Origin of the sequence: Actinoplanes sp. NPDC049598 (assembly GCF_040675435.1) — a bacterium.
Taxonomy (GTDB): Bacteria; Actinomycetota; Actinomycetes; order Mycobacteriales; family Micromonosporaceae; genus Actinoplanes.
Map to the genome: position 1 here is coordinate 56,769 of NZ_JBFAOX010000032.1, position 48,671 is coordinate 105,439.

The window sequence follows — 48,671 nt, forward strand, 5'->3', positions numbered from 1 at the left end:
GGCCAGCGGCAGCGCCACCGCGACCCAGCCCACCTTGCGGTAGAGCAGCCACAGCACCGGCGAGAGCAGCACGAACCACAGGTAGGCCCGGATGTACCAGAGCGGCTCCCAGGCGTCGAGGGCCTGGTCGCTGCCGGGCGGGTCGCCGATCGGGAACAGCCAGAAGAGCAGGCCCGGGATGCTGAACGGGTGCTCGCCGTCGCTCTCCGAGGCCCACCCGGTCACCAGCATGACCGGCACGGCCAGCAGGCCCAGCAGCCACAGCGGGGGAAGCAGGCGCCGCAGCCGTGAGCTGACCACCTTGGCCGCCGCGCGCTTCTCCAGGGAGGCGGCGGTCAGCGAGCCGGCCAGCGCGAACATGACGCCCATGGCGGGGAGCAGGATGGACAGCCACGGCCAGCCGTACAGGTGGTACACGATCACCCGGACGATTGCGGCGGCGCGGAGAAGATCCAGGTATCGGTTGCGCACCGCGACGACCTTGCCAGTTCGGCCACTGTGGCGGGACCGTCCGGCCGGTTGCCAAGACGACCCCGTGGGCTTACCCCGTACGAATGAACTGTCCGGTTTGTCTGTGCGGTTGTGCGACACCCGTGCTGCCCTCCAGCGAGGTATTTCTCCTGCTAGTGCTGCGGATCGGAGGCATCGCCGCCGATCCCGTGGCGTAACGGCCGGCTTGATCGATCAGTGACCGGGGCCGGGTCGTGCCGTTGATCCCCCGCGTACGGCGCACCGGAGAAGGCCGGGCGCCCGGAGATCGATGGAGATTACGGGGCATGCGGAAACCTGTAGTGGTCGTCTGCGCGGCGGCGTCGGCACTGTTGCTCGCGGGCGGTGTCGCGGCAACCTCCGCGGATGCCGACGAGAGGCCGGACACGCAGGGGTGGGGCGGTTTCGCCTTCGCCGACTGGCCGTTCTTCGGCGGCGGGGGATCGTCCTATTCAGATGGTGACGAGGAGCCGGACGACTCCGGCTACGACGACCGCTCGACCGTAGGCGACGACGACAACTCGATCGATGATTACGACAATCCGGACGACGAGGCGCCCGGCTTCGCCGCTCCCCAGGCCGATGAGGACCAGCCCGATGAGGACCAGGCGCGGCGGCAGGCTCAACGGCAGCAGATGCAGCAACAGATCCAACGGCAGCAGGCCCAGCAGCGGCAGCAGGACGAGCAGGAGGCGCGGGAGCGGCAGCAGCAGGCCCAGCGGCAGCAGGTCCAGCGGCAGCAGGCTCAGCGGCAACAGGTCCAGCGGCCGGCCGCGGCACCCCGCGCGGCGAGCGTGACCGACCTCGCGCGGCGGAGCGTCACCGCGGCCGACGTGTCGGCCAGCCCGTCGGCACCCGTACAGCAAAGGGTGTTGATCCTGGTCAACCAGAACCGGCGCAAGGGTGGCTGCGGGCCGCTGGGGCTGGACCGGCGCCTGATCGAGGCGGCCAACCGGCACGCGGCCGACATGGCCCGCCGGGACTACTTCGAGCACGACTCGCCCAACGGCGACAGCGCCGGCGACCGGGTGAGCCGCACCGGTTACGACTGGAAGCGGTACAGCGAGAACATCGCCCGCGGCGCCGACAGCCCGTGGGAGGTCGTCGACGGCTGGATGCACAGCCCGGTGCACCGCCGGAACATCCTCGACTGCCGGCTGCACGAGATGGGCCTCGGCCTCGCGCTGGACCGCGAGCACACCACGTACTGGGTCCAGGACTTCGCCACCCCCCGGGAATAGGGCGAATGTCCTTTTTGTAGGCCTAACTCAATACCGGTTTAGTGCCACGGTGCTTCCCCGGGATCTTTGTGTCGCACGTCTGTGCTTCGATATGCGAACACATTTCCTGGGGAGGAACCACATTGGGAGTGAGACGGGTGGCCGCCCGCCTCACCGGGACCGCGATCGCGGTCCTGGTCGGCGGGGGTCTCGGCGCCGTGGCGCTGACACCGGCCGGGGCCGGCGCCGCGGTCAGCAAGCCCGCGGCCGCGGTCGTCGTGACCAAGGCCGCAGCCGCTGGCTGCGCGACGGGTAAGTATCAGAAGCAGACCGAGATCCTGCTCAACAAGCTCGGTGGCTTCGGCAAGATGTCGGTCGACGGCAAGCAGTCGGCGACCGATTGCGCCAACATCAAGAAATTCCAGAAGCGGTACGGCATTCAGCCGGCCCAGGGTCTCGCCGGCCCGACCACGTACGACGTGGTCATGCGTCTGGCGGGCACCAAGGTCGCCGACTGCAAGGCCGCCAAGACCGGGGTCACGTTCTGCGTCAACCTGACCAGGCAGACCGCGTGGGTGATGAAGAACGGCAAGCGCGTCACGCCGTTCACCGTCGTCCGCTCCGGCATGAAGGGCTACCGCACGCCGGCCGGCACCTTCAAGATCAACAAGCGCACCGTCAAGGAGTGGTCGGACCCGTACGACGTCTGGCTCCCCTACTGGCAGCGCTTCAAGGGTGGGATGGGCTTCCACCAGACCACCACGTACATCCACGACAAGTGGCGTGGCTCGCACGGCTGCGTCAACCTGCTGCCGGTCGACGCCAAGGCGTACTACAGCATCGGCAAGATCGGTATGACCGTCAAGACGTTCGGCGGTCGCACCACCTGACCCACGTGCCCGGCGGGTCGCTCAGGCGGCCCGCCGGCGCACGTGCGTGGTCAGCACCTCGTTGCTGGCGAAATGCCGCTCGACGCCGCCCGCCGTGACCAGCCGCAGGCCGTCGCGGTTCAGCATGTACCGCACATCCGTGAACCGGCTGACCGTGTCATCGTGATGCACGACGGTCAGCTCGTCGGCGCTAATCATTCCCACTCCTGATTCGTCGGTCGATGCCGCCTCCTTCTTTACGGATCCGGCGGCCCGGACGGTTCATCTCACACTTCGGCATAGAGTGGCGTGCGTGTCCCGACCGCGCCCCCTGGTGATCGCCGCTGCGATGATCTTCCTGGTCAGTTCCACGGCCGCCTCCTGCGGCGACGACAAGAGCGGGGTCGGCCTCGGCCAGGCCACCCGCGGCACGGTGGCCGAGATCGTCGAGGCGCCGGGCTCGGTGACCGCCCGGGCCGCGGCCACGGTCAACGCGCCGGCCGCCGGCACCCTGGGCGAGCTCCGCGTCGAGGCGGGCCAGCGGGTCACCAAGGGCCAGGTGGTGGCGGTGATCGACTCGCCCGAGCTGGAAGCCCGGCGCCGCTCCGCGGAGCGAGCGCTCGAGCAGAGCTCCGGCGATTCGGTCACCGTGGGTGACACGTCGGCGTTCCTGGCCGTACGCCATCAGACGGACACGAACGCGGAGAAGGCGTACCAGGAAGCCCGGGCCGCGGCCACGCAGATCACGGATCCGGCCCTGCGCCAGACGCTGCTGCAGCAGGTCGACTCGGCCCGCCGGCAGTACAAGGTGGCCTCGGCGGCGGCTGACGCGGCCCTGCGCTCGGTGCAGGACGGCGTGGCGTCGCTGGGGGAGGCGGTCAACTCGCTGTCGTCGGCGCAGCGGCTGCAGGCGCGGCAGGCTTACGAACTGGCCGATGCCGCGGTGGAGGCGCTGACGTTGCGCGCTCCGGTGAGCGGCATCGTTCAACTCGGCGGAATGAGCGGCGGAGGAAGTTCGTCCCTCACCGACCTTTTGTCGGCGGGGGCCGGCGGTGCTGCGTCCTCCTCGGCCGGGGGCGCGCTGCCGGGCGTTGATGAGGCCGTGCCGCAAGGGGCTTTCGTGGCCGCCGGGACGCCTGTGCTGACGGTGGTCGACGTGAGCCGGCTCGGGCTGACCGCCGAGGTCGACGAAACGGACGTTCTGCTGGTCAAGGCGGGAACGGCGGCGACCGTGGAGCTGGATGCGGCTTCCGGCGCCTCGTATGCGGCCAAGGTGCGGTCGATCGATCTGCTGCCGACGGCCTCGGCCCGCGGCGGGGTCTCGTACAAGGTCAGGCTTGACCTCAGCGACGGCTCGAGTCCTGACGGCGGCAAGGCGCCGACGCCGCGGCCGGGGATGAGTGCGGTGGTCCGGCTGGAGGTGCGCGAGGCCGACGACGCGGTGACCGTGCCGGCCTCCGCGATCATCACCGTCGACGGCAAGGACACGGTGTGGGCGGTGCGCGGCGACCGCTACGAACGCGTGCCGGTCACCCTGGGCGTCCAGGGCGAGGACGTCGTCCAGATCACCGACGGCCTCGACGCCGGCCAGCGCATCGCCGTCTCCGGCGCCGACGAGATCCAGCCCGGCGACAAGGCCCCATGACCACGCCTCCCGGTGACGCCGCCATCGTGGCCGACAACGTGAGCCGGACCTATGAGCTGGACGGGGTGTCCGTGCCGGCGCTGCGTGGCGTGTCGCTGGTGGTGTCGGCGACCGACTACGTGGCGATCGTGGGGACATCGGGGTCGGGCAAGTCGACGCTGATGCACCTGCTCGGCGGGCTCGACCGGCCCAGCGGCGGCACGCTGCTGATCGGCGGGCGGGACGTGTCGACGCTCGGGCCGGCCGAGATGGCCCGGCTGCGGAACGAGACGATCGGCTTCGTCTTCCAGTCCTTCCACCTGCTCGCGCGGACCACGGCCCGCGACAACGTGGCGCTGCCGCTGGTCTACCGCGGTGTCGGCCGCCGCGAACGCCGGGCCCGGGCGGCCGAGATGCTCGAACGGGTCGGTCTCGGCCATCGGCTCGACCACCGTCCCAACCAGATGTCCGGCGGCGAACAGCAGCGCGTGGCGATCGCCCGCGCCCTGGTCACCGGCCCGTCGGTCCTGCTGGCCGACGAGCCCACCGGCAACCTCGACTCCACCACCGGCCAGTCCGTGCTGGCCCTGCTGGAGTCCCTCAACGCCGACGGCGTAGCCGTGGTCCTGGTCACCCACGACCGCGACGTCGCCGCCCGGGCCCACCGCCAGATCGTCATGCGCGACGGCCTGATCGTGTCGGAAGCGGCGACCGGATGAGGCTGGCGGAGGCGTGGCGGGTTGCCATCGATGCGCTGAGGGCCAATCGGCTGCGCAGCGTGCTGACCATGCTCGGGGTGGTCATCGGGGTGGCGGCGGTGGTGGCGCTGGTGGCCATCGGGACGGGGACCAAGCGGCAGATCGAGCAGCAAGTCGAAGGGCTCGGGTCGAATCTGCTCCTCGTCGTGCCGGGACGGCTCGAGGCGGGGGCGGCGCCGACCGCGTCGACGATGACCATGGATGACGTGGAGGCCGTCACGCGGGTGGTGGGGGACCGGGATCGGGTGGCGGTCACGATCAGCTCGGGAGAGACGGTCCGGGCCGGGTCCCAGTCGGCCTACGCCAGCATGCAGGGGGTGCTCGAGACCACGCCGAGCGTGTTCGTGCGCAAGCTGGACCGGGGGTCCTACCTGACGCGTACGGATGTGACGACCGGGCGGCGGGTGGCGGTGCTCGGGGCCGGAGTGGCGTCGGCCTTGTTCGGTGACCGGGATCCGATCGGGCGGCAGGTGACGATCGGCGGGGTGCGGTTCCGGGTGATCGGCACGTTCGAGCGGCTCGGGCAGAGCCTCGGGGTCGACCGGGACAGCGAGGTCCACGTGCCGGTGACCGCGGCGCAGCGGCTGCTCGGCACGGACCGGATCGACGGGCTGGCCATCCGGGCGCCGGACCGGGAGCGGATCAACGCGCTGGGGGCGGCGGTGGTCGCGGCGCTGACCGAACGGCACCCGGACACGGACTTCAGCGCGGTCACCCAGGAGCAGATCCTCGGGGTGCTCGGGGACATCCTGGGCGTGCTGACCGGCGTGCTCGCAGCCATCGCGGGGATCAGCCTGCTGGTGGGAGGCGTCGGCGTCTCCAACATCATGCTGGTCTCGGTGCGGGAGCGGACCAAGGAGATCGGCCTACGGAAAGCGGTCGGGGCCCGGCCACGCGACATCGGCGTGCAGTTCCTGCTCGAGGCCGTGCTTCTGACCACGCTCGGCGGCGTACTGGGCATGGCCCTGGGAATCTCCGCCGCCCTCATCGTGGATCGGCTGTCGCCGGTGCCGGCGGCGATCACCTGGTGGTCGCTGGCGCTGGCGTTCGGGGTGTCGGCGGCGGTGGGGATCATCTTCGGGGTGGTGCCGGCGCAGCGGGCCGGGCGGCTCGACCCGGTTGTTGCGTTGCGCACAGAATAGGCGGGCGCCCGCCCCGGTCGGCCAGGCTGGCCGTCATGAGACGTGAACCCCCGGCGCCCCTGCTCGTCGTCACGGCGATCGCCTCGGTGCAGGTGGGCAGCTCGATCGCGCACGGGCTGTTCGACGAGCTCGGTGCGAACGGGGTGACGTTCCTGCGCCTGGCCCTGGCCGCGGTGATGTTCGCGGCGATCACCCGGCCCCGGCTGCGGTCCTGGAACCGGTCGGCCTGGCTGGCCGCGGCCCTGCTCGGCGTGGTCATGGCCGGGATGAACCTGATCTTCTACCAGTCGATCCGTACGGTGCCGCTGGGCATCGCGGTGACCGTCGAGTTCCTGGGGCCGCTGCTGCTGGCGCTCGTGCAGACCCGGCGGCTGCTCGACCTGCTGTGGGCGCTGATGGCGGCTGGCGGCGTGCTCCTGCTCGGCTTCGACAGCGGGGGCAGCGCGCCCGTCACGGGATTGCTGCTCGCCTTCCTGGCCGGGCTGTTCTGGGCCGCGTACATCGTCGGAAGTGCCCGGCTCGGCGGCCTTGTCCCCGGTGCGGGCGGGCTGACCGTGTCGTTGTCGGTCGCGGCGCTGATCGCGCTGCCGTTCGGCGGTGGGGCGGTGGGGGAGGTCGCCGGTCACCCGTCGCTGCTGATCGCCGCGGCGGCCGTGGCGCTGCTCTCATCCGTACTGTCCTATGGCCTGGAGATCCACGCCCTCCGCCACATCCCCACCCGGGTCTTCGGGATCCTGATGAGCCTGGAGCCTGCCGCGGCGGCCGTGGCCGGGCTTATCATCCTCGGTCAACGGCTCGGTGGCGCCGAGATCGTAGCGTTGGTGCTGGTCACGCTGGCCAGCGCCGGAGTGACGCTGGCCCGCCGGGATAAGGCTCAGGATCAGGTGATCCTCGCCGAAGGGGCAGGGGAGACGAGGAGGACGTGAGTTGCCGTTCCAGATCCGCGACAAATCGGGTGCCGCCCGCAGTGTCGCGTATCTGAAACTCGCCGCGGCGCCCGCCCTGTTCGTCACCTGCATCGTCCTGCCCGACACCCACCCGATCGAGTGGGTCGTCGCGACCATCGTCATCTGCGCCTTCCTGATCACCGGCGGCGTGACCTGCCTGCGCCGGCCCGACAAGGTGCCGCACGCCTGGTGGCTGATCGCGCCGCTGTTCGCGACCGCGCTGATCACCACGCTCAACCAGCTCTCGGGCGACGCCAGCACCGGCGCCCAGCTGTTCTACCTGTGGCCGGTGCTCTACTCGGCCAACTTCCTCAGCCGCCGGCTCATGGGCGTCACCCTGGCCGCGATCTCGGCCGCGCACGCCTCGGTGGCCTTCCGCGTGCTCCCGACCGGGCACGCCATATCCGACTGGTTCTCCCTGACCGTGGCGTTCGCGCTGACCATGGTCGTCGTCTACAGCCTGCGCCGGCGCAACGACACCCTGCTCGAGGTGCTCGAGACGCAGGCCCTGGCCGACCCGCTGACCGAGGTCGCCAACCGCCGCAGCTTCGACGGGGAGCTCACCCGGGCCGTCGCCTGGTCACACCGTACGGACAGCCCGCTCGCCCTGCTCACGGTCGACATCGACTACTTCAAGAAGATCAACGACACGTGGGGGCACGCGGTCGGCGACCGCGCCCTGCAACAGGTGGCCGCGGCCCTGCGCGTGGTGGCCCGAGGCCCGGACGACGTCGTGGCCCGGCTCGGCGGCGACGAGTTCGTCGTGCTGCTGCGCACCGACCGCATGGAGGCCCGCCGCGCCGCCGACGACGTGCGGACGGCCCTCGACGAGATGGACGGCCTGCCCGGCGGGCCACCCGGCCTGAGCATCGGGATCGCGCTGCTGCCCGACCACGCCGAGACCGCCGACGAGCTGCTCGTGGCCTCCGACGCGGCCCTCTACGAGGCCAAGACGGGCGGGCGCGGGCGGACGGCGATGGCCCATCCCGCCCCGCCCCGCCAGAACGTCGACGTTCTTACTCAAGATCAAGATCGGGCGGCCGTACGGAATTAGCGCCGCTGGACGACCGGCTGCTCCGCCGTGGGCTCGTCGAGGGCAGTGGCGCCGGCCGGTGGCTCCGGCTGCCCCTGCTTGATGCCGAGAATGTCCTCGCGCTGCCGGGGATAGGGGCCCCAACCGTCGCGCAGGACGTGAATGTAGACGGCTTCCAGGCTTACGCCGACCCGGGCCGCCAGCTCACTGTCGTCCGGCCGGCCGAGGCGCACGGCCTTGGCGAAGTGGTCCAAGGCCTCCATGTGCCGACCTTGATCGAAACAGCTCCGGCCGGCGTTCTCGTGGACCACGCTGCGCAGCGTCTCGGGCACCTCGTCCCCCGTGGCCTTGGCGAACAGGCGGTCCGCCTCCTTGAAATCGCGGCGCAGACGCAGAATGTGGGCCAGCTCGGCCTGCGCAATCACCATCGACTGCAGATCATGCGCGGACTCGGCATGGGCCAGGGCCAGCCGGCTCGCCGCAGCGGCCATGCCCAGCTCACCGAGCAGGCGGTACACCTCGGCCCGGACACTGAGCAGGCCGGCCTTGGCGACGTTGTCGACCTCGTCGGCCAGCGGGCCGTCGAGCTTCTCGCCGAGCTCCCGAAGGGCCTCACGGTCCTCGACAACCTCACGCAGCGTGCCACCGTCCAGCCGCCAGCGGATCGCCTGCAGATCGGCCGCCGAGAGCGACGGGCGCTCCGGCTCCGGCTCCGGCTCGGGCTCCGGCTCGGCCAGGCGGGCCTCGGCCAGCATCCGCTCCTCGATCCGCCGGCGGACGGCCTCGGCGTCCATCGTGGGCGGGTCGTCGCTCGGGTTGTCCGGCTCGGGGTCGGCCGGCGTGCTGGGCTGCTTTTGATCGGGCTTTTGTTCGGCCGCGGCGGGCTGGGCGGTGGCGAGGGACATGGCCTTGAACAGGCCGGTCACGTCCAGGTCGATGACCACGCCGTCACCGGCTTGCGACGGGCGCAGGGTGTCGGCCTTCCGATCCTGATGATCGTCGGCCCGGACGGCGCGGATGGCCGCGGCCTTTCGGTCGCGGCGCGGCAGTTCCGCCTCGTAGGCCGGCTGGTTCTTGACCGGCGCCGTCTCCGCAGGCGCCGGGACCGTTGCCGTCTCCGCGAGCGCTGGGACCGTTGCCGTTTCGGCGGGTGCTGGGACCGTTGCCGTTTCGGCGGGTGCTGGGGCCGTCGCTGTTTCGGCGGGTGCTGGGGCCGTCGCTGTTTCGGCGGATGGCGCGGCCGTCGCCGCTTTGGCGGGCGTCGGGACCGTCGCCGGGCCCGGCTGGGTGGGGATCGTCGCGGGGGCTGAGTGTGTAGGAGCCGCGGCGGCGGAATGCTGAGCGGAGCTTGCGGCGGGGGCTTCGTCCTCGGTGTCCGGCTTCGGGGCGAACCATTTGCCGCCGAAGTCGGTGTCGGCCGGGCGCACCGGCTGGGTGTCAGGGCCGGAGACCTCGAGCTTGCCGATCGGGCGCAGGTTGTGCAGCGTCCCGTCCGGGTCCATGTACGGCGCGGCGTGCGCACCGAGCCGCTGCTCGCCCGGCGTCGCCGGGGCCTCCTCGTCGGCGCGGGCCGGACCGGCGTGCTGAGCGGTATGCGCCGCCCCCTCGCTGTCGGGCCGCTTGCCGGCGCTCGGCCAGGCGGGCGCCGGCGACTGCGGGGCCGGACTGTCGGCCGGCTGCCGCGGAGCCGGCACGCCAGCGGCCGGCGCGTCGCGCTCACCCCGACCGGCCACCCGGCCGGCGGCCGGCCCACTGACCGGAGCCGACGCCAGCGAGGTCGGCCGGGAATCCTGCGGCCGGCCATCGCCGGGCGAACCCGGCCGCGCGGCCGGCATCGTCGCTTGACCACCACCCGCGGCCGGCGTCGTTTGACCACCGGGCGTGGCCGGCATCGTCGCTTGACCATCCGCGGCGGCCGGGCCGGACGCCGTTGGGTTCGGTGCCCACTGGCCTGGCGAGGGTGCCTGAGCGGAACTCGGCCCGAAAGTGACCGGGGGCAGGGGCCACGCGGCCGGTGTCGCAGGTGAAGTCGGTGTCGGGCCAGTCTGAGCGGGGCCCGGCGACACGGGCCGGTGCGCCCCCGAAGGCGCCCAGTCCTGAGCGGCGCCGGTCGGCGCCGAGGTGGGCGCGATCGGCCCGCCGGGAACCGGCCGCTGCTCGGGCGCGGCGCCGTTTCGCTGGTCGGCTGCCGGTACCCCGGCGACGGGCGCGGCCGCCTGAGGCGCCTGGCCCGGTGCGGCCGCGAAACCCCGCGGTCCGGCCGGCTGCGGGGCGGACGGCTGAACGACACCGCCCTTGGTCGGGTAGGCCTGCTGCGGAACGCCGTGCCGAGGCGCCGCCTGCGGCACGCCCCCGTGCGCTGCCTGGGTGTGCTGCGGCGCGCCACTGTTCGGGCCGTGGGTGGGCTGCGGCGAGCTGGTGTGCGCTCCGTGGGCCTGCTGCGGCGTGCCCCCGTGCGCTGCCTGGGTGTGCTGCGGCGCGCCACTGTTCGGGCCGTGGGTGGGCTGCGGCGAGCTGGTGTGCGCTCCGTGGGCCTGTTGCGGCGCGGCGCTGTGTGTCTGGGCGTGCTGCGGCGCCGGTGCGGGCCGAGTCTGGGCGAGCGGCGCGGGGCTGTGGGGAGCTGGGGCCGCTGGTGACGTCGGGCTCTGCGGTGGCCGGGTCGGCTCCGGGACATGACCGTGCTGTGGGCGCGGCTGCGCCGGTGCCGGTGGCTGCGCGAAGCCCTGCGGCGCAGCGGTCGGCGCGGGGGAGGGCTGGGCGTAGGTCTGCGGCGGAGTGGCCGGGGCCTGCGTGTAGGCCGGTGGAGCGGCGGGTGGCTGGGTGTAGGCCTGCGGTACGGCGCCGGGTGCGGTGGGTGGCTGGGTGTAGGCCTGCGGTACGGCGCCGGGTGCGGTGGGTGGCTGGGTGTAGGCCTGCGGTACAGCGCCGGGTGCGGTGGGTGGCTGGGTGTAGGCCTGCGGTACGGCGCCGGGTGCGGTGGGCGGTGGGGCGTAGGACTGCGGCACGGCGCCGGGAGGGGCAGGCGGCTGGGCGTAGGGCGGGATCGGGGTGGCGGGGTGGGTCTCTGATGCGGTGCCCTGGGGCTGCTGCGGTGTGCCCGGGAAGGGGGCGGCCGGAGCCGAGGGCTGCGCGGTGGCCGAAATCGAGGGCTGTGCGGCGGTCGGGGCCGGGTGCGGCTGGGTGGCCGGGGGCCACGGGGCGGCGGGGGAGATCGGCGGGGTGAGGCCGGTGGTGGGCAGGGACGGCGGAGGGGCCTGGTCGGGGACCATCGACCACGGGCCGTCGGACTCGGAGAGCGTGACGTGGGCGGTACGCGGGCTCCGGCGCGGGCGGTGCTCGGCTGGGAGGCCGAGACGGGGGTCGGTCTCGGCGGGTGAGCGGCCTGGGGCCGGGCGGCCGGAAGCCGCCGGGCTCCGGCCGACTGGGTTCTGACCGACTGGGGCTGCGCCCCCGGGGATTTGGCCGGGGGCGGCCGCGGCTCGGGCGGTGGGTGGCTGGTTCGGAGCGGCGGGGGGCGCAGGAGCGTGGCCCGGTGCCGTCGTGGTGCGGTCCGTGGGCTGAGCCGGGACCTGCGGGTGCGCGAGCGGCTGCTGCGCTTGGGCATCCCCTGGCGTGCGCGGCGCGGTGAGCGGCTGCGTCGGCATGTGGGCCCGAACGCCGGAAGCGTCGGGTGTCTGAGCGTGCTGGGCGTGCGCCGCGGGAGTCTGAGGGTGCGGCGCGGGGGTCTGACCATGCGGTGCGGAAGCCTGGTGGTGTGGCGCGGGGGCCGGTGAAGGGGTTGCAGGTGCCTGGGCGTGCTGGGTGGGTGCCGGGGCGTGAGCTGTGGGTGCCTGGGAGCGGGGCTCGGCTGCCGTCGGCTCGCCCGGGACGGCGGGGCTGTCCTGTGCCGGCCGGCTGGACTGCTGCTCGGTAGCGGGTGCGGCGGGCTGGTTGTAGTGGGCCGCGGCAGGCTGGGCGGCCGGTGGCTGGGCGGGGGTGACGGGAGCGGCCGGGGCCGGGGGCGGGGGCACTACGCGGGCGGCGGGGGTCGGGGCGTGGGTGCCTACGACCCGGGGCGCGGGTGGGGGGTCCGCCTTGACCACACGAGGGACGGGTGGTGGGGCCTCCTTGCCGATGACCCGTGGTGCTGCCGGGGGCTCCGCCTTGCTGATGACCCGGGGGCCGTCGGCGGGGCCGGAGGCCGGGTCGCTGAGGTCGGCGGCGGGGGACTGGACGTCCTTCGCCGGCTGGTTCGGGGTGGGCTCCGGCGCGCGCGGACCGGAGATGTTGCGGTCGTCGGTCTCGGGGCGGCGCTGCTCGGTGTCCCTCGCCACTCGAGGCTCGGCAGCCACTCGAGGCTCGGCAGCCACTCGAGGCTCGGCGGCCACGCGGGGCTCGGCGGCGACGTACGGCTCGGCGGCCACGCGAGGCTCGGGGGCGACCTGGGGCTCGGCCGGCCGGGGCGCCGCGTCGGGGGCGCTCGGGCGCAGGTCGGCGGTGGCGGTGTCGGCCGGGTTGGACTGGGCGATGGCCGGCTGGGGGGACTCGACGATCTCCTCTTCGTCGTCGCGCCAGGAGCGGTGGGTGTAGGGGCGGTCGTCGACGAGTTCGCCCTCGATGGTGCGCGGGGGGCGTTCGTCGAGGATCTCGCCGTCGATGGTCAGCGGGTGGGCCGGTGCGGCGTCCTGGTCGGGCCAGGAGGCGTCGATCGGCCAGCGCTCGTCCAACGGGTCGCGGGCGGGCGGGCGCGGGCGGCGCTCGTCCGCGGCTTCGGCGGGCCAGGGGCGGCGGCTCTCGGCCCGGCGCGGATCGTCGTAGCCCTCGGCCCGGCGAGAGTCGCCGGCCCGGCGCGGGTCGTCGTAACTGTCCGAGCGGCGCGGGTCGTCGTAAGCGTCGGCGCGGCGCGGGTCGGCGTAGCTGTCGGGACGGCGGCGGGCGTCGCGGGGGTCGTCGATGCGGTAGCGGTCGTCCGGGTAGCGCTCATCCGGGTAGCGCTCGTCGTCGCGGTAGCGCTCGTCGATGTCGTAGCTGACGCGGTCGCCGGAGCGGCGCGGTCCGCCTCGGTAGTCGTCGGCCCGGCGGGCGTAGCGGTCGTCCTGGGCGGCCGGCTCGTCCCAGATCATGGCGGTGCGTTCGCCGGTGCGGCGGCCGCGCTCGTCGATGGGGAAGCCGGGGGCGTAGCGGTCGTCGGCCTCGGGACGCCGGCGCCGCTGCTCGTCCGGGGCGCGGCGCGGATCTTCGACGGTGTGCCGGGGGTCGGCCGGCGGGCGCCGCCGGTCGGTGCGGTCCCTGGCCGCGCGGTCCTCATAGGATTCCGCGGGCCGGCGCCGGTCGCCGCGGACGGCGTCGTCGCCCCGGCGGGACCGCTCCTGCTCGGGCCGCCGGTACAGGTCGTCCTGGGCCGGGGCCTCCGGCACCCGCGCGCGCCCGCTGGCGGCGGGCCGCATGTCGCCGCGGTTCGGCTGGGCCGGCCGGTCCGCCTCGGAGGACCGGCGATCGAACTCCGGACCACGGACGTCCGCCCCGGACGCACGCCGGCCCGGCGAGGCGATCGGCCCGCCACGCTGAGGCTCACGAGCGGCGTCGCGCTGGGTCTCGCGAGCCTGAGCATCGCGCTGGGTCTCGCGAGCCTGAGCATCGCGCTGGAGTCCGCGAGCTTGAGCGTCGCGCTGGAGTCCGCGAGCCTGAGCGTCGCGCTGTGGGTCGCGAGCCTGAGCGTCGCGCTGTGGGTCGCGAGCCTGAGCGTCGCGCTGGGGCTCCTCCGGCCGAGCCTGCTTCTTGCGCTTGCCGTTGCGGCCCTCGCCGGGGGCGCCCTTCCCGGCCAGCCGCCGCCAGCGGCTGCCGGCGGGGCGCTGCTCGGGCTCCTGGTAGTCCTCGTCCCAGCCGACCGTCTTCGCGCCCGGTTCCGGCCCGTGCCCGTACGCCACCAGGTCGCGGTGGTCGAACGGCTCGTCGATGTCGTCGTGGAACCCGTGGAAATCGCCCGAGCCCCCGCGGCCGCCGCCGCGGCGGGCCCCGCCGTCGGCGATCGGGAACTCCGGGTTCTCGAAGTCGGCGCCCAGCTCGGGCCGGTTGAAGTCGACGTCGTCGAAGTCGTCGCCGGCCAGGTTGGGCTGGGACGTGTCGACCGGGGAGAAGTCGGGGTCGTCGAGCCAGCTGGGCCGCTGCGTGTCGAAGGCGCTGCCGTTGGCGCGGCGCTGCCGGCGGGCCGCGAGCTCGTCGACGGGCGCGTCCGCGTCCTGGGGGGAGCGCTTGGTGGGGATCACCGGCTCGGGGCCCTCACGGCGGACGAAGGGGCGCTCCTGAACGACCGCGGCGTTCGGGACGAGGGAGTACTCGGAGTATTCCTCGTCCCAGTATTCGTCGTCCTCGAAGCTCATCCAGCGACCCCTACGACCCCAAGAAGGGCAGCATCGGTGGCTGAGGCACCCCTTCGGCGCATGCCGCCCCCCGTCTGTCACGCGTGCCCGGTTCGTCCCCTCCCACGCGGTGGATGGGGAAGGTTAACCACGGATTTGCGAACAGCGCTACCGCCCCCGGGAGCGCTCCCCGAGTCCTCGGGGCGTGGTTCGTCGAGTGAGAGTACGGAGTACGTGGGTAGGTGGTTCAAACACCGCCCCGCGGAGATCGCCCAACTTAAGTCATTCTTAAACACGTATTGAGGACCCCTTTAGAGGTACTCAGGGGTAACCGAGAGAGCTACCGCGAGGTAACAACGTGGCGAAGCCCACGCTGGCTTTCCACGGATCTTGGTGCTAGCGGATGTCACCGTGGAGGAGCACCGGGACAGAGACCCTCAACTCCCCGGCCGGCGGCCGACCCCCCCGTTCCAAGGCCGCCACCGCGCAAACCCTGTGCTCTCACACCGGAGTGCCCCCCATGACGGTGTGAGGGAGCTTCTGCGCGGCATGGCCGGGAGGAACGGCGGTGGGAGCGCGCCCCACCGCCGTTCCGCTTTAATGAACGGATGAGCGAGCTGATCGAAGGCGCCCCGGTCGCTCTCGGCGGCCCGCGCGGCTTCGCCGTCACCCGCCTGCTGCCGAGCAAGCAGCGGCGCATGGTCGGCGCGTGGTGCTTCCTCGACGCGTACGGCCCGGAAGATCTCCATGGCAGCGCCGGGATGCGCGTCGGCCCCCATCCGCACACGGGTCTGCAGACCGTGACCTGGCTGCTGGCCGGCGAGGTGCTGCACCGCGACACGCTCGGCAGCGTGCAGGAGATCCGCCCCGGCCAGCTCAATCTCATGACCGCCGGTCGCGGCATCGCCCACTCCGAGGAGACGCCGGCCGAGCACTCGCCGATCCTGCACGGCGTCCAGCTGTGGGTGGCGCTGCCCCACGCCGTACGGGACATGGCCCCGGCCTTCGCGCATCATGCCGACCTGCCCGTCGTCACCGTGGACGGTCTCACCGCGACCGTCCTCATGGGCACCCTGCTCGGCGCGACCTCGCCCGCGGCCTGCCACACCCCGCTGGTCGGCGCCGAGCTCGCCCTGGCCGCCGGGGCCGAGGTGGATCTCCCGGTGGAGGAGGGCTTCGAACACGCGCTCCTGACCCTCGACGGCGCGCCCACCGTCGACGGCACAACCCTCAAGCCAGGACCCTTGCTGTACGCGGGTGAGGGCCGCCGCCACCTGCGCCTGGCCACGGCCGAGCCGGCGCGCCTGCTCCTGCTCGGCGGCGAGCCCTTCGAGGAGCGCCTGGTCATGTGGTGGAACTTCGTGAAACACATCCCACAGACCTGGCCATGTGGCGGGACAGCAAGAAGCCCCCGCGTCGCCCAGGGGAGAACCAGGGTGGGTAGCGGGGGCTTCGGTCTTGCAGGCTAGCGACTAGCTGTCACTGCCGTTGGTAGGCGGCTTGGGGCGGGTGAAGATGTTCAGCGTCCCGATGACGCCGATGACACCGATGATGAGTGCGCTGCGGGTCTGGGTGTCCTCCTTGGGGATCAGGTAGAACACGCCGATGAAGGCGGCACCGATGACCGCAATCAGCGCCACCATCGACCATTCCACTTTCATAAACGCCTCCCTTACAGCGAATACGCCTGCACGTGTACTACTCCCAGAGCCACGGTCAGCAGAGTCGTATTCGTCACCAGCAGTGTGAACCCTGTAGTGGTCTTGCTGTTCGCCTTGACGGCGTAGGTGTACTTGCCGATGACCGTTGCATCTTCTGCAACGTCCACTCCGTAGTTGGTATTGGGAAGGGTGCGGGGCCAGGTGACCACCACTTCCCGCGTGCCACTGAACAACGCGATGGCGGGAACGGCAACCGACTTAATGCAGGGGAAGCCGACCACGGCATCTTTGCCATTGGTGCCCGCGACGCCCTGTAAGCCTCGCTCGCCCTGCAAACCCCGGTCACCCTTGTCGCCCTTAGGGCCAGGCACCTTTGTGGCGTCTACGTAAGCCTGAGTGGCCGCGATGATGGTTGCCTTGGTGTCGTCGATGGTGCCGTCCAGGTTGCCGTAGCGGGCTTGGAACATCGCATCGCTCAGGATGTCCTTCAAACCGAAGTCCGGTGCCATCACCACCCAACTGTTCAGCGGGACGGTCCAGTCCTTCTCCAACGTGCTGGCCTGGTTGCGTTCGTGCAGAACCAGACCGTTCGCTGATTCGCTCTTCACCGACCACATGGAACGAGTGATGCTCTGTTCCCGCACCACTCGAAGGACTTCAGCTTTGTTAGCGCCGTCGTACTGGACTGCGACCTGGCGGCGGAAAACGGTTTCCATGGCTAGGGCAGCGGCCGGATGTACTTGCAGAAGGCGGTGGAGGCGTAGTACCCCGCTTCTGTTCCCGCCACCGTGCGGGCGTTGGCGGTGTCAACGGCAACCTTGAACTCGAAGTAGTCCGACACACCATCAGCGCCCAGCTCGTTGAAGATGGTGAGTGAGGCGGAGTTGGTTTCACCGGTTGAAATGGCCATGTTCTGGATGGACGGCTGCTCCACACCGTTCTTCGTCACGACGCCCGTGTAGACACCGACTTCGGAGTTGCTGTCCGACTTGAAGACCACCACGGCTTTGAACTCGTAGATGCCGGGGACGGGCGGAATGATGCGGCCACTGAAGGATGCCGGGTTGTGAAAACTGGAATGCGTCTTGAAGCGCGTTGCATTCCAGCCGACCGCCCGGAAAGCGCCATCAGGGTTGAAGCCAACCTGCTCGCTGTTGCGGTAGACGGACAGGTACGGGATGGCAATGAACGGCTCGATGCTTTCGGCCAGGTCCCTGATGTGTTCGTGCGGGGTGACCGGATCGCTGCTGGCGGGGTAGTAGAGCCCGCTTGATGTGGTTGTCATTACGAACTCAACCTCTCCCATTCGACGATCAGTTGCATTGCTTCCGGGTAGCTTCCCATGCCCGCGTACCGGATATCGGGGCTGCCATCGGCGTCGTAGAACGCCAATCCGCCCGCGTCCCCATCCGCCATGTCGTCCACCCAGGAATTAGGAATGTCAAACGACGGCAGGATGGCCCCGACGGTCAAGGCCGGCCCAGCTATGGAACTGGTGCGGGTCGGTGCCCCGGAAGGCCGTTTGTTCTGTGTCACAAGCCAGATGGTGGATGCCGCTGATGTGTATGTCCCCGCGTAGGGGATGCGGGCGATACCCGTCAGGCGAGCGTTGGTGATGGTGGCGTCTTTCAACGACTTCAACTGGTCGCCGAAGAACACGACACCTGTGTGTGCCAGTCCTGTTTCAGTCCCTTGAAACAGGTCGCTGGTGTCCATGCGCCACTTGTTGGTGTTCCAGGTCCGTGTCTCAATCGGGCTGAAGGTGTCGGTGCCCGTGATCAGTTCCGGCTTGGGAGTCGGCTCACTCGGGCTTTCGGTAGGCGGAGGAAGAGCAGCGGCAGTCCGGACCCGGTAAGCCACGTAGTACTTGTTGCTCACCCGGTCCATGTTCACCAGGTCGTTGTTGGCCACTGTCAGGTCTCGTGCGACTTCAGCGGTTACAACGGTCTTCCCGCCACGGATTCGAACCTTCACGGTGGAACCGACTTTGGTCCCGACGATCTGGCCTTGAATCGTTGCCATCAGTCACCTCCTGAAGCAACCTTCAACAGCAGCCGCTGTCGGCCACCGTCGAACGTGTAGGGCAATGTCGATTGGACAATCTGAACTTTCTCGGTGGTGCCGTCCGCCAGCCGGATGGTGCCGACATCGCCGATCCACAGCAGCGGGTTGGGAATCATTTCAACTTCGTAAGCGTCGGCTGAGCGAGTCATGATGCGGTCCAGGATCGCTGCCGCAATGTGGTTGGCCGTACCGGAATCCATTGCCCAGTCGTAAGTCTCGAAGTACGGAACGGGCAGCTTGGAGTTGGGGCCACCGAATCGCTTGGGATGCCGGGAGTCGTTGTTGTAAGCGATGGCCTGTCCGGGATCGCCGTCTGCCGTCTCGTACCGCACCACGACGCAGTTGTAGTCGCTATCGGAGTCGGTGCTTCCCGTTGAACGGATGATGGTGTCCCCCTCTACGAGAGTGAAGACGGAAGGACGCCGCGTGATAGGCCCTTGCCACTCCCGTACGTACAACACCCCGCTTGGTGTCATCTCCCAATCACCAGGCCACGACGATTCAATGACTGAAATCAGGGACTTCAAGCGGTCGCTATCGAAGACGATGGTGGAAGACCACGGGCCGTTGCTGATATCCGGGTCGAAGTAGACGGGAATCTCGCCACCCAACAAGTCCCGGATCGTGGAGTAGATCGTTCCGGACGGCTGGAAGGGGCCGGTGAAGGTGGCCTTGCGGATCGTCTCCAACAGCCCCACCGCCTGGACCACAACCTCATCGTCCTCGGTGACCGTGTTGTCGATCCGAAGTGTGCAGCGACGGAACCAGTAGGGCTCGTTCTCGTCCATGCCGATACCCAGGCTCACACGCACCGTCTGGCCATTTGCCGCCAAAGGGTGGGTCGAGTATGTGGGAGACCAATCGAAGCCCTCAGCGTCGATCCTGGGGATGCGGAACTCGGCACGCTCGGGAACGTTGCGGAACAGGTCCACTTCCTCGAAGCCGGTACGGACGGGGATGTTCGACCGCAGCAGCCGGTTGTTGTAGTAGCTGTCCACGCGCAGCAGGTATTGGAACTGCCCACCCTCGATGACTTCCTGGACCTTCTCGTCTACTTCAATCATGAGAGGTCCGCCCTTGCCAGATCCAGGTACGTGGCGTAGTCGGCTTCCAGATCCACGTATGTCTGGCCCGCGTACTTGGCCGCCAGGTCCGCATAGGTGAATCCCTTAGCGGTGAACTTGAAGGGCCAGCCGTCTGTTTCAGCGATTGACATCACGAAGTCGCGGCGTCCGTCTGTCCTGTCCTGACTGCGCCGTTCGACATCGAAACTCAACACACTGAAGTAGCACTCGTCCAGCGTGCCGTCTGACACTGAACGGCGCATCTGAAGGATTCCCGATGTGCGGGTGTCGATCAGGTTCAGCAGGTTCATTTCCGAGGTGCGGGAGAAGGTACGGACACGGATATCCGCGGTGAACTGTCCGGTGAGGCTGGCGCCGGTGATGATGCGGTTCTTCCCGCCCACTCGATACACCGTCACGTCAGGCTCATACCTCTTGCTCTGCCATGCCGTGATGACAACCTCGGCAGCGTTGCCGGTAATGGCATCACTCAGAACCACTTCGCGCTGTCCCCGTGCCGTGTTGACGGGAAGAGTGATGGTGAGCGGGGAACTGTCCCTGTCGAAGTAGCTGGGGCTGTTCTTGTTGACCCGCGTACGCCAGAACACCGGCACACCGAATGGCGCTTCGCTATCGGTGATGACAAGGGTGTCCGTGTCGGTGGCGTCCAGGTGCCCGCCCCTGATCGGAATCATTGCACCGCCTACAACGCGGTACACATCAATCATCTGGCCGGCCGTCATTCCAGTGACTGAAACAAGAGCCCTTGGCGGGTACACGCCAGTCACTTCAGTGGCCGATGTGGCGACGACCATCAGAACCTCATTCCTACGCGTGCGTCGAACTCTGCCTTACGTTCACTGCGGGCCACATCGGCTTTCATCGCCACGCCGTTCACATACACGCTGAAGCTGGCGTTGTCGGTCAGCTCCACCTTTGCCACCGAAGCAGGTTGTGTGCGCCCACCGGCCGACTGGTAGGCCGCAAATCCTGCCGCACTGAATGCGCCACCACGCCCACCACCGGAACGTGCCAACTGTGCGTCCTGCTTGTTGCCACGGGACTGGAAGACGGTGGTGACGGTGACGGTCTTTCCCTTCAGGGAATTGATCTGATCCTGAAGGGCTTTGATCCGTCCTTCGGCGTCGTGGGTGTTGGCGTTGAAATCGGTGTCCTTCTTCGGCGGGATGAGACCCAGCTTTGTGGCGTAGTCCTGTGCCGCCTTCTTGCTGATGCCCAGTCCTGTCGCGGCCTTGATGAATGAGTTGTAGTTACTGGTAGCAATACCGTTGGCCTGCTTGCCTTCACCGTTCACCGCGACGTAGGCCGCATAGTTGGCGTTCAGTGCCCCGGCAAGCCCACTGAGCGCATCACGGTTGGCCCGGCCCTTCTCGGTGTTGGCGTCCAGGGTCTTGCCGTTGTCCTTGATGGACTCTTTCAACTTGTCAAAAGCAGCGGCGGAATCGGTCTGCGCGTCGAACAGGTTGCGGGAGGTGTCGTAGACCTGGCGCATACGTTCGTCGAATGAAAGCAGCGCTTCCCCGGCACTGGTGATTGCCAGCCCGTGTTCGTCGAATGCGTTACCGAGGTCTCGCGCTCCCGATGCTGCTTCAGCGGTGTGACGCTGAATGCTGCCGACCCTCTCGTCGTAGTAGCCGAGGGATTCCAGCAGACCGTAGATCTTGCCGGGTACGTATCCGGTGACCGCCGACAGTTCCGTAAGCCCGCGAACGAGGTAACCAGCCGTCTCGATGGCACCACCCGCGACAACCGCGAAACCCTCCAGGGCATCGGCCGCTTGTTCCGATCCACCGGCAATGGTCTCCAGGGCGCTGCCCGTTGATTCGCCGAGGATGCTGAAGGTGCTCGAAAGCGCCTCGATGACCGGGCCACCCTTGGCAATCAGCGTCTCCAGTCCATCGCCCACCTCCACGATGAAGTCCTGGACGCCCTTGGCCAAGGGTTCAACGAACTTGGCAGAGTCGGCGAAGATCTGCTCGAAGTCGATGGTGTCGAGAGCGCCTTCAATTTTGTCAATGCCAGCGATGGTGGTGTCCACGAACGGAAGGGCGGCCTTCTCCAGCCGCTTACTCAGACCGTCCGTAAACCCGCTGAAAGCCGCCTGGACGCGTTGGTCCTTGGCAGCCAGGGCGATGCCACCCGCAACGCCTCCTACGCCCGCTCCGCCGATTACAGCGGCCGAGACAAGCGCTCCTACGACAGGTGCCGCCGCACCCGCACCGATGACCAGTGCTTGCTTTAAAGAACCTGCAATGCCGGCCGATGGCACATCGGGGATCAGATCCTTCAACAGGTCGCGGTTCTTGGTGAGATTGCGGATCTCGGTCTGCTGCTTGCGGATGGCTTTGCTGATGTCGATCCGCTCAGAGGCAGTGCCCGCATCGGCAAAGGCACGAGCAAGGGAACCAAGTTCGTGCTTGGCAATCCCGATCTCACGAGTCAGCTTGGACACTGAACGCGCATTGCGGTCCGCCGCACTGCCGAACTTGCCGGTTGACTTAGCGGCCTTGTCTAACTCGTCCTGAAGCTTGTGTGCCTCGCGGTCGGCTTTGGTCATGTTGTCGTGGAAGGACTTCAGCCCGCGATCACTGTTGTCCTTGACATTGATTTCAGCTTCTACATCGCGTGCCATCAGCGAATCCTGTCCAGTGCCCTGTCCAATGCACGGTCAGCAGCCGCGCTCCACTCGTCTGTCTCGGTAACCGGTTTGGTGAAGAAGCCAGGCTCCACAACGATCAGCGACCACTGGCCTTTGCCGCGCCGTCCCCATGCGGGGTGGCGAACGTTGCCTTTGTCCATCCGCTTGATGTCGCTGCGGCCACCGTTGCTGTTCCTGCCACCGGTCAGCTTCACCCGCACCACTTTGCCGATGACTTCTTGCTTGGCCTTGATTTGGATGGCGGCGGCCCACTTGTTCAGACCGCCGCCCTTGGGAAGGGTGTCGAGAGCCCTGGACCTGATGGCCTTACGCACAACGGGAACTGGCTTGCGCAGCTCGGTACGCAACTCGTCCAGTACCCGCTGTTCGGCAATCAGTTGCCCGATGGAACGGGCGTAGGCGCCGATGCTCTCTGCCACCTATTCCACCTTCTCCCGCTCTGCTGCCGCCCACTGAAGGAAGGAAGCCTCTTGCTGTACGTCGATGATGGTTGCCAGTTCCCGCGCACTCATCCGCCTCAGTTCCGAGTAGGTGAATGGCGAGCCCTGGATAACCATCTGGATCAGTCCTCGGACGACTGACCCTTCTTCGTAGGGTCCGCTTCCTCATCCGCCTTGTGATCGACGTTGGCGCACTCGTCGTTCCACTTGTCGAACTGGGACTTGGTAAGCCCCTTGCGCCGCATGACGTTCCACGCCAGGAAGCGAGACTGAGTGCGAGGCCCGGCAGTGGGCTTGTCGAACTCAGACATCTCCCACTTGGCAACGTCCCGCTGGTCGGCAACCAGCTCGTGCACGTCGCCGTTATCCATCGTGACAACAAGTCGGTACTGCTCCATCGGTTCTCCCCTTTGTATTTCAGTTAGTTGAGTCGGCCGGCCTTAGACCGCGGTTCCCTTTACGGGCTGGCCGATGACCGGGAACGTGGCTTCAACCGTGGCGAAAGAACCACGCTCCCCACCGATCGGAACAGCGGTCACGACGATGGTGAACGTGTAGGTGTTGTTGCCCGCCCCGCGCTTGGGCGTGTAGACGATTTCGACTTCCTCACCCTGGTGCTCGAAGAGCCAATCCGTAAGGCCGTCCTGGGCCTGCACGGCACGAATCTGGAAGGTCCACGTCGGGTCGTCCACATCCGACAGGACATAGCCGGGGTCCAGAGTGCGTTCCTGAGTGATCGGGGTGTCCGGGGTCAGAAGCGCCATGGTGGTGTTGCCGAGGAATTCCTGGCCGTCCCACGAAATCGAAGCGTTCTTCGAGAAGATGGCACCAGCGACGTTAGGCATTACTCGCTCCTTGCTGTGATCTGCATGGTGAACTGTGTCTCGTTTTTGGTGCCGATATCCACCATGTCCACGCGGTCAACTACTGCGACGGTTTCCACCGCCGTGACGATCTGCTGCCAATGATCGCTCATCCATTGAGCGGCCCTCAGTTCGTCTTGTCCGAGGAACGAGACGACGAACCAGTTGTCTTCGAACAAGCCGCTTGGCGGGTCGATGACAACGCTGCCCTGCACTACCCAGGTATCACCGAACTGGAGAAGCTTCTGCCGTACAGGGAACGGTTTCACTTCCTCAATTCCTTCAAGGGCGGCAACGACTTCATCCCGCTTGTCCATGAGGCTCATGCGAGAAGCACCTTCCTGTATCCCGCTTCAAGCCGCCGAACCTCGGGATCGTTTGACGGAGTGAAAACCGCACCACTTTCGACTTCCGTGGCGTTGATGAGTCCACGCATGGACAGGTTCCTGTGGACCCGCCGAAGCAGCGCCTCGTGAAGGTCTGCGGGCAAGGGATCAGGGATGCGGCACTTACCCCGCTGAGAGGCCCGCTCAGCCTCCAACGCGCCGGACACCTGGTCCTGGTCCAGGTCTGGCCGATCCAGGTAAGCCAGGACCTTCTCGACGGTTACCGGGTCCATTAGACCGGCGCAATCGTGGTGATGTTGCCCGCCGAACTCTTGAACTTCAGATTGCCTGCGGTGTCCACGTAAAGGCACCCGCCGCCGGTCTGTGTGGCCGGTGCGGCAATGCCACCGAGGAATAGCACATCGTCAGTGGCGAGGATGTCGGCTGCCTTGCGGTACAGCGTCACGTCCTTGCTCGTTGCTCCGCTGCCCCAGTTCATTCCGCCATCGGTCGTCATGTAGAAGCGACGGCTGGCGTCACCGACCACCAGGGACTGAAGAGCACGGTCACTGGCCGCCTGCGCCTGGACCTCCACACCGCTGCCGGTAGCCGTGTTGATTTGCACCTGAAGAGCGGGAGACGAAGAGCTGGCCACGGAACGGCGGATGACCACACCGCTGGACGAGTTGGCACCCAACGTGATCTGACCGTTGGACCGGGTAATGGTGAACGGGGAATCGAGAGACGAACCGTCGTCCGCGAAACGCTGGATGCCGAAGTCGCTTCCCGCGTTGGAACCGGCTTCAGCAGTTGAAGTCTGCCGTAGGCGCCAGCGCTTCTTGCTGCCGTCATCGTCGTAGGTGTCGTTGGCGAACGTGATGCTCTTCTCGGCACCCGCCGCAGCAGCAAGACGAAGCGTTTCCCCACTGGCCTGGTTCACCACGAAGTCAGCCGACGTGGTGATGATGAACGTCTTGTCCATGCCGATCGTGCCGGTGTTGCGGTTGCCGAAAGCCACCTGAAGTCGAGTGGCCATTTCACCGTTTGCCATCGGTGTCTCGATGGAACCGTGAAGGTGTCGGCTGAGTCCGTCGTTGGAGTAGTCGTGAACCACCCAGCCCCAGAACCACGGATTCCACGTGACACCGGTTGTCTTGGCGTCACCGTTGACGTCCCATCCGGGAACCTGCGTGCCGGTGTTCTGTGGACCGAAGATGGCGTGGGAGTGCTTGGCGTTCTGCCGCATGAGGAACCCACGGAAGTTCTCGCCCAGGTGCTTCGAGTTGGCCCGCTGATACGCGTAGGTGTAGACGCGGCCGGTGGAGTCGTAATGGCCACCAGCGCCGTCGTCATCCCCGCCGCTGTAGTCCGAGGGAATGACGATGCCGTTGAAGATCTGGCCGGTGCCGTCGCCCTTGGGAAGCGCGTCCAGTTGCGACGTGCTGAAGTTGGCCGCCTGCTTGCCGACCACCAGGACGTCGGGAACCTTCATGCGGTCTGTGGTGTCCCGCTGGATCTCGACATCGCTCCACTTGAGCTTCACACCGGAAGCCAGGGTGATATCTCCGGTCATCGTCCCGCCCGCCTTGGACAGGTACTGGGACGGCGTACCGGGCAGGTCCACGACAACCGCGTCGGCCAGGTCCAGCGTTCCACCGGCTGAAGCAGCGGGAACCTCGATGTTGTACGTGGAATCGCTGACGGTGTAGAGCGAGCCGTTGTTGTCGTCCCGCTGCTTCTGCATGACCTCCCGAACCGAGTAGGTCCAGCCGGGGTCGTTCCACTGCGGGTCGTCGGTGGCCATGAGAGCCACGGAGAAGGCCCCAGAGCCGTCCAGGGTCACCTTGTACGGGGCGGGCGGAACAATCGCGTTGTCGGCCGAATCAGCGGCCTTGATGGATGGTGTGAAGACGAGGTAGCCCGACAGCGGCGTTCCGTCCGCTGCCAGGTACTTGCCCGTCACTGTGATGGGTGTGATGCCTGCGGGCATTGCCATGCGCGTTCCTATCTCTGAAACAGGTCCGCACCCGTTAGAAGTTGGATGCGGACCTGTGTGCGTTTCAGTGGTTGAAGTCGGCCGGCCTTAGGCGGGGTCGTAGATGAAGCGGCGGATTCCCTCGACGCGGCTGTTGGCGAAAGCCTTGTAGCCCCAGACACCGATGTAGATGGACTTCACCTGGATGTTGAACTCCAGGAACTGCGGCGTGGTGGCCCAGCCGTGCACGTCTTCACGAGCGAACAGGTAGCTGTTGTCCGCGTTGGTGGAAGCGGCACCCAGCGCCCATGCCGGACGGCCGATGAGACCGTTCAGGTTCAGGTTGGCGAAGAAGGACGCCAGCGTTCCGGCCGCGTTCTGCGGAGCGAGGGGCGGGAACAGAAGACGACCGTTGCCGTCCTTGGCGAGAGCCAGCTTCTTGTAGAGGTTGGCCTGAACCATGAAGTCCCGCAGCCGGTATCCGCCGCGCGTGAACAGCATGTCCACGAGAGCGCCGATCAGCTCACCCTGAAGCGCCGTATCCGCCGCCGCCGTGGTGATGGTGGTCTCCTGACCGGTCAGCGTCAGGCCGTCCAGGAATGCGGCGGTAGCCGTTTCCAGCCCCTCGTACCAGGAACGGCGCATCTCCGCGCGAACGAGGTTGTCCAGGTTGGGCGAACCCATCTGGTCCCATGCCTCGCGGTTGATCTCGATCTTCCCGGAAAGCGGGGTCGGAGTGACCGTCTGACTGGTGACCGCGAACGAACCCAGAGACGGTTCCGTGCCCTCGGTGTGGTCGGCGACGAGGGTCCCGCTGCTGCTCCATTTCGGGAACTGGAACGGGGTGACGCCGTTGGGCGGCGCACCCTTGTTGATGGTGTTCCAGATCGGGTACTCGTAGTCCAGGCGGTCCACGTACATGTCCGGCCGCTGAATGGTCGGGTTGAGCGTGGCGACGTTGGACGTGCTGACCGCGAACTCGGCTTCCATGAAGCCCTCGACACGCTTACGCGCCGCCTCGTCGTTGCCCTTCAGCATCGACTTGATGTCGTTGGCGAAACTGAACTCGCTGTTGGTGTCGAACGTGTAGACCGGCTTCTCGTTCACGACGGTCTGGGCGAACGTGGCGGCGTTGGGAACCTCACGCGGCGGAACGGTCGGGTCGTCCTGGACGGATGCGGGAGCGTTATTCTGAAGGGGCTTCTTGGCCTCGTCCACGGTCTGGTTGAACATGGCCTGGATGCGCTGGTACTTCTCGAAGTCCTTGATGCTGAACTGCTGCTCGGGATCGGGTGCGGTGCAGTTCTCGACAACGTGCGTGTCCTGCCCGCAACGGGTGCAAATCATGGTGTTCCCTTCTTTGGCCGCCGTCACGGACGTGAGTCGGCTGTCGTCGAATGCCGGTACCGCAGTCAGCGATACCTCGTTCAGATGTGCCTTACGGACGATGTTCACGCCCGGCTTTTGAGGGTCGTTGTAGAAATCCATGTCGGTGGTGCCGACGGAAAGACCGTCCAGGACACCGAATTCAGCGAGTGAAAGAGCTTCGTTGCCCTTCTCGCCAGGAGCGACCTTGAACGTGATCTCGACACCGCGCTCAGTCTCGACGAAGCCAGTGGCGATGCCGATGGCCGAACTGTTGTCGTGGTCCCGCAGAAGCTTGACCCGCGACAGGTCTGCGTACTCCAGGCTGCCCGGCAGGAATTCCCACTTCCGTCCACGGCTGACCGCAGTCTTGCCGTAGGGCAGTGCCAAACCGGTGATGGTGCGGGCTTCCTTGTTGACCGCGAATGCCGTGCGTTCCTCGTTGTCGAATGTGTAATCCGACGAGGTGGCGAACGAGTAATCCGCGGGTCGGCCGGCCTCCAGCTCACGAGGTGAATTGCCAAGCGTGGACTGCACCTTCACTGCCTCTCGTTGCGCCTGCTCCAATTCCGCTTTCTGTTCGGGCGTGAACGGTGCCCAGCCTTCCTTCGAGCGGACTTCCTCTTTGGTGATGACGCCGCTGTTCAGGTAGATCTGGTGAATCTCGGCCCGCGTCTTCGGGTCCGCCCGTAGGTAGTCGTCCTGGAGCAGCTTCACGAAGTAACCGCGAGGGGTCACGTCGGGCATCGTCAGCCGCTGTTCCACCGCGAGGATGTACGGGTTCAGCAGATCGTTGATGCGGTCTTTACGACGGTCCACCGCGTTCTGATAGGTGCGGGAAGTGGTGCTGATTCCCAAGTCCTCGGGGTCCAGGCCCAGGGCGTTGGCGATGCCCAGGTTGATGTTCCGTTCGACTTCAATCAGTTGAAGGTCGGCAGGGGACAGGTAGTCCAACGGCTTGGCGTCCAGGGCGGCACCGACGTAGTTGTACGGGTTGTTCTTCGCGCTGTCGGCAAACGCCTGGATTTCCTCCTGCATCGCCGCGCGGGCTTCCTCTGGCGATTCGTACCCGAACAGCGGGTCCACATCTGCCTTCGGTGTGAAGAGCAGCTTGGGCATCGGGTTCTCGGCGAACATCTCCGATGTCTTGGCGGTCTTCATGGCCCGCCGAATGACGCCGCCCACCGTCTTGCGCAACGGCGGATGCGGACTGTCGAACCTGATGATTTCAGTAGATGAAACCTTCACACCCTCGATGTAGATCTCACCATCGGGGTGATAGCTGTCCCCGCACGGCATCGTCGTAGGAAGCGCATTCGTAGGCGCCTGGACCGTCACCGAATCCAGGTTCACGTGATAGGCGCTGACCGGATAGTTCTTCCAGTCCCACTGCGTGATGCGCCAGAACGACACGCTGTCCATCACGAGGTCTTCCACCGTCTGCTGAAGCGTGACCACATTCGCAACGCGAGGGTCGATCTGCTCCAGGAACAGGTGACGCATCACCTCGTTGTTCCCTCGGTACGTGACGAGAGGAAGCGTGCCGATGTTGCAGATCAGGTTCCGTCCCCGCAGTACGGCGGGAATGGACATGGCAGAGCGACGACCCACGCTCGGTGAGACGCCTTCCAGTTCATTCAGCCGCCGGAAGTACTGGTCGATAGACACAGGGTCCGGACTGTCAGCGCTGAAAGTCGTTGCCGGGCGTGGGTCGTCAAACGTCAGTGCAAACTCAGCGCGTTTGCTGAGACTGAACAAGTTTGAAAGGCGACCCATGCCATTAGGGTAATGCCTTTCATTTTCCGCCCACGGATACCAGCATCGGCTTCACGGGAGCTGGGAGTGTCTTCACCAAATGGACAGCACCCGCCGCCGCATAAACCGCGTCGCACGGTTCCCCGTCCTTCCGGCTGAACTTCCACCGGTCTCCCGTTTCATACTTTGAAACGCTCAGGGCATGCAGGGTCAGCAGCGGATCACCGTTGTGCGCGATCAGTTCGCTGTCCACGTCGGCACTGAATCCCATGCACGCTTCAGGCACCTCTGTGATTTCAACAATTGGAATGCCGGCCAACCAAGGTCGTACGCCTTTCCGCTGCTTCATCTTCGCGCCCAATACCGCCATCGGACCCATGGGCATCCAACCCACCACGCGAGGCTTGACCTTTTGAGCCAGCCCAGGAAGCTCCTGCTCGATCAGAAGGGGCACGTTGACCCCTTCCCATGCCTTGACGACTTCAACGCGCCTACGGCCGTCTGAGAGGGTTTCGGCCGCCATCAGCGTTCCGTGCTTACCGTCCAGGCTGATGTCACACACCAACGCGATGCCGCTCGACTTGGGAAGCGGTGCGGAGTCTTCACACACGTTCCACATGATGGGGTCGATCGCACCGTTGAGGGATTTAACTTTCTGACACAGGTACTCGGTACGGAAACCGGCGACGGCGGTAGGACCGATCTTCATCGCCAGCTTGGCCTTGTTGTGCAGCCGCTTGAACATCTTCGTCACGTGGCCCAGGGAGGGGTTGGCCGCCTTCCATCCCTCCACGTCGAACAGATCGCAGTTGTCCTCGGCGCTGTATTCGAACAGACCCAGACTGTCGTCCAGGTCTTCGCGGTCTTCGTCCGTCTCCGCGTTGATGAATGCCAGTGCCGCCGTGTGTAGGTCGTTTAAGACGATGGAACGTTCGTCACCCTGGTTGGACAGGAACCAGCACTGCGCATAGTCGAGTGCTTGCATCGTCGGCACTACGGCGTCGTAGGTCTCGCGGTCTTTCTGTTCCCGCAACTCATCGACGACAAGACGGTCAACAGTGCGTCCACGGGCGGCACCACGTCCAGCGGGAACCAATGCGTAGGTGCACCTGTCCGCCGTCTCGATGTGCTTGTTGTTGTTGTCGTAGTAGATGCCGAGGTTCTTCTGTTTGGGCATCCACCGCCGCAACTCAGGCGTCGTTTCAATAAGTTCAACGACCTTGTTCCACGGGATGGAAGCGCCGGTGAGGTTGACGGAGACACCCAGGATCATCGCGTGTTGCTCGATGAACAACCAGAACGCAATCAAGATGTAGAGCAGGTGGGTCTTCCCGTTCTGCCGGGCCACCAGCAACAGGATCTGCTCGAAGCGGGGTGTGCCGTCGGGAAGCAGTTCCCCCGCGTGGATGGCTACCCACCGCTGCCAGGGACGCAAAGGGCGGCCCACCTGAATGGCGAACCGCTCCACTGCGAACCCGTAGCTGGTCGTCTCGTCCAGCGCACAGCCGCAACCACAGGGACCGGGAGGACCGGTGACCAATGGCGGGGTGAAGCGCCGTGCTTCTGTGTTGCCGAAGACCTTGCTGCTATCCAGCGCGTGTATGTTTCCCGCGCTCTGCCCTGAGCTTGGCGAGTTCGTCTTCAGGCTCTTCCGTGGCTTGGGTAGTACTTCCGCTGTCATCGCTCTTTCCTCCCTTCTGCGTTTCAGTTTGGGTAACGGCCGGCCTAGTGAGTGCGGGAGTCATTCCGAACTTGAGCATCTGTTCCAGCAGCCGTGGTCCTACCGTCGCAACCACACTGTCGGCGATGTAGTACTTCTCCAACCGCTCGATGCGCTGTGTCCACTTGACGTTGGCTGTGCCGCCCTCGTCCTCCAGTTGTTCGATGGCATCCAGCAGCTCTTGCTTCACCCGCTCGGCCCGGTCGATTGCCATCGCGTAGGACATGGCCAGCCGGTACCCCCACTGATGCTGTTCCTGAAATGCCACTGTTTGCCATGACTTGGAAAGACTGGCCGCCATTGGTCCTTTACGTACAGGCATTGGTTTAACTTTCTGCAACAGAGAGAGAGGACAGAAGGGCATGGGGGGTGTCCGGCCGACCTTGCTGGGAAAAAGCCACTCGTCTAATCATCTGTCTCACCCTCTGTTTCATCTCATGTAATGCATGTGTGTTGTTTAACTATGTGCAATGCATGTGGTGTGTGTATGTACTACCCACTACCCATCACCACTGTGTGAGTGTGCGGGGTGGTGGTTGCTTACCCGCGTTGGGATCACCTATCTCCTTGTTGCACTCCGCACACACAGCCTGTAGGTAGCGGGGGTCATCTCCCGCCTTCTTTCCCCGCAAGTGGTGTACCTGTGTTGCTGTTCCCGTGCATGTACCCGCGATTGCCGCCCTGCACCTGCCCCCGTTGTTCACAAGGTTGTGGGCCAGGATCTGTTCCCGCACTTTCCTCCACGCACGAGTACTTCCCCCGGCCCACGCCTTGCTCATTTCAGTTCCTTACTTCTGGTTCCGCCGCTGAAGCTTGCGACTCTCGTTCAGGGCAGTGGTGTCCTCTGTCGTGATGGGCGTTTCCCCGCCCTCAGATCCACGCTGAGCGCCGAACTTCTGCTCGTGGGCCTGTCGGCCGGCCTCGGTCTTGTCGAACGTGTTGGGAAGCAACTGGGCCCCCAGCTTCTCGTTCGCCGCGTTGCTCTCGTCGATGTTGATCTGAACACCGGACTTCTTCGGTTCCGCGAGGTTGCTCTGCTCCGCGATGTCCTGCCGGTACTCGCCGTTCTCCGGGTTGATGACGTCAGTCATTTGATTCCGCCTCTTCCAGTTTGGTGAGTTGCTCGTTCAGCGCACCATTCTCCTCCGTGAGCTGATCGACCGCGGATTCCAGTACTGCGTTCTTCATCGTCAGTTCGCTGTTCTGTGCCCGCAGCTTGTCGATGACGCGTTGTGGGTCGATGTTCATTCCTGGCCGCCGTTCTTGGTCATGAGGTCCAGAATGGCCAGGGCCTCGTCTCGCTTCACCCACTGGACACCGACGAAAGTGTCATCGGTGTTGTTGTTCGCGCGGTTGAACCTGGGCATCGGGATGTAGCCCAGCTCCCGCAGCTTCGTCTCCGCCGTACACATCAGTCGTTCGTCGTGTGCCATGTCTCTGCCTTTCAGTTTGTTAGTTCTGCTGTGCGTGCCATTGGATGATGAGTCGCTGTGCAGTCTCAACCCACTCTTCGTCTGTCAACTCGTTGCAGATGTGGTAGCCCTTGGTCTCGATGTTGTGGGCCACCTTCTCCGCCAGTTGTTCTTCGGTCAGCCAGGACTCCGGCACCTGAAGGTCTTGTGTGTCATCGGGTCCTTTGGCGTCCCGCCCATGTACGTCACACATCACCGCACTCCAATCCACCACACGACACCCAGTGCCGTTCCCAGCCATCCCGCCCCTAGGACTGTCCGTGTGAGGCGGAGCTTTCGGACCCGCGACCATCCCTTGCCGTACCGTGTCTCTTGCATCAGGACCCCCCTTGATGTGTGTTGGGTTGGTTGTTTCCAGATGTGGGGCCTACTTGATCGGTCAGGTAGGCCCCGTTTCATTTCGTGGACTTCCTTGCGTACTCCCACTCCTCGAAGTTGATGCACCCCGCGTCGAAGCACTCATCCAGTTGTTCCCGCGACATGTCTTCCGTGGTGTGGTGATCTTCGTAGCGGTCAAGGTGGTTCATCGCCTCTTGCTTGGCCTGTTCCAGTCGCTCTTTGTCTGCCTTCAGTTGGACGCCGACCTCTTGTGCCCGCTTCCTCAGGGCCGCGTTCCAATCACGGTTGATGACAGGCTCACCGGTTTGACGGCCCTCAGAGCCACGCTGAGCGACTTTCCCCGCCGTCCGCTTAGTCGCCCCGGGGTTCAGCGCTTTTTTCGGCTTAGAGGCTTCTAGGGCTGTTCGGGGATGTTCAGGCCCACTGAGAACTCCTCGATCCGCAGCAGGTCCAGTACCGCCGCCATCGCCTCGTCCTCGCTGTCGAACGGAATCCGAGGATCGCCGAAATGCTTTGCCAGTTGGTACTCCACCCCGCTCACGACGAGGTACACCTTCGCGTGCGTGTCCTGGTGCTGAATCCGGAACGCCTCCACTTTGTCCAGGTCGAGAACCACTTGGCCGGACCCGCTTGCGCGGTACATCAGGTGTGGTCGTTTCATCAGTTGAAATCTCCTTCTTGGTACGTGGTGCGCGCTTAGTTGCGTTGATAGGACCGTCTTGCCATGGCGGGAGGGGATTGCGCCACTCACTGACTGCGGTTGAGTGTGTGGACTGCTGATTGGGATGACGGGAGACGTTCCAACCAACCATCGACGCGAACTTGCGGATTTCCCCGTTTTCCTCGGCTTCGTAAGGCTTGATGTGCCCTGCTCGCGTCAGTTCGATGATTAGTTCGGGGATGTCGTTCCTCAACATGAAGCGGGGGAACAGGTCGTCTTCAACGATGTCAACGTTGCCGTCATCATCGGCGAGCGTGTTCAGCATCATCAGCAAGCGGAAACTGCCATCAGATAGCGACGTGTACTGAGTCAGGTTGTGGAACTCGCTGCGATTCAGCCGCTGCTTCCCGTACTTCGGAGGGAACATGTCACTTCCTCCGCAGCTTCTTCTTGGCGGGGGCAGAACCACGCAGGAACTGCACTACGACACCTTTGACGTGCTTCCGAGTGCGGACGGTGTAACCGTTCCGCCGCCCGTACTGCCGTGCCGCAACCTGGAACATGCGGTCCGAGGACTTGTAATCCACTCCCCGTTCTATGAGCCACTTGTCCCCGTCAGACCACTCATCCCATGGGTACCGGACAAGGGCTTCCATGCCTTCGTCTTCCGTCATCTTCGTCGCCATGCCGATAACCGTAATGCATGTCGACTTCGACGCTCTTTTTCTACAAACTGAAAGGCAGGCGCCTACTAGCTATCAGTGTTTCAGTTTCTTAATTGGTTTTGTATGTGTGTATGGCTTGTAAGGCTTGGACGTGGACACAACGTTGCACCCACGTGGTGTCAACGTGGACACAACGTGGACAGGATTGGGTCAGCACCCTGTCAACGTTGACACCCTGTTGACACCACGTGGACAAGGTGAAGGCCGGCCGACTTCACAAGATGAAATGCGGGAGGCTACTGAGTATGAAGAAACTCAGGCGCAAGAAGGTGGAACGAATGGTGGCGGTTCTTGTTGCCGCCGCTCCCGTACTGAATGAAAACCAGGCGGATGTGCTGGGGCGCCTACTGCCTCACCCCGCCAAAACAGCGGGTTCCTAGGGCTGGTCCCCGTCATCCAGATGCGGACGCTTCTCTTTGATCCAGGCTTCAACGTCATCCGCAAGCCAGACCTGACCCATGGCTAGCACCTGATAGGGCTCTGGGAAGTCTCTTCTGCCGACCAGTTGGTAAGTGCGGGCACGGCCGATTCGTAAGCGGGCAGCGATCTCTGCCGCACCCATCAGCTTGAACGTCGGTCGTGTTGCCACACCCAGAAGCTAGGCCCGTCGTGATCTCTACACATGGCATACGGCAATACCGACCACGTCTACCCCTAGACACGTGTGGGAGGGGGTGCCTAGCGTGGGTGGCTCGTGCAAGTTGCAGACCAGGGGAGAACCTGATGAGTGACCGTGACCGGAAGGCGTGGCGGTACACCGCCAACTGCATCCCGCCCGGTGTCGTGGAGGAAGACGACGAAGACCTGTCGCTGGGGTACTCGATACTCAGGGCGCTGGCCGAGGAGACTTCACTTCAGCAAATCGCCCCAGGGGTCTACTGGTACGGGAAGAACGAGAGGGCAGCCATGAGCAACCAGCCGTCTTACATCGAACTTCAGAAGATGGAACTGGAAGAGCTACGGGAACTTGCCCGCAGCATGGGTGTGGGTCTAGGTCCCAACGCTGACCGTGCAGCCCTGATCAGCACGATCATGCAGGAGCGCACCTTCCCGCAGAACAGGCACCCAGAGCCCGGCGAATGACTACACCCACACCTGACCCCACGTACGGCTGTCCCCGGCCCACCTAGACCCGCTGAGGCGCTTCAAAGCCACCGCCTGTTTGTCCGCGTACCTCGTCCCCGCTCCACCCTTGCCGACCCTGATCTCACACAGCGTCTGAACCACGGACCTGCGTGCGGTCAGGGTCGCTGCGTTCCAGCGCTCTTGTGCGTCCGGTCCCGCCATGTCCCGCAGTGCAGGGGGAACCGTTGCCGCCTTCAACTGCGTTTCAAGGTCTGAAATCTGTTGTGCCAGTTGGGTTTCAGCCATTGAAAGCGTCTCGATGGACACGGTGCCGTTGATGGCTCCCTGCCTGAACGACTGAAGGCGGGAACGTGCCTCTGCCAGATCACCTTTGATGGCGTCCATGTTCTGGACACCCTCTGGCTTCACTAGTGCTGCCAACGCATCCGGCTGTTGAAGACGGGTGACAACCAGCCGCTCGATGACCGCCTCCAACGGTGCCGCCTGGATCTGCACACAGTGCTTGCGGCGGTTGGAACACCGGTAGCTGTCCTTCACGTGGTCCAGGTGGTCCCCGCACACGTCACAGCGCCCCAGGTAGCTGAGTAGGTGCTTCTGCCGACCAGGGCGGGTGATTCTTCGGTCCGGACTGCTCAACACCTGCTGCACGTCGTAGAACAACTTCTTGTCCACGATCGGTTCCCACTGCCCCGCGTACTCCTGCCCGTTGTGCCGCCTGAGAGCCACGTAGACGGGATTTCGGGCTATCCCCCTCACACGGCTAGGGGTCCAGGGGTCCGACGGCTTAGAGAGGCTCTCGGCAATCTTCAGGATCGGCTCACCCTTGCTGATGTCTTTGAAGATGCGTTGCACCACAAGGCTTTCAGGGATTGAAACGACCTGTCCCAGACGCTTACCGGTGTTGGGGTCGAACGTGCGCTTGTAGCCGTACGGGGTGGGACCGCCAGGGGGTAGGCCGGCCTTTGCCGCACCTGCATGTCCGCGCCTGGTCCTGATGCTTAGAAGGTCCGTCTCGTAGTGGCTCGCCACACCGTCTTCCGCCAGCACTTTGTAGTGCCGTGCGTTGGACAGGTCGTAGGTCATGTCGTGGGTGATGACATGGATTGAAACGCCGTTGTCCCTACAGGAGTCCAGGAACGCGGCCCAGGTTGCCAAGGTGCGATCCCCACGGGACGACTCCCACAGGATCACCGCATCTATATCCCTCTGGGACACAGTTGCCAGCAGCTCTGCCCACCCACCCCGGCGCTTGGCCGGGTTGGCGTAGCGGCTTGCTGAGCGCCCGTCGGTGTAGTCCCCGGCGTCTTCCCAGCCGTTGTCTTCCTTGGCCGCTGTGCCCGCTTCCAGCTGCTCAGCGATGGACTTCGCCTTGTTGCTGCTCTGCCTGCCGTACGTCGATGCCCGCATCCCGTAAGACTAGGGCTAAGGATTTAACTTCGTCGCCCGCGACCACGACGAGATCGTCGCGATGCGGGCCGACTGGGCCGACCGGACGCCCCGCTTCGGCGAGGTCCACGGCTACGACGGCCCGGCCATCCCGGCCCCGCCGATGCCGATCAGCCGCCTGGTTCCGCGGGGCCGCGTTCGCTGACCAGGTGGGTCAGGCCCTTCATGTCCAGGATCACGATCCGGCGGTACGCGGTGGCGATGAGCCCGTCCCCGCGAAGCTCCTGCACGGCCTTCTGAACGGTGGCGCGCGACACCGCGATCATCGCGGCCAGCTCGGGGTGGCTCAGCGGCACCGCGATCTCGACGCTGCCGTCCGGCCGTTCGCGCCCGCAGGTCTCGGCGATCTCGGCCAGGAGCCGGGCCAGCCGGAGGTGGGCCGGGAACGCCGCGAAGTCGCTGCGCCGCCGGTTGGCCCAGCTCAGCTGGCGGGCGATCATCGCCATGACCAGGGTCGAGGCCGGTGGGTGGCGGCGCAGGAAGCCCTCGAAGGCGGCCTTGGTGATCACCCCCGCGTGCACGACGCCGCAGGCGGTCACCGTGGCGTTGCGCGGGCTGCCGGTCAGCGCCCCGATCTCGCCGACCAGCTCGCCCGGCAGGCGGATGCCGAGCAGGGTGGCGAAGCCCTCGACGGCCGTGGTCACCTTCACGAAGCCGCTCTCGAGCACGACCACGTGCGTGCCCAGCGCCCCTTCGCGCAGGATCGGGCGGCCGCTCTCGTACCGGTGCCGCGCGCTCATGCCGACCAGCTCGTCGGCCACGGCCGGCGTGAGGCCGCCCAGGAACGTGCCCGGCGGCCATGTGCCGGTGCGCCTCGGTGCCCTGTGCGCCATGCCGTCCATGATGGCCGCACGAGATCAATGGGGGTGGCGCAGCACCTCGGTGAGCCGGCTCTCGGCCCGGGTGGCGGCCAGCCGGCCCCGGTGCAGCACGGCCAGGTCCTCGACCGCGACGGCGGGCGGGCGGTGCGCGTTGGCGGCGGCCAGCGCCGGGTTGACCCCGGCCCAGGCCACCAGCGCCTCCCGCAGCTCGGCCGGCACCGGCTCGTCGGTGATCGACAGGTCGGCCGCCCGCTCGGCGAAGTGCTGCCGGTACGGCCAGAACGACCACACCTTGGTCTCGTCGATCAGCTGCTCGACCGGGTCGGGCCGCTGGTAGCGCAGGGCGATCTCGATCGAGCGCATGCTGCCCTCGGCGATCAGCTCGCCGACCATGGCGTGCCGGGCCCGCACGCCGGTCACCTCGTAGAAGGTGCTGCGGCAGCCCCGCGGCCGGGCCGCCCCGACGATCGTCTTCCAGGTCAGCGGCCGTTCCGGCCGGGCCGCGAGCAGCTCGGCGACCGCCTGGTAGTAGGTGACCTTGGTCTGCCAGTGGTTGCGCCGGGGGCAGGGGTTGTCGGCGAGCCGGAGATACCAGCCGGCGATCGTGGTCCGCCTCAGGTCGTCGGTGATCGTTGTTGACATCGTCCCTCTGTCCATTCCCGTTCGGCCCCGTTCCGGTGCGCTGGGAGATGACGAGCGTCGCTGGCGGGCTTTACCGCCCGCATCACGCGTTTTCGTATAACTCGTGTCGCACGCCGGTCACTTCGTCCAGCACGCCGTCGCAGTCGGGCGGCGGGCCGTCGGCGCGCCAGGCCACCTGCTGGTCGGGGCGGATCAGCACGAGCCGCCCGCACCAGCCGGCCGGGATCGGCGCCCCGGCCATCGGCAGGTGGCGCATCGGGACGCCCCGGGCCCGGGCCGCCGTGACCAGCGGCCAGCCGCCCTGGTCGTCGGTGAGGTCGACCAGGGTGAGCTGCGGGCCCAGCCGGTCGAAGAACTGCTCGCCGCCGGCCAGCCGGAACGCGGGCGGCCGGAAGCCGGGGGCGCCGCTCATCCCGGCCGGCCCGGTGCCGGCCGGGTCGAGTTGGGGCGCCTCCTGCCGCAGGATCTCGACCAGCACCTCGCGGTCGGCCCCGGCCGCCACCAGCCGCTGGAAGCGGCTGCGGGTCTGCCCGGCCCGGCGGCCCAGCTCGCGGTCGAGCAGGGCCTGCCGGCGGCGCTCGGCCTGATAGCCGGCCAGCAGGTGCTCGCCGGCCCAGCCGTGCACGGCGGCCGCGAGCCGCCAGCCCAGGTCGACCGCGTCGCCGATGCAGGTGTCGACGTCGTTGCCGGGCGGCTCGGCCTGGTGGGCGGCCTGCCCGGCCAGGTAGACCCGCCCGCGGCGGTAGGACCGGGCCACCGCCGGCCGGCCCGCCCGCTGGACGACCGCGCGGATCTCGGGCGGCTCGCCGGTCAGGCCCAGCCGCTGCGTGAGCAGGTCGGCCGGGTCGGCCACGGCGGCCTCGTCGTCCTCGGTCAGCGGTAGGTGGGCCACGCACAGGTCGCCGTCGTGCCCGGTCAGCACGGTGCTGCCCCCGGTGATCACGGCCGACGGGTGCGGCCAGCGGGCGGCCAGCTCGGGGCTGCGGAAGGCGACGGTCAGGTAGGCGGCGGCCGGGCCCAGCTCGGCCATCTCGAGGCCGGCGCAGCGGCGGACCGTGCTCTCGGCCCCGTCGCACCCGGCCAGGTAGGCCGCCTCGACCGTGTGCCGCTTGCCCGTCCCGGCGTCGATCACGGTGGCCACCACGCCGTCCGGCTCGGCCCGCAGCCCGGTCAGGGTCCAGCGCGAGCGCAGGTCGATCAGCGGGTGGCCGAGCGCCCGGTGCAGCCGCTCGGCCAGCCGGGACCCGGCGATGAGCAGGTACGGCTCGATCGGGGCGGTGCCGTCGGCGATCGCCGCGTACGCCCCGCGCAGCTCGGTGACCGACGGCAGCCGCCACACCAGCACCGGGGGCTGGTCGAGGCCGCGGGCCCACACGACGTCGACCGGGCCGTCCGGGTCGACGCCGGCCGGCCGCAGGTCGCCGGCCAGGCCGAGGCGGCGCAGCAGCTCCATGTTGCGGCCGTTGACCAGCAGCGGGTCGAGCAGCCGGGTTGGGCCCCCGGAGCGCTCCACGACCATGCTGGGCACCCCGTGATGGGCCAGTTCCAGTGCGGTGAGCGAGCCGGTGACCCCGGCCCCGGCCACGAGCACCGGCGTCCGGAAGGCGGTTGTCGGCATCGGCGTCCCCTTGGCGGTGGGGGGAGGTGGGCGGTTACCTCGCCATCCTCGGCCGTGCCGGTCGTCCGTACATCACGTGTTCACGTGGTTCGGCCCTCCTGGGCGACCAGAGTGGCCAGCTCGACCCGCCGCCGGATGCCGAGCTTGCCGAAGATGTTGCGCAGGTGGGCGTCCACGGTGTGCCGGGAGATGAACAGCGTCTCGGCGATCTGGATGTTGGTGCGGCCCCGGCCGACCTCGATGGCGACCTTGCGCTCGGCCGGGGTGAGCTGCGACAGGCACGTCTCGGCGGGGTCGGGTTCGGGCGGGGGCACGGCGGCCACGGTGCCGAGCTTCGGCTCGAGACGGGCCCGGGCCCGGTCGGCCCCGGCCGCGGTGACCAGGGCCAGCGACTCCTCGCACCACGCCCGTACGGCGGCGCCGTGGCCCAGCCCGGCCGCGTCCTCCAGGGCGGCGGCCAGGGCGAGCGGCCGGCCCACGGCCCGGTAGCGCTCGGCCGCCAGCAGCAGCTGTTTCTCGTCGCCGGCCAGGACTCCGGCCGCGTGGGCGGCCGCGCCCTCGGCGGCCCGCGCGCCGGGATTGCCCGCGGCCAGCCGCTGGGCCGCCCGCACGACGGTCGCCGCCTCCGGTTCGCGGCCCGCGCCGCGCGCGATGCGGACCAGCTCGGCGGCCGCCGCCGGGTCGGCCGCGAGCAGGGCCGGCCGCTCCGGCAGGGCCTGGTAGAAGTCGCCGAGCAGGTCGAACGCGGCCGCCGGGCCGCGCCGGGCGTCGACCAGCACGGCCTCGGCCCAGAGCACGTCCTCGGGGACGGCGGTCACCCCGCCCTCGGCCAGCCGGCGCACATGGCCGAGGTGCTTCTCGGCCGCCTGCAGGTCGCTCCGGAGCACGGCTATCCGCAGCAGCATGCCCAGCAGCGGCATGGCCAGCGCGTGGGCGTTGTGCCGTTCGGCCACGGCCAGACCGGACTCGGCCTCGACCGCCGCCTCCTCGAGCCGCCCCCGCGCGTACAGCAGGGAGGTCTGGAAGTAGTGCCAGAGCGGCTCGGCCCAGCTGGAGCCGGAGCGGTCGGCCTCGCGGCGCCCGGCCCGGATCACCTGCTCGGCCTCGTCGAACTCGTCCAGCACGATCAGGGCGGCGCCGAGCCAGATCCGCGGGTGACGCTGGGCCGCCTCGCCACCCTCGGAGTCGGCCAGGGCGGTCGCGGCGCGGGCGTGCGCGAGGGAGTCGTGCAGCCGGCCCTCGGCGAACGCGACCAGGCTGCGCCCGGCCAGCCCGAAGACGGCGGCCCCGTACTCGCCACCGCGCCGGCCGAGCACATCGGAGCGCGCCCCGGACTCGTCGGCCTCGGCCAGCGCCCCGAGGTAGCAGAGCGCATGGGCCCGTACGGCATAGAGCCGAGCCTGCACGGCGAGCGAGACCCCCGTGTGGCGAAGGGCCTGGTCCGCGTACTGCACGGTCATCTCGTTGAGGCCGCCGTGCTTGCACGCCTCGGCCAGGCCGAGCAGCAGCAGCGCCTCGGTCTCCGGGTCGAGGCCGGCCCCGAGGGCCTGCCCGCCCAGCTCCCGCGCCTCGGCCAGCCGGGCCGCGGCGGCCAGCAGATTGACCGTGTCGGCGACCAGAGCCGGCCGGCCCGGGTCGTCCGGATCGGCCGCGGCCAGCGCCCGCAGCATCACGTCGGCCGCGGCCCCAGGCGCGACCCGGGCGATCTCGCGGGCCATCGAGCGGACCAGCTGGACCGCGCCCGCCGCCCCGGACCGGCCACTGCGGAGCTGATGCTCGGCCACCTCCAGGGCGGGCCGGTCCAGGGTGGCCGCCTCCCGGTGCAGCTGCTCGCGCATCGGGCGCGGCAGGGTGTTGTAGACGGCCTGCCGGACCAGGTCGTGCGCGAAGGCCAGCCCGCCACCGGCGTCCTCGACCAGGAAGTCGCCCATCGCCTCGCGGACCAGCGGGTAGAGCCCGGCCGGCGGGCGGCCGGTGAGCCGGGCCGCCTCGTCCAGGGTGAACGGCCGGCCGAAGACCGAGGCCGAGCGCAGCAGCCACGCGGCCGGCTCGGAGAGCGTCTCCACGACCTCACGCACCGAGTCGACGAAGCTGGACGGCAGGTCGTCGCCGACCACCGAGCCCACCCCGTCCGCCACCACCAGCTGGCCGGTCGCGACCAGGGCCTTGAGCAGCTGCTCGGTCCGCAGCGGGTTGCCCAGACAGGAGGCGGCCAGCGCGACCACCGTGTTGTCCACGTCGGCCCCGACCACGTCCGCGCTGAGCTCGGCGATGGCCGGCTCGGCCAGCACACCGAGACGCACGGGCTGGACGCCGTCGCGCTGCAACCACCGCATGAGCTGATGGCCCGGGGACTCGCGATCCTCGGCGGTCGGCGGCCGGTGCCCGAACACCCAGCGCACCGGGGACGACGCGAGGGCCGGGATGAGCTCGCGCACGGCCAGGGCGCTCAGCTCGTCCATCCACTGCGCGTCGTCGATGACGATCAGTAGCGGCCGCTCGCCGGCCGCCTCCTCCAGCGACGCCCGCAGCCGCTGCAGCGCCCCGAACGGGTCGGCCCGCTCCGGCTCCTGCCGGGCCAGCCAGGCGAACGCCGGCGCCCCGGGCCGGCAGTCCCGCAGCGCGCCGGCCAGCGTGACCAGCGGTGCGGCCTGATCGAGACGGAAGGCCTCCCGGGCGGCGACCGCGATGCCCCGCTCGGCCGCGAGCCCGGCCGCGACGTGCAGCAGGGCCGATTTGCCGATGCCAGGGGCGCCGGTGACCACGTGGCAGCCGCCGGCGCCGGCGGCGGTGTCGTCCAGGACCCGGGTCAGCAGCTCGACCTCGGCATCCCGGCCGACCAGCCGCCGACTGACGTCGGGGAGCACGCCCGCCGCCACGGTCGAGCCTCGCCAGATCCTCATCGCGCCTCAATGCCTACCAGAAAGCCGTGCCCGGCGCATCGGGCGCGGGTGGCCGGGCCGGGTCAACTACCCATTCGGTGAGGTCAATGACCGCCGTGCGCGGCGAGCTGCGCTTTCCCTACCCCGGACGGGGTCGCCACTCGCACGAGCAGTGTCCGGCCGCGGCGGCCCGCCGATAGCTTTTCGCCGTCATGCAAGTCGGTGAACTGGGGGTTCCGCGATGTACGGAAACGAATCCTTCGGGCGGCGCCTGCGGCTGGACCACCTCGGCCGCCGGGGCGGCTCCGGTCTTCTCCTGGTGCCGCTCGACCACGCGGTGGGCGCGGGCCCGCTGCGCTCCGGCGGCGACCTCGACGCGCTGGTCGGCGAACTGGCCGAGCACGGCGCGGACGGCGTGGTCGTCCACAAGGGCGCGGCCCGCCGGATCCGCCCGGCCCGCTTCCACGACCTGTCCCTGATCGTGCAGCTGAACGCGAGCACGGCGATGGCGGTCGACCCGGACGCGAAATACCCGGTGGCCACGGTGGAGGAGGCGCTGCGGCTGGGCGCCGACGCGGTGAGCGTGCACGTCAACGCGGCCTCGCGCACGGAGGCGGCGCAGATCGCCCATCTGGCCGCGGTGGCCGAGCAGTGCGACCGGTGGTCGCTGCCGCTGCTGGCGATGATGTACGTCCGCGGGCCGGCCGTCCGTGACGGCCGCGCGCCCGATCTGGTGGCGCACGCGATCGCGGTCGCCGCCGAGATGGGGGCCGACCTGGTCAAGACGGCGCTGCCGGACGATCCGGCGGCGACCGCGCGGATCATCGCGGGGGCGTCGGTGCCGGTCCTGGCCGCCGGCGGCGCGCCGTCACCGGACGCGGACGCCGTGCTGGGCCGGATGGCGACCGCCATGCGGGCCGGCGCGGCCGGGGTCGCGGTCGGACGACTCGTCTTCACCGCGGCCGATCCGGGCGCGATGCTGCGCCGCCTGGCCGCCGTCGTGCACGACCGCACCCTGGCGGTGGCCCGATGACCGCCTCCGGACGTGAATGCTGGCTCGACCTGCGCGACGCCGCCCCCTGGCGCGCCGCGGCCTCGGAAGAAGCCGTTCACCTGCGCTTCGAGGCGATCGTGGCGGACGACCCGGCCGATCTGGCCGCGCTGCCACCGACCATCGCGCGGGTGCTGGCCCTCCCCGCCGGCCGTTCTGCGGCCGACCCCGACCCCGCTGCCGGCCCTGCCGACTTGGACGGCCTCGATCTGAGCAACGTCGACCTCGTGCTCGTGGACCCGGTCCGGCACGGCGACCCGGCTCGGCTCGCTGACCGGCACCCCGGGACCCGGTTCGGCAGCCGCGTCGACGTCACCGACGCCGCGAGTCTGGAGCTCGCCTGCGAGCGGGTGCGCCGCGACGAGATCACCGTGATCCGGTTCCACGACCCCACGCACATCCCCCTGGAGATCGTGCTGGCCGCGGCCGACGGCTCGCTCGGCCGCATCATCACCGAGGTCGGCAGCCTCGACGAGGCCTCCGTGCACCTGACAGTGCTCGAACGCGGCCCCGACGGCGTCCTGCTGCGCCCCGGCGGCCCCGGCGACGCCACCAAGCTGACCGAGATCGTCCGCCGCGACTCGCCGGAGATCGACCTGGTCACCCTGACCGTGACCGCCGTGCGGCACGTCGGCTCGGGCGAGCGCGCCTGCATCGACACGTGCTCCTATCTGGGCCAGGACGAGGGCATCCTGGTCGGCTCGCGCTCGCAGGGCCTGCTGCTCTGCGTCAGCGAGACCCACCCGCTGCCGTACATGCCGATGCGGCCGTTCCGGGTCAACGCCGGCGCGATCATGTCGTACACCCTGGCCGACCACGAGCGCACCCGCTACCTGTGCGAGCTGGAGGCAGGGGCGACAGTCCTGGCCGTACGCTCCGACGGCCGCACGCGGCCGGTGACGGTGGGCCGGGTCAAGATCGAGACCCGGCCGCTGCTGGCCATCGACGCCGTGGCCCCGACCGGCGAACGCCTCAACCTGATCGTCCAGGACGACTGGCACGTCCGCGTGCTCGGCCCGGGCGGCCGGGTCCTCAACTCGACCGAGCTCGAGCCGGGCGACGAGGTCCTCGGCTACCTGCCCGGCCGGGAACGGCATGTCGGCTACCCGATCGACGAGCTGTGCCATGAACTCTGACCTCGCCAAGATCCAGGACTCGCTGCTGCCGGCCGCGCTGGCGGCGGCCGCGGGCTCACCCTTCTACCGCACCCGGCGCGACGGGGTGCCCGCCACCCGGTCCGAGCTGGCCGCCTACCCGCTGACCACCAAGGCCGACCTGCGCGACGCCTACCCGTTCGGGATGCTTGCGGTGGACCGGTCCCGGCTGGCCACCTATCACGAGTCGAGCGGCACGACCGGGACGCCGACGGCCTCCTACTACACGGCCGGCGACTGGCAGGACCTGATCGAGCGGTACGCCCGCGTGCACGTCGGGATCGAACCAAGCGACACGTTCCTGGTCCGTACGCCGTACGCGCTCATGCTCACCGGGCACGTCGCCCACGCGGCGGCGCTGGCCCGCGGAGCGACCGTGGTGCCGGCCGACAACCGGTCGCTCGCCACCCCGTACGGCAAGGTCGTCCGGCTCTTGAAAGATCTTGACGTGACCCTGACCTGGTCGCTGCCGACCGACGCGCTGCTGTGGGCGGCCGCGGCCAGGCACGCGGGCCTGCGCCCCGGGCGTGACTTCCCCGCGCTGCGGGCGCTGCTGGTGGCCGGCGAGCCGCTGAGCCCGGCTAGGCGGAACCGGATCGCGCAGATCTGGGGCGTGCCGGTCGTGCAGGAATACGGCTCGAGCGAGACGGGCGGGCTCGCGGGGGAGTGCCCGCACGGGGCGCTGCACCTGTGGGCCGACCGGGCCATCTTCGAGGTGTACGACCCGGCGACCGGCCTTCTCAGCGAGGAGGGGGCCGGGGAGCTGGTCGTGACGATGCTGGTGCGCGAGGCGATGCCACTGCTGCGTTACCACATCGGCGATCGCGTGGAAGTGTCCTACCGCGACTGCCCGTGTGCATCGGGGCTGCCGATCGTCCGCGTGCTGGGCCGGCCCGGCGCGGCCGACGTCGACCTGGAGGAGCTCGTCTTCCGGCTGCCGGCCGAATACGGGGTGACGTTCTGGCGGGCCCGGCGCACCGACCACGGCCTGCACGTACAGATCGAGGCCGAAGGCCGCTTCCAGGCCCCGGCCGTCCGCACGCTGGCCGCGTCCACCGGCGCCTTCGTGGAGGCAGTCCCGCCCGGGACGCTGGTGACCGAGGCCGCGCTCACCGCCACCGGCGAAATCATGAAACCGCGCAGCGTCTTCGCCGCCGGCGAGAACTGGGACCGCGCGCTGCGGTACTACTGAGGAACGGTGACTGTGTCCAGGATCGCGATCATCGGCGCCGGCGTCGGCGGCCTCACTGCGGCCGTCGCGCTGCGCCGGGAGGGCTTCGACTGCGAGGTGTACGAACGGCAGCACGCGCTCCCGGACGACGGATACGGCATCCAGATCTCTCCCAACGCGGCCGCGCTGCTGGACGCCTCGGTCTTCGCCTCGGCGGCGCGGCCGGCCGTCCGCGAGATCCGCCGGTGGCGCGACAACTCGGTGCTGACCAGGATCAACCTCGGGCGGTACGGGACGCCGTACTACACGATGCGACGGGGCGCCCTGATCGGCGCGCTGGCGAGGGGCTCGAACGTGCGGTTCGGTCACCGGGTCGCCTCACTGTCGTCGCTTTCCGAACTGGAGGGTGAAGTCGTGGTCGGGGCGGACGGGCTCAACTCGGTGGTCCGGGGTGTGCTGGCTGATGATCCGCCGCGGTACAGCGGATACGTGGCCTACCGCGCGGTGGTGCCGGTTCCGCTGGACCGCGTGGTGGTGTGGCTGGGACCGGACCGGCACTGCGTGGCCTACCCGATCGATGAGGCGGGGCACACGAACGTGGTGGCCGTGGCGCCGCATGTGAGCGTGGGCCTGGCGGACGGCTTCGAGGAGTGGCATCCGGCGGTGCGGCGGCTGATCGCCGAGATGGGCGACGTGGCGCCGCACGCCCTGCACGACCGGGCGCCGCTGCCGGCCTGGCACCGGGGCCGGGTCGTGCTGATCGGGGACGCGGCGCACCCCATGCTGCCGTTCGCGGCCCAAGGCGCCGGGCAGGCCATCGAGGACGCGGTGGTGCTGGCCGAATGCTTGCGCGGCCCGGAGGCGTATGCCCGATTTGAGGCGACCCGGCGCCCGCGTGTCGACCGGGTCTTCGCGATGTCGCGGTCGGGCCTGGACTCGTACCATCTCCCCGACGGCGACCAGCAACGCCACCGCGACCAGGCGATGGCCCGGACCTCCGCCGACGCCTTCGACTGGCTTTACGGCCATCGCGCGACCGCCGCCGCGACCTGAGGTAGCCTCCGGTTGAGGTCGGCGTCGGCGTCGGCGTCGCGCGATCGCAAGGCCGCGGGAGGCCTGTGGTTGGCGCCGGGCCTATGACGCCGGCTGAGTCGCGCCGCCGCAGCTGGCCCGGGCCTATGACGCCGGCTGAATCGCGCCGCCGCGGGTCACGATGCTGCGGCGGCGGGGCCGGGGTGGCGGAGGCGGAGCTGGGAGGCGAGCTCGACGCGGGAGGCGAGGCCGAGCTTTCGGAAGATCTGCCGCAGGTGGTAGTTGACCGTGTGCGGGGAGCGGCCGAGGCGGCTGGCGATCTGACGGTTGGTCAGGGCCAGGCCGACCAGCTCGGCGATCTCCAGCTCGCGCTCGCTGAGCAAACTCCAGTCAGCCAGGGGCGGGCTCTTGCGCGGATGCGGGGCCGCTGCGGGGTGCATAGCCCGCGCGGCGCCGGCCACCCGCGGGCGGGAGCGGTGGTGGCCCTGCTCGTGGCGCAGGGCGGCGACGACCGAGTGGGGCATCGAGGCCTCGACGACCGGGCGGACCAGGTCGTGGCTGAAGGCCAGGGCGTCGCCGGCCGGGACGAGCAGACCCGAGTCGAGGGCCTCCTCGATGTCCGGCAGGAGCGAGACCACGCCGGCGCCGAGCAAAGCGCTCAACCGCGCCGGGGGGATCGGCGAACGCAGCGCCGTGGCCGCCTGCACCAGATGCCGGGCCGTGGGGGAGAGACTGGCCAGCCGATGGGCGAGACGGGCCCGGGTACGTTCGGGCAGCCCGTCCCCGCCGTACCTGATCAAGCTCAGGTCTCGGGCCGGGCGGCGACCGGCCTCCTCCTGGAGGCCCGCGATCAGGTCGAGGATCGCGCCCGGCCGGCCCGCCGCCACCCGGGCCAGATCGAGCAGCCCATCGCTCGGCGGACTGCCGAGCCGCGCCGTGAGCAGCCGGCGGACATCGGCCCGGCCGAGCGGCGCCAGCACGATCCGGTGCACCTCGGCGTTGGCAGTGGCCCGCACCGGCTGCCGGGCAGTCACCACCAGCACGGGAGCCGAGGCGGCCAGCCGTTCCGGGAAGTGCGGATCGGCCGTGCCCGGGCGCAAGGCGTCCCGGTCGCGGACCACGACGATCCGGTCGGGCGCGGTGGCCACGGCCGCGCCGAGGCGCCGCCCGGCCGCCGCGAGCTCGTGCAGCAGACGGCCGCAGCCGATGTCCGGCGGCCCGTCGAGGATCAGCACCGTGGGTCGTCCCGGCGCGGCCCGGCGGAGCAGCGCCGCGAAACGCTCGATCTCACCGTCCCGGCCGATCAGGGGAAGTTCCATGGCCACGATGGTGCGGGCCGGCGCCGGCCCAGACCCGCTAGAAGTAGCGCGTTGGCGAAGATCGCGAGTCGGCCATCCAACAATTCGCGGTGGCTGCACACAGGCTGTCCGGCGCGGCCGCTCGCCTTGACGGTCTGCTGGTCCGGGCGCATCGTCGATCGGGAAGGGAGCCCGCGTGTCCGTCCTCGACCTGGGAAAGCTCGCACTGATCGTGGCCGCGCCGACGCTGATCGGCGCGGCGGTCATCTACGCGCCCCGCTGGTACGCAGCGCTCGCCGACCGCTGGCACACGCTGCACCCACCACCGGAGCAACCGTTCGGCCCGCCGATCGAACAACTCGCGGCCGACCTGCGCCGCCTGCTGCGCCTGCACAGCGAACTGACCGCCTCGGCCCACCTGGCCATGCGCGCCCACCGCCTCTGGGCAGTCGAGGCCGCCATCGCCGTGCGCGCCTGCGAGGCCGCGAACGCCCTCGGCGTACCGCACCCGGACCCACCCACCCCGGGCGCCCTCACCCGGCGCGAGCTGCTCGACCTGCTGACCGCCCTGTCGGCGGCCGGTTTGGTCCTGCCGTCGAAGGTGGGGCCGTTCACCTCGGACGGGCGCTTCTGAGGGGTGTGGTGCCCGCCAAGCAGGTCGACGCCGAGGTCCTGAAGAGCCTCACTCCTGCCTCTCGAAGGGCCTGGTCCTCCGGCGGCAGTCCCTCGCGTCCACGGCCCAGCGGTTGCAGAATCCCGCACGGCGTCTATGGAGAGTGGGCGGGCTGCCTGGTCGGCGGGTGTGATCTATGGCGATGGGTGCGGTCCGTGGTCTTGTCGCGGCCGGCGGGTTGGGCTTTCTCGCTCGGGGGACGGTTGTGGGGATGGGGTGACCACTCGGGCTGACTGGGGAGCGTTTCATGCCTCGAGTGGTCACCCC

General features: G+C 68.2%; 45 protein-coding genes (1 of these 45 only partly in view). 14 read left to right on the forward strand and 31 right to left on the reverse strand.

From position 1 onward, the window contains the following. Nucleotides 1-471: the 5' end (the start) of an acyltransferase family protein gene (locus AB0J66_RS43050; RefSeq protein ID WP_364673378.1), read on the reverse strand. The gene continues 999 nt to the left of window position 1, outside the view; 471 of the gene's 1,470 nt are visible here — the first part of the coding sequence; the start codon lies at nt 469-471; its stop codon lies beyond the left edge, outside the window. A 305-nt stretch (nt 472-776) separates the two neighbouring features. Between AB0J66_RS43050 and AB0J66_RS43055 the strand changes: the two genes are divergently transcribed. Both AB0J66_RS43055 and AB0J66_RS43060 read left to right on the forward strand, forming a co-directional pair. Further along, nucleotides 777-1,730, forward strand: a complete 954-nt coding sequence (locus tag AB0J66_RS43055; RefSeq protein WP_364673379.1) for a CAP domain-containing protein — start codon at nt 777-779, stop codon at nt 1,728-1,730. 128 nt (nt 1,731-1,858) lie between these two features. Then, complete coding sequence (locus AB0J66_RS43060; protein WP_364673381.1) at nt 1,859-2,599, forward strand: L,D-transpeptidase family protein; 741 nt, start codon at nt 1,859-1,861, stop codon at nt 2,597-2,599. A gap of 21 nt (nt 2,600-2,620) precedes the next feature. Here AB0J66_RS43060 and AB0J66_RS43065 read toward each other — a convergent pair whose 3' ends face one another. Further along, a complete protein-coding gene (locus AB0J66_RS43065; protein WP_364673382.1) occupies nt 2,621-2,797 on the reverse strand; it encodes a hypothetical protein in 177 nt (58 codons plus the stop codon). A 94-nt stretch (nt 2,798-2,891) separates the two neighbouring features. Here AB0J66_RS43065 and AB0J66_RS43070 point away from each other — a divergent pair, with 94 nt between their 5' ends. From AB0J66_RS43070 to AB0J66_RS43090, 5 genes are read left to right on the forward strand one after another with little or no spacing between them, the layout of a single operon-like run. After that, nucleotides 2,892-4,223 carry an efflux RND transporter periplasmic adaptor subunit gene (locus AB0J66_RS43070; RefSeq protein WP_364673383.1) on the forward strand — a complete coding sequence of 444 codons (1,332 nt, stop codon included), beginning with the start codon at nt 2,892-2,894 and terminating at the stop codon, nt 4,221-4,223. After that, nucleotides 4,220-4,921, forward strand: coding sequence for an ABC transporter ATP-binding protein (locus AB0J66_RS43075; protein WP_364673385.1), 702 nt, complete (start codon nt 4,220-4,222; stop codon nt 4,919-4,921). Before AB0J66_RS43070 ends, AB0J66_RS43075 begins: the two co-directional genes overlap by 4 nt. Next, nucleotides 4,918-6,102, forward strand: coding sequence for an ABC transporter permease (locus tag AB0J66_RS43080; RefSeq protein ID WP_364673386.1), 1,185 nt, complete (start codon nt 4,918-4,920; stop codon nt 6,100-6,102). The genes AB0J66_RS43075 and AB0J66_RS43080 overlap by 4 nt, the downstream gene beginning before the upstream one ends. 35 nt (nt 6,103-6,137) lie before the next feature. Next, complete coding sequence (locus tag AB0J66_RS43085) at nt 6,138-7,028, forward strand: EamA family transporter (protein ID WP_364673388.1); 891 nt, start codon at nt 6,138-6,140, stop codon at nt 7,026-7,028. Nucleotide 7,029: 1 nt separating this feature from the next. Next, nucleotides 7,030-8,103 carry a GGDEF domain-containing protein gene (locus AB0J66_RS43090; RefSeq protein ID WP_364673390.1) on the forward strand — a complete coding sequence of 358 codons (1,074 nt, stop codon included), beginning with the start codon at nt 7,030-7,032 and terminating at the stop codon, nt 8,101-8,103. On the opposite strand, the gene AB0J66_RS43095 is transcribed toward AB0J66_RS43090, so the two are convergent. Further along, nucleotides 8,100-14,441 (reverse strand): hypothetical protein, encoded by a 6,342-nt coding sequence (locus tag AB0J66_RS43095; protein WP_364673392.1) that lies wholly within the window; start codon nt 14,439-14,441, stop codon nt 8,100-8,102. The genes AB0J66_RS43090 and AB0J66_RS43095 overlap by 4 nt on opposite strands. Before the next feature lie 587 nt (nt 14,442-15,028). Here AB0J66_RS43095 and AB0J66_RS43100 point away from each other — a divergent pair. After that, the gene (locus AB0J66_RS43100; protein ID WP_364673394.1) at nt 15,029-15,889 is read left to right on the forward strand and encodes a pirin family protein; all 861 of its coding nucleotides are present in this window, start codon (nt 15,029-15,031) and stop codon (nt 15,887-15,889) included. A gap of 3 nt (nt 15,890-15,892) precedes the next feature. On the opposite strand, the gene AB0J66_RS43105 is transcribed toward AB0J66_RS43100, so the two are convergent. The 22 genes from AB0J66_RS43105 to AB0J66_RS43210 form a co-directional block, all read right to left on the reverse strand. After that, nucleotides 15,893-16,081, reverse strand: a complete 189-nt coding sequence (locus tag AB0J66_RS43105; RefSeq protein WP_364673396.1) for a hypothetical protein — start codon at nt 16,079-16,081, stop codon at nt 15,893-15,895. A gap of 11 nt (nt 16,082-16,092) precedes the next feature. Further along, nucleotides 16,093-16,797, reverse strand: a complete 705-nt coding sequence (locus tag AB0J66_RS43110; RefSeq protein WP_364673397.1) for a collagen-like protein — start codon at nt 16,795-16,797, stop codon at nt 16,093-16,095. Nucleotides 16,798-16,799: 2 nt separating this feature from the next. Further along, the gene (locus AB0J66_RS43115) at nt 16,800-17,366 is read right to left on the reverse strand and encodes a hypothetical protein (RefSeq protein ID WP_364673398.1); all 567 of its coding nucleotides are present in this window, start codon (nt 17,364-17,366) and stop codon (nt 16,800-16,802) included. Next, nucleotides 17,366-18,103 (reverse strand): hypothetical protein, encoded by a 738-nt coding sequence (locus AB0J66_RS43120; RefSeq protein WP_364673400.1) that lies wholly within the window; start codon nt 18,101-18,103, stop codon nt 17,366-17,368. The genes AB0J66_RS43115 and AB0J66_RS43120 overlap by 1 nt, the downstream gene beginning before the upstream one ends. Further along, the gene (locus AB0J66_RS43125) at nt 18,103-19,209 is read right to left on the reverse strand and encodes a hypothetical protein (RefSeq protein WP_364673401.1); all 1,107 of its coding nucleotides are present in this window, start codon (nt 19,207-19,209) and stop codon (nt 18,103-18,105) included. Before AB0J66_RS43125 ends, AB0J66_RS43120 begins: the two co-directional genes overlap by 1 nt. Next, the gene (locus tag AB0J66_RS43130; RefSeq protein WP_364673403.1) at nt 19,206-20,024 is read right to left on the reverse strand and encodes a hypothetical protein; all 819 of its coding nucleotides are present in this window, start codon (nt 20,022-20,024) and stop codon (nt 19,206-19,208) included. The genes AB0J66_RS43125 and AB0J66_RS43130 overlap by 4 nt, the downstream gene beginning before the upstream one ends. Further along, on the reverse strand, nt 20,024-21,862 hold the full coding sequence (locus AB0J66_RS43135; protein WP_364673405.1) for a hypothetical protein: 1,839 nt from the start codon (nt 21,860-21,862) through the stop codon (nt 20,024-20,026). The genes AB0J66_RS43130 and AB0J66_RS43135 overlap by 1 nt, the downstream gene beginning before the upstream one ends. Further along, nucleotides 21,862-22,308, reverse strand: a complete 447-nt coding sequence (locus tag AB0J66_RS43140) for a hypothetical protein (protein WP_364673406.1) — start codon at nt 22,306-22,308, stop codon at nt 21,862-21,864. The genes AB0J66_RS43135 and AB0J66_RS43140 overlap by 1 nt, the downstream gene beginning before the upstream one ends. A gap of 143 nt (nt 22,309-22,451) precedes the next feature. Then, nucleotides 22,452-22,727, reverse strand: a complete 276-nt coding sequence (locus tag AB0J66_RS43145) for a hypothetical protein (RefSeq protein ID WP_364673408.1) — start codon at nt 22,725-22,727, stop codon at nt 22,452-22,454. Between the two features lie 42 nt (nt 22,728-22,769). Continuing rightward, complete coding sequence (locus AB0J66_RS43150) at nt 22,770-23,174, reverse strand: hypothetical protein (protein ID WP_364673409.1); 405 nt, start codon at nt 23,172-23,174, stop codon at nt 22,770-22,772. Beyond that, nucleotides 23,174-23,518 carry a hypothetical protein gene (locus AB0J66_RS43155; RefSeq protein ID WP_364673410.1) on the reverse strand — a complete coding sequence of 115 codons (345 nt, stop codon included), beginning with the start codon at nt 23,516-23,518 and terminating at the stop codon, nt 23,174-23,176. The genes AB0J66_RS43150 and AB0J66_RS43155 overlap by 1 nt, the downstream gene beginning before the upstream one ends. A 292-nt stretch (nt 23,519-23,810) precedes the next feature. After that, on the reverse strand, nt 23,811-25,514 hold the full coding sequence (locus AB0J66_RS43160; protein ID WP_364673412.1) for a hypothetical protein: 1,704 nt from the start codon (nt 25,512-25,514) through the stop codon (nt 23,811-23,813). Between the two features lie 87 nt (nt 25,515-25,601). Continuing rightward, complete coding sequence (locus AB0J66_RS43165; protein ID WP_364673414.1) at nt 25,602-28,526, reverse strand: phage portal protein; 2,925 nt, start codon at nt 28,524-28,526, stop codon at nt 25,602-25,604. A gap of 127 nt (nt 28,527-28,653) precedes the next feature. Continuing rightward, nucleotides 28,654-30,081 carry a hypothetical protein gene (locus tag AB0J66_RS43170; RefSeq protein WP_364673415.1) on the reverse strand — a complete coding sequence of 476 codons (1,428 nt, stop codon included), beginning with the start codon at nt 30,079-30,081 and terminating at the stop codon, nt 28,654-28,656. Between the two features lie 118 nt (nt 30,082-30,199). Further along, nucleotides 30,200-30,655 carry a hypothetical protein gene (locus AB0J66_RS43175; RefSeq protein ID WP_364673417.1) on the reverse strand — a complete coding sequence of 152 codons (456 nt, stop codon included), beginning with the start codon at nt 30,653-30,655 and terminating at the stop codon, nt 30,200-30,202. Between the two features lie 466 nt (nt 30,656-31,121). Then, nucleotides 31,122-31,424, reverse strand: a complete 303-nt coding sequence (locus AB0J66_RS43180) for a hypothetical protein (RefSeq protein WP_364673418.1) — start codon at nt 31,422-31,424, stop codon at nt 31,122-31,124. Beyond that, the gene (locus AB0J66_RS43185) at nt 31,417-31,581 is read right to left on the reverse strand and encodes a hypothetical protein (RefSeq protein ID WP_364673420.1); all 165 of its coding nucleotides are present in this window, start codon (nt 31,579-31,581) and stop codon (nt 31,417-31,419) included. The genes AB0J66_RS43180 and AB0J66_RS43185 overlap by 8 nt, the downstream gene beginning before the upstream one ends. Further along, complete coding sequence (locus AB0J66_RS43190; RefSeq protein WP_364673422.1) at nt 31,578-31,766, reverse strand: hypothetical protein; 189 nt, start codon at nt 31,764-31,766, stop codon at nt 31,578-31,580. Before AB0J66_RS43190 ends, AB0J66_RS43185 begins: the two co-directional genes overlap by 4 nt. A 19-nt stretch (nt 31,767-31,785) precedes the next feature. Further along, complete coding sequence (locus AB0J66_RS43195; RefSeq protein WP_364673423.1) at nt 31,786-32,016, reverse strand: hypothetical protein; 231 nt, start codon at nt 32,014-32,016, stop codon at nt 31,786-31,788. A 184-nt stretch (nt 32,017-32,200) separates the two neighbouring features. Beyond that, the gene (locus tag AB0J66_RS43200; protein WP_364673425.1) at nt 32,201-33,232 is read right to left on the reverse strand and encodes a hypothetical protein; all 1,032 of its coding nucleotides are present in this window, start codon (nt 33,230-33,232) and stop codon (nt 32,201-32,203) included. Between the two features lies 1 nt (nt 33,233). Continuing rightward, nucleotides 33,234-33,491, reverse strand: coding sequence for a hypothetical protein (locus tag AB0J66_RS43205; protein WP_364673426.1), 258 nt, complete (start codon nt 33,489-33,491; stop codon nt 33,234-33,236). A gap of 415 nt (nt 33,492-33,906) precedes the next feature. Next, nucleotides 33,907-34,119 carry a DNA-binding protein gene (locus AB0J66_RS43210; RefSeq protein WP_364673428.1) on the reverse strand — a complete coding sequence of 71 codons (213 nt, stop codon included), beginning with the start codon at nt 34,117-34,119 and terminating at the stop codon, nt 33,907-33,909. A gap of 134 nt (nt 34,120-34,253) precedes the next feature. Between AB0J66_RS43210 and AB0J66_RS43215 the strand changes: the two genes are divergently transcribed. Further along, the gene (locus AB0J66_RS43215; RefSeq protein ID WP_364673429.1) at nt 34,254-34,613 is read left to right on the forward strand and encodes a Rho termination factor N-terminal domain-containing protein; all 360 of its coding nucleotides are present in this window, start codon (nt 34,254-34,256) and stop codon (nt 34,611-34,613) included. On the opposite strand, the gene AB0J66_RS43220 is transcribed toward AB0J66_RS43215, so the two are convergent. The 5 genes from AB0J66_RS43220 to AB0J66_RS43240 all read right to left on the reverse strand — a co-directional run bounded on the left by AB0J66_RS43220 (nt 34,614) and on the right by AB0J66_RS43240 (nt 42,046). Next, nucleotides 34,614-36,023 carry a recombinase family protein gene (locus AB0J66_RS43220; RefSeq protein WP_364673431.1) on the reverse strand — a complete coding sequence of 470 codons (1,410 nt, stop codon included), beginning with the start codon at nt 36,021-36,023 and terminating at the stop codon, nt 34,614-34,616. 149 nt (nt 36,024-36,172) lie between these two features. Continuing rightward, the gene (locus tag AB0J66_RS43225; protein ID WP_364673433.1) at nt 36,173-36,895 is read right to left on the reverse strand and encodes a Crp/Fnr family transcriptional regulator; all 723 of its coding nucleotides are present in this window, start codon (nt 36,893-36,895) and stop codon (nt 36,173-36,175) included. A 24-nt stretch (nt 36,896-36,919) separates the two neighbouring features. Next, complete coding sequence (locus tag AB0J66_RS43230) at nt 36,920-37,525, reverse strand: hypothetical protein (protein ID WP_364673435.1); 606 nt, start codon at nt 37,523-37,525, stop codon at nt 36,920-36,922. 82 nt (nt 37,526-37,607) lie between these two features. Then, the gene (locus tag AB0J66_RS43235; RefSeq protein WP_364673437.1) at nt 37,608-39,143 is read right to left on the reverse strand and encodes an FAD-dependent monooxygenase; all 1,536 of its coding nucleotides are present in this window, start codon (nt 39,141-39,143) and stop codon (nt 37,608-37,610) included. Between the two features lie 80 nt (nt 39,144-39,223). Then, nucleotides 39,224-42,046 carry a BREX system ATP-binding domain-containing protein gene (locus AB0J66_RS43240; RefSeq protein WP_364673439.1) on the reverse strand — a complete coding sequence of 941 codons (2,823 nt, stop codon included), beginning with the start codon at nt 42,044-42,046 and terminating at the stop codon, nt 39,224-39,226. Between the two features lie 220 nt (nt 42,047-42,266). On the opposite strand from AB0J66_RS43240, the gene AB0J66_RS43245 reads away from it, so the two are divergent. From AB0J66_RS43245 to AB0J66_RS43260, 4 genes are read left to right on the forward strand one after another with little or no spacing between them, the layout of a single operon-like run. After that, nucleotides 42,267-43,058, forward strand: coding sequence for a 2-amino-3,7-dideoxy-D-threo-hept-6-ulosonate synthase (locus AB0J66_RS43245; RefSeq protein WP_364673441.1), 792 nt, complete (start codon nt 42,267-42,269; stop codon nt 43,056-43,058). Next, nucleotides 43,055-44,212 (forward strand): 3-dehydroquinate synthase II family protein, encoded by a 1,158-nt coding sequence (locus tag AB0J66_RS43250; protein WP_364673443.1) that lies wholly within the window; start codon nt 43,055-43,057, stop codon nt 44,210-44,212. Before AB0J66_RS43245 ends, AB0J66_RS43250 begins: the two co-directional genes overlap by 4 nt. Continuing rightward, on the forward strand, nt 44,202-45,422 hold the full coding sequence (locus AB0J66_RS43255; RefSeq protein WP_364673445.1) for an AMP-binding protein: 1,221 nt from the start codon (nt 44,202-44,204) through the stop codon (nt 45,420-45,422). Before AB0J66_RS43250 ends, AB0J66_RS43255 begins: the two co-directional genes overlap by 11 nt. 6 nt (nt 45,423-45,428) lie before the next feature. Next, complete coding sequence (locus AB0J66_RS43260) at nt 45,429-46,454, forward strand: FAD-dependent monooxygenase (protein ID WP_364673447.1); 1,026 nt, start codon at nt 45,429-45,431, stop codon at nt 46,452-46,454. Nucleotides 46,455-46,609: 155 nt separating this feature from the next. On the opposite strand, the gene AB0J66_RS43265 is transcribed toward AB0J66_RS43260, so the two are convergent. Continuing rightward, a complete protein-coding gene (locus AB0J66_RS43265) occupies nt 46,610-47,752 on the reverse strand; it encodes a helix-turn-helix transcriptional regulator (RefSeq protein ID WP_364673449.1) in 1,143 nt (380 codons plus the stop codon). A gap of 175 nt (nt 47,753-47,927) precedes the next feature. On the opposite strand from AB0J66_RS43265, the gene AB0J66_RS43270 reads away from it, so the two are divergent. Beyond that, the gene (locus AB0J66_RS43270; RefSeq protein ID WP_364673451.1) at nt 47,928-48,365 is read left to right on the forward strand and encodes a hypothetical protein; all 438 of its coding nucleotides are present in this window, start codon (nt 47,928-47,930) and stop codon (nt 48,363-48,365) included. Nucleotides 48,366-48,671 lie beyond the last annotated feature (306 nt).

Coding starts and splice junctions, on each gene's coding strand:
- AB0J66_RS43055 (WP_364673379.1), top strand. CDS start 777: ATGCGGAAACCTGTAGTGGTCGTCTGCGCGGCGGCGTCGGCACTGTTG.
- AB0J66_RS43065 (WP_364673382.1), bottom strand. CDS start 2,797: ATGATTAGCGCCGACGAGCTGACCGTCGTGCATCACGATGACACGGTC.
- AB0J66_RS43075 (WP_364673385.1), top strand. CDS start 4,220: ATGACCACGCCTCCCGGTGACGCCGCCATCGTGGCCGACAACGTGAGC.
- AB0J66_RS43080 (WP_364673386.1), top strand. CDS start 4,918: ATGAGGCTGGCGGAGGCGTGGCGGGTTGCCATCGATGCGCTGAGGGCC.
- AB0J66_RS43085 (WP_364673388.1), top strand. CDS start 6,138: ATGAGACGTGAACCCCCGGCGCCCCTGCTCGTCGTCACGGCGATCGCC.
- AB0J66_RS43095 (WP_364673392.1), bottom strand. CDS start 14,441: ATGAGCTTCGAGGACGACGAATACTGGGACGAGGAATACTCCGAGTAC.
- AB0J66_RS43100 (WP_364673394.1), top strand. CDS start 15,029: ATGAGCGAGCTGATCGAAGGCGCCCCGGTCGCTCTCGGCGGCCCGCGC.
- AB0J66_RS43105 (WP_364673396.1), bottom strand. CDS start 16,081: ATGAAAGTGGAATGGTCGATGGTGGCGCTGATTGCGGTCATCGGTGCC.
- AB0J66_RS43110 (WP_364673397.1), bottom strand. CDS start 16,797: ATGGAAACCGTTTTCCGCCGCCAGGTCGCAGTCCAGTACGACGGCGCT.
- AB0J66_RS43115 (WP_364673398.1), bottom strand. CDS start 17,366: ATGACAACCACATCAAGCGGGCTCTACTACCCCGCCAGCAGCGATCCG.
- AB0J66_RS43120 (WP_364673400.1), bottom strand. CDS start 18,103: ATGGCAACGATTCAAGGCCAGATCGTCGGGACCAAAGTCGGTTCCACC.
- AB0J66_RS43125 (WP_364673401.1), bottom strand. CDS start 19,209: ATGATTGAAGTAGACGAGAAGGTCCAGGAAGTCATCGAGGGTGGGCAG.
- AB0J66_RS43130 (WP_364673403.1), bottom strand. CDS start 20,024: ATGGTCGTCGCCACATCGGCCACTGAAGTGACTGGCGTGTACCCGCCA.
- AB0J66_RS43135 (WP_364673405.1), bottom strand. CDS start 21,862: ATGGCACGCGATGTAGAAGCTGAAATCAATGTCAAGGACAACAGTGAT.
- AB0J66_RS43145 (WP_364673408.1), bottom strand. CDS start 22,727: ATGGAGCAGTACCGACTTGTTGTCACGATGGATAACGGCGACGTGCAC.
- AB0J66_RS43150 (WP_364673409.1), bottom strand. CDS start 23,174: ATGCCTAACGTCGCTGGTGCCATCTTCTCGAAGAACGCTTCGATTTCG.
- AB0J66_RS43155 (WP_364673410.1), bottom strand. CDS start 23,518: ATGAGCCTCATGGACAAGCGGGATGAAGTCGTTGCCGCCCTTGAAGGA.
- AB0J66_RS43160 (WP_364673412.1), bottom strand. CDS start 25,514: ATGGCAATGCCCGCAGGCATCACACCCATCACAGTGACGGGCAAGTAC.
- AB0J66_RS43175 (WP_364673417.1), bottom strand. CDS start 30,655: ATGCCTGTACGTAAAGGACCAATGGCGGCCAGTCTTTCCAAGTCATGG.
- AB0J66_RS43180 (WP_364673418.1), bottom strand. CDS start 31,424: ATGACTGACGTCATCAACCCGGAGAACGGCGAGTACCGGCAGGACATC.
- AB0J66_RS43185 (WP_364673420.1), bottom strand. CDS start 31,581: ATGAACATCGACCCACAACGCGTCATCGACAAGCTGCGGGCACAGAAC.
- AB0J66_RS43190 (WP_364673422.1), bottom strand. CDS start 31,766: ATGGCACACGACGAACGACTGATGTGTACGGCGGAGACGAAGCTGCGG.
- AB0J66_RS43200 (WP_364673425.1), bottom strand. CDS start 33,232: ATGTTCCCTCCGAAGTACGGGAAGCAGCGGCTGAATCGCAGCGAGTTC.
- AB0J66_RS43205 (WP_364673426.1), bottom strand. CDS start 33,491: ATGGCGACGAAGATGACGGAAGACGAAGGCATGGAAGCCCTTGTCCGG.
- AB0J66_RS43215 (WP_364673429.1), top strand. CDS start 34,254: ATGAGTGACCGTGACCGGAAGGCGTGGCGGTACACCGCCAACTGCATC.
- AB0J66_RS43220 (WP_364673431.1), bottom strand. CDS start 36,023: ATGCGGGCATCGACGTACGGCAGGCAGAGCAGCAACAAGGCGAAGTCC.
- AB0J66_RS43225 (WP_364673433.1), bottom strand. CDS start 36,895: ATGGCGCACAGGGCACCGAGGCGCACCGGCACATGGCCGCCGGGCACG.
- AB0J66_RS43230 (WP_364673435.1), bottom strand. CDS start 37,525: ATGTCAACAACGATCACCGACGACCTGAGGCGGACCACGATCGCCGGC.
- AB0J66_RS43235 (WP_364673437.1), bottom strand. CDS start 39,143: ATGCCGACAACCGCCTTCCGGACGCCGGTGCTCGTGGCCGGGGCCGGG.
- AB0J66_RS43240 (WP_364673439.1), bottom strand. CDS start 42,046: ATGAGGATCTGGCGAGGCTCGACCGTGGCGGCGGGCGTGCTCCCCGAC.
- AB0J66_RS43245 (WP_364673441.1), top strand. CDS start 42,267: ATGTACGGAAACGAATCCTTCGGGCGGCGCCTGCGGCTGGACCACCTC.
- AB0J66_RS43250 (WP_364673443.1), top strand. CDS start 43,055: ATGACCGCCTCCGGACGTGAATGCTGGCTCGACCTGCGCGACGCCGCC.
- AB0J66_RS43255 (WP_364673445.1), top strand. CDS start 44,202: ATGAACTCTGACCTCGCCAAGATCCAGGACTCGCTGCTGCCGGCCGCG.
- AB0J66_RS43265 (WP_364673449.1), bottom strand. CDS start 47,752: ATGGAACTTCCCCTGATCGGCCGGGACGGTGAGATCGAGCGTTTCGCG.